Here is a 57,671-nt window from a genome sequence, read left to right as displayed (position 1 = left end):
ACAATTCCCGATTTCAATGATTGATTCCGGTAACCGACTTCATCCAGTGCATCGCAAATCGCTGCTGTGTAGAGCTCCTTGGTCATTCTGTCAAACAGTTCCTTCTCGTTCATTTGTCGAAACCCCCTGCTGGTTTTTTTTAAAGTTTAATGGCATCGTAGCACAGGTTTGATTATCTATCAAGAAAATAATTTCATATTCAGAAAACATTATGATTGTTAGAATTTTGTTTCCGCCCTTTTTTTGGGCAAAACAAAAAGACCGTCAGGCTTTAACCTGACGGTCATAAGGCATCCTGGAGCTAGCCGAATGTTGTCCCCATCGAATGATAGATAGGTCAGATCGGTCTGTCCAGATCAGCTTCCCGCGCTTCGATCTTGCTTGGCTTCTCCTGAGCTTCCGCTTTCTTCTTCCTGTATCTCTTTCTTATCAGCAGGAATAGAACGAGGACCGGCACCGCGATAACAAAAATGTACATGGAGACGTCCTTAACCATGCCTTCCGCCGCTCTGCCATAGTAATAGAATAAGAGGCCGACTACATAGAACTTGACTGCCCTGCCTACCGCGGCATAGCCAATCAGCCGCCATAGAGGGAATTTCATGCAGCCTGACATGATGGTGAACACTTTGAACGGAATCGGCGTGAACGCCCCGATCAATATCGCCGCTTCCCCATTCTTTTGAAACATTTTCGTAGCGGAGTCGACCCATGATTTTTTGAGAATCTTGTAGAGGATGGAATTTCCCACATACTTGCCAATCAAGTAACCGAACGGAGTTCCCAGCAAGCATCCGATGTAGCCAACGGTAGCAAGCCACAAGGCATTCGAAGGGTGGGCCATACTTAGAGGTACTTGGAGAAAGAATGCCGGAATCGGCATGATAATTGCATCAAAGAACGAATGGATAAATAGTCCCCATGCGCCAAAGTCCATCAGAAAATCCAAAAGGTCTTGAATCATTATGCAAACCCCTATCCCTGCAATTTCTATTTATGCATGCCTGGCTGCGCCCGCGAACCGAATTATCGCGTCCCCTGCAGAGTCCTGAGTAAAGCTAATCTCTTATAATACGACATAGGGGTACCAAATGGTTTCAAGAAATTCGCCTTTTTTATCTGGCGACAGCCTGGTGTAACGTATTTCTAGTCATTTTGTCCCCCTTTTACTGATCAATCTTTTTTATTATCTCACTTTCTATGTACGTATTGCTATACCGCTTGTATTAATTTGCAAAAAAAAGAAAAATTAAAGAAGGATTATCCTTCCCGCATATATGCGTCAAAGGATAACCCTCCATAGGTAATACGATTATGCTTAGGCTTCTTCTACCATTCGATTCGTTAATTGGCCCAGCTTCTCAATTTCAATGGTCACCGTATCGCCTGGCTGCAGATAGTTCTGCTTGTCCGGCGGATAACCCATCACAACGCCCTCAGGCGTACCCGTCAGAATAATGTCCCCCGGTTCCAGTGTCATGTGCTGAGAGATATAGCTGACGATTTCATCGCACTTAAAGATCATATCCGACGTATTGGAATTCTGCCTCACTTCGCCGTTGACCGTACTGGAGATCTTCAAATCATTCGGATTGCCGACTTCATCGGAGGTCACCAGGTACGGACCAAGCGGGCTAAACCGGTCGCATGACTTGCCGAGCAGCCACTGCTGAGTGCGTAATTGCAAATCCCTCGCGGATAAATCATTGACATTGCAATAACCGAATACATGCCCCAGCGCCTCGTCCTTGCTTACGTACTTGGCCCTCTTGCCTATAACGATTACTAATTCCGCCTCATAGTCTACTTTCTGCGATACGCGCGGAAGCGGAATGTCATCCCCATGGCCGGCAAGCGTGTTATTAAATTTGTTGAACAGGATCGGGTATTCAGGGATCGGCGCATTCGTCTCTTCCGCGTGCTTCTGATAGTTCAGGCCAACGCAGATGATCTTGTTCGGATGCGTCACACAGGGACCCAGGTTAAGACCGGACTCATCCTGAAACAGCACGGCACCGATCTCCGGCTCCTGCTCAAGTACCTGCTCGGTCAGCCGCTCCAGGGATTCAATCGCTTCGGAACCGCCTGCTATGACGTCATGGATGTTGCACGGAATCGGAGTGCCGGCCAAATTGAGCCAATTAGCTGCCGCTGTCACATGAAGAACGCCGCGGCCTTCTACACGTATGCCTAGGAGCAGCGAATCCTTCTCGTAAAAGGTTAATAATTTCATCGGCTTCCTCCTTGTCCGCCACTTGGACGATTAACTTGTGAGGCTAATGGCAGCCCTTGCGCTAACCGGACTACCTCTTCCGCCGCCTGGGTTTGCAAGGTTATCAATGCCGAATCGGAGTAATATGCCGCATGCGGCGTTAGAATGAGGTTGTCGCAGCTGCGCAGCGGATGATCATTCTGCAGCGGCTCCTGCTCGAATACATCAATGGCCGCGCCGCCAATCGTTCCTTCATTCAAAGCGGTAGCGAGCGCCTCCGTATCAATCAAGCCACCTCGGGATGTGTTGACGAGCAGCGCTCCGGATTTCATCTGGGACAATGTAGTCGCATTGATCAGATGCTTCGTATCCTCCGTCAGCGGAGAATGCAGGGAGATGGCATCCGCCTTCGACAGAAGCTCCTCCAACGTTGCCGCCTTGTGAACACCAAGCTGCTCAGCTTTATCTGCGCTCATATACGGATCATAGATCAGGATTTGGAAGCCGAACGGCCGGATACGCTCGGCAACACGCGCTCCGATTCGTCCGAATCCAATCAAGCCGACAACGGAATCCGCGAACCGGGGCATCGGTTTGGCCACCTTCTCCACGTTCCATTCACCGCTTCGGACGGAACGATCGAATGCGACGACCTTCCTAAGACCGGACAGCAGCAGGGCACATGTATGATCGGCTACCTCGTCCAGGCAATAGGAGGGCACGTTGCATACTGCAATCCCCGCTCCATCGGCAGCGGGTATATATACATTATCGTACCCGATGCCATAACGAACGATAAGCCTGCATGATGTCCATGCTTCGATTACTCGGCGGGTTACGGGCGCGAACTGTACGAGAACCGCATCTGCTCCTTTTCCCGCTTCTATCATCTCTTCTTCCGTTCTGCAATTGAATCTTTCAACGGTCAAGCCGGCTGCCGACAGAACCGCACGTTCCGGCTCGTCGCTGACGAAATTGCTATCCGTGATGACAATTCTCATCGGTACCACCCTTTACTGTAAGTTAACGAACATCCCGCCATCGACCAAGAGGCTGGAGCCCGTCACGAAATACGACTCCTCGCACGCGAAGAATAGATAAGCTTCCACCAGATCCTCCGGCTGTCCAAGACGTCTGACAGGAGTCCGGTTAATGAAATATTCGCGCTTCGCCGCGTCCGACAGATCTTCACGGTTGATGTCCGTTTCGATCGCACCGGGAAGAACGGCATTGCATGTAATCCCATGCGGCCCAAGGGCAACCGCCATGCTCTTCATCATATTCTCGATCGCTGCCTTCGTCGGGCAGTAATGAACTTGCATGGCCCCGCCCACCCATGCTCCAATCGAGCTCGTCGATACGATTCGCCCTTGAATGCCTCTCTCAACCATATGCTTGGCAACGGCCTGTGAGCAGAGGAAGGTTCCCTTCTGATTCACATCCGTCACCCGCTCCCACAGTTCAAGAGGCATCGTAAGAAACTCATGGAAAGGGCAAATGCCCGCATTATTCACTAGAATATCGACTTGCCCGAATCGGGCGACCGCCGCATCCACCATAGCGTTCACTTGTGCAGCGTCCGATACGTCGCACACGACGTAGATCGCCTCTCCGCCTGCAGCTTGAATCTCGTCAACGACCTGGCTCCCGGCTTCTGCCGGTTCGTTCGAAGCCACAACCACTTTCGCTCCTTGTTTAGCAAAGCCGAGTGCAATCGCCCGGCCGATTCCACGGGAAGCCCCGGTAATAATAGCTGTCTTATGATTTAGTCTCATCGCTATTCACCTCATCTTCGATGATGTTGGTCTTAAACCGTTCCATCTTGTCAAACAGCACCTCGAATTCGGCAGCCAAATGCTGAACGGATGCATTCACATCGTTCATGGATAACGATTGGCCATCGGCAATATGGACGAACTCGCCCATTCCTTCCGACGTTTCCTTGGAGAATTGACCGATGCGTTCCATCGCCTGATTCATCTGGGTACCACCGGCAGCCAGCTCTTCCAGCGTAGCCGAAACATGCTGCAGGCTGTCGTTCATTTTAAGAATGGAATGACTAATCGTATAGAATTGATTGCCTGCCAGCTCCACCTTGTGAATACCCGCTTCTACCTCTACATTCTCTTCCGTCATCGACTTGTGCAGGCCATCGATATCCTGCGAAATCGCGCCAATGTAAGCATTCACCTCGTCAGAAGCGGTCCTCGTCTGCTGGGCCAGCTTGCTTACCTCTTGGGCAATGACCATGAAGCCCTTGCCATGCTCTCCGCTTCTGGCCGCTTCGATCGAAGCATTGAGAGCAAGAATATGGGTTTGCTTCATTAGGCCTTCAATGCTGCGCATCACATTGCCGATTTTCGCCGAAGCGTTCTTCACCGTCCCGATCTCATCAAGCGATCGGTGTACGCGGTCTCTGATGCTGCCCATCGAACGAATCGCTTCATCCACAACGGTTCTTCCCTCATGCACGCTGCTCTCCGAATCGGAGGATTGTTCCGATATGGCGTTTACGCCTTCGGTGACTTCCATTAATCCAGTTAACATCTCATGAATGACGACCACATCCTGCTGCACCTGCGCATACATCGCCATCGTCTCTTGCGAAGCTGCCGTCAGCCCGCTGCGCATCGCATGTGCGGCATCGCCCGTCACCTCGGCAGAATGCCGAATTTCATCCGCATGATTGCTTAACACGCCGATCATACGTTTCGTCTGCGCGACAAGATCATGCAAATTGCTGCGCATCCGTTCAAAGGATGTGAGCAGCTGCCCCATCTCGTCCTTTCGGGTTGTCGTCACGGATTCCGTCATCATACCGTCCGCTACCAGACTAAAGTGCCTGAGCAGCTCGCGAACGGGACGTCTGATACTCGTTGTCATCAGCCAGCCGAGAAAGCCGGATATGAGCAGAGAGGCAATCAGACTAATAATGGATATTCGAATCGCTTCTTTGTACATGCCATTCGAATTTTCGAACGAGAGCGCCGCCTCATCCTCGTTCAGTTTAATGAACGAAGCGAAATAACGATCAATCCCTTCGGCCTTCACTACGATCTGGCTCTCGTAGTTCCAGACCGCCTTATCCTGCTGACCGGCCTTAATCTGCTCAATAACCTGATCCATAGCCGGCGTATAGCTGGTCCAGACGAAGCCGAAGACCTCCAGCTCCTTCTTCGCTTTGTCCGAGAGCTGCTTCTGCCCAAGCGAGACCAGCAGCTCATCGATCGAATTCCGGTATTCGGCAATGCTTTCGAGCATGGCAGCCTTCTCTTCGACTGCCTTGTTCTGATAGACATAGCTGCCAAGATGAGCAATCATTTTATGAAAGTTAGCCGATACGGCGCCGATTTCATTCATACTCTTCATCCGGTTATCGAACACGTCAGCGAAATTGTCGTTCATCCGTTCCATCTGCTTCATCCCGAACAGACTATTGCCAAGCAGAATAAGGAAAATAAGCAGGAAGCAGAAGCAGAATTTAGCAAAAAGATTAAGATTAGCGAACCATCTCATAAGAGCTCCTCAAAGTGGGAATAGTTACATAAACCGAACTTTTCTTACAGCTTCCTCGTCCACTTCAATGCCAAGCCCCGGCGCCTCCAGCGGATATACCCAACCGTCCTTCTGGGTAATCGGTTCTTTGACCAGCTCATTCTGCATTGGATTCGGCATCGGCTTGAGCTCCAGCAGCAAGCAATGCGGGGAAGAAATCGATAGATGAAGGCTTGCCGCACTCGTAATGGCCGTGCTCCAGGCATGTGCATTGAATTTTCTTTTCTCTGCGCCGACAAGCTGAATGATTTTGTGGAAGGCTGTAATGCCTTCTACACGTGCAGGATCAATCCCCACGACATCAACGATGCCGGTTTTCAACAACCGGTGGTACCCATCGACCGTCCACTCCCGCTCGCCTGTCGCAATCAGCATTGTCGTGGCCGCTCTCAACTCCCGGTGAGCTTCAATGTTGCTCGGATGGAACGGCTCTTCGATCCACCAGACGCCGTATTCTTCGAATGCTCTGGTCATGCGGATCGCATGTCCGACATCCCACTTGACGCTGTTGCCCACATCAACGATGAATCCTTTATCCGGACCGATCCGATCGCGAACGGCTTTCACATAGGCCAAATCATAGGCTGCTTCCTGGCCTAGACGAGCTTTCCCTTTCTTACCGAAACCAACCTTAACCGATTGGAAGCCTTCATCCATATAGGCCGCAATCTCGTCGGCATTCTCCTCATGCGTCTCGTGCTTCACGTGAATGCTGGCACATGCCGGCAGCCGGTCGCGCTGTTTGCCGCCAAGCAGGCGATAGAGGGGAACGCCCAGCAGCTTGCCTTTGATATCCCATAATGCCATGTCCAGCGCACTGATGGCGAAAGAGGCAATTCCACCCTCGCCGTACCACCAGACATGATCCTTCATCGCTTGCCAGTTCGCCTCCGTATCAAGCGCATCCTTACCGATCAGCAGCGGGGACAGCCCTTCAACAACGGCAATGACTGCCTTGACCGCTTCCGGCCACATGGCGATCCCTTCGCCCCAGCCGACGGTCCCGTCTTCGGTTTCAACTCTGACTAGCATGGTATGCCGGATGTTGTTATTATCGTTAGGCTCCGGGCAGCGAATGCCCATCGCTTCAATCTTCAGGATTTTCATTGGATCACCTCATGTACAGGCCGCCGTTGACATCCAACGTCGCCCCGGTAATGTGACTCGTGCTGCGATCCGACATGAACAGAATGGCTTGAACGACGTCACCGGTTTGCCCTACACGGCGGGTTGGCGTCGATGCGACAATCCGTTCCATCGTGGCTTTCGGGAAATCAGCGATCATTACCGTATCGAAAGGACCCGGGGCCACTGTATTCACGCAGATGCCGAATGGAGACAAGGCATTCGCGAAGGATTTCGTAACCGCAAGCATACCGGCCTTAGCCGCTGCGTATGGCGGCGTCGCGATCGCTCCGCCTGTGTGGGCGCCAACCGAGCTCACGTTCACGATGCGGCCGTAGCCATGCTCCTTCATCGAAGCGGCAATCGCCTGGGTAGCGAAGAACGCGCTCTTCATATTGACATCGACAACATCGTCCCAGATGGCTTCGGTGACTTCACTATAGGAAGCGGTTGGACATATGCCTGCAGCATTAATAAGAATATCGGCCTTGCCTTCCTTTTGAATCACTCGTTCAACCCAATCCTGCAGCTCTTTAACGCTGCGGACATCGACCACTTCCGCCTCGTAGGAGCCTCTATGCGATACTGCGCTCATCGTGTCGCGCATCTGCTTGATGTTCGTCTCGCTCCAGTCGCACACATAAACCTTAGCGCCGGCTTCGGTATAGGCATGTGACAGATCGATACCAAGCCCTCCGGCTCCGCCTGTTATCAATACTACTTGTCCTTCAAAATCCCATTTCGTCATGGTTATTCTCCTTCTCTCATCCGGTTGTGGTTTGTAGAATTCCAGTGAATATGATGGCTGCGCATGCGGTAACGTCTTTCGTTCGCTGTTGTACCCCGAATTTTTAGAATTTTGTTTACTTTATCGGATAAATTCGGGGTACAAAGGCGAACTAAAAGCTTTTCGCCAGAAAAGCTTACTTCGGAAGCATAAGCTGCGCTTCTACAGACCGTTTCCGCCTGCTCCGCCACTTCATCACCGGACTTCTAGGCTTCTTACTTCAAGTAGTCGTGGATGACTTCGCCCATTGGCAGCGAGAAGTCGCATACCCAGAAGAATCCGTCCATCATTTCCAATACAGGAAGCTTGTACACAGGTGCTTGAGCGTTCGGACGAATTTCCATTGTAGCAGGCCCGCGCCAGCATTCATGGACAACCATTTCGGAGAACGTGCGCGCCGTAATTTGGTGGATCGCCGGCGTTCCATCGATGTTAGGGATGATTTTCAAATTTATGTTTTTCGTAAACGGAATGATCTCCTGCATCTCATCCAAACTTGATTTGCGCTGCTTGTACGCCATTGTGCTCGTGAGGACGTCGATCCCGTTGCGTTCTACCTTGCCGACAATTAAGTCCTCGACGAAGGAAATCGAAGGATTGCCGCTTTTCTTCGGCTGGCCATAAACTTCTCTGCCCGCTGCAATCGCGCCGTCACTGCCCAAGTACAGATAAGGTGAATACGCGCCGCAAATGTCAGTCCCCTTCAATCGCACCTGAACCTGTACGGCTGATTCATAATAGTTGCCGAACCATTCCGCATCATTCATATGATAATAATGGACGACGACCAGATCACTGGCCGATTCCAGCGGATCAGGAACGATTCTCTCGATGCAGGCCGGATCCGTCCGGTATATAACGGTAAGAATTTCGTTGTTCCGGAAACGCACCGGGAAACGCGGAATCAACGGATTGTCAATCGGTGTGCTGTAGGCGGACTTAACGTCCTGTTGGCTAATAGTCATTTAGAATTCCCCCTGTCCTGATGTGTGCAGCTATAAAAGTTGGCTGGAATTAAACAACTTTTCCTGCGGGATGACGCTCAAATACTTCCGGGTCGTAGATCGGCAAAATGGTGCCGTTAATATTACGAATCCGCTCATAGCTGCGGAAAGTTTCTTCCAAGCTCTCATGAATGCCCAGCGGTATGTTCTGCTCGATGTTCCGGTATTTGAAGAAGCAATCGGAGACGATGACAGACCCTATCTCCGTATCGATGACGTACGCCATGCTGCTCCGGTGATGGCTGCCCGTGAAGAAGGAACGAATCCCCGGCAGCACCTCTTGTTCCTCGTCTTCCAAGAGCACGATGCGATCGAATGCCTCATTCATCACATATTGAAAGATAGGATCTGCCATATAAATATGCTTCGGCAGCCGCTGCGCATAGGGCTCCGGTGCCAGGAAATCTACCCAGCCCCTGCGGCTGACAACGATCTTGGCATTAGGGAATAGATCCAAGTTGCCCGTAGCATAGGTAGTAAGCGGTGTAACCAGCACATAATCGACATCCTCGGGCTTCACGCCGTACTTGGCCAGCGCGGTAACAGGTCGCTCGTCTTCACTTACTTGCAAAGCGTGATTCGGATGAACATGCTCAACCCAGAAATCACTCAACGCCTCATAGTCGGCGGGCGGTCCGCTGTTGATCAGAATCGTCTTGCCGTTTCCTCTGATAAGCACCATGGCAAAAATAATCGGTTCCCACTCAGCCAGACGCGACACGTCCATCCAGTTGATTTCAATCGTCGGTACCTGTGTTCGACCGAGCTGTATAATATCGATCTGATAAGACATTTGTATTTCCTCCTTGTCGGCTGAGTTTTGAAGAGGTGAATAACTTGTTGGGTCAGTCTCAGACTCCGGGCTTCCTCTCTGCTAAGCGAGGTAGAAGACCTCGTTATCAATCACTTCTACAATAACGCCGTTCTCATCCGTTTCCATCAGGTCATACATCGAAACCTGCCAGCGTTGGTTCGCAGGATCATTGCCCAGCTCCGCCATTGCTTTGTCGTAATCGTCGACAACCATGTACGCGTACAGCTCCGTACCTTTCATGAAGATGCTGTAATGCGATACGCCGACGCGTTTCAGCGAAGCCAGCAGATCCGGGAATACCGCTTCATGCCGCTTCACATATTCCTGCTCGCAGCCCGGCTTGCATGCCATCTTAAAAAAGTGTCTCGCCACCTCGATCACTCCATTCGATTATAGTTCTTACTTCTTGCGCAGCCCTTGCAGCTGATCGATCGCTACAGCAGCCAACAGAACGCCGCCACGCGCTACTTCCTGCCAGTACGAAGATACATTAAGCAGAACAAGTCCGTTATTGACCGTCCCCATGATAATGACGCCCAGCAAGGTACCGATAATCGTTCCTTTACCGCCTGTCAATGATGTGCCGCCCAAGATAACAGCAGCAATAACGCTCAGCTCAATGCCTGTTGCCGCTTGCGGCGCACCAGCAGCCAGCTGCGAAGTGAGAATGAGACCGCCCAGAGCGGATGCCGCTCCACATAGTACATAGATAATCATTTGGTTGCGGCGTACCGGGATGGCAGCAAGACGGCTGGCCACCTCGTTCCCGCCGATCGCATAGATCGTACGTCCGAACACCGTGCGAGTCATCACGATATGAGCAATGATGAAGCAGATGATCATCAGGATGAGCGGGAATGGAATGCCTAGCAGGTAGCCGCGTCCTAGAAATTTGAAGCTGTCGCTCGACATGCTGCTCGTTAGGCCGCCGCTCAATACGAATGACAATCCCCGCGCAATCGACATCGTTCCCAGCGTCGTAATCAGCGGATTGATTTTCAGATAGGTAATTAAGAAGCCGTTCAGCAGACCCATTACGATACCGAGCAGCATGCCGCAAATGACGGCCACCGTAACGGAGTTCGTCCAGCTGTACACCTGTACCGTAACGACACCTGTTAAAGCGACTACCGAGCCGACTGATAAGTCAATGCCGCCCGATACGATGACTTTCGTCATCACGACCGCAATGATGCCCATAATGGCCGTCGCCAGACCGATGTTCAGAAAGTTCTGAACGCTTAAGAAATAGGGGGACATGAAGGAGAAGAAGACGACCAGCGCCAAATAAAGAACGAGCAGCCCCATGCCCTGTTTCATATTGAATTTCATTGATTTCTCGCCCTGCTTCACTTTCGTCGTTGTACCGAGCATTGTTAGTGTCCCCCCATAGCAGCCGCCAGTAATGTTTCTTCCGTAAAGCGGCCATCTTCAAACTCGTGCGTAAGCTGACCTTCCTTCATCAGCAGAACCCGATCGCAGATGGTCTGCAGCTCATACAGATCGGAGCTGATGACGATCACGGAAAGGCCTTCGTCACGGAAGCTTTGCAGCACTTCATAGATATCCGCTCTCGCCCCAACGTCCACGCCCATCGTAGGATCACAGAGGATCAGAACATCCATTCTCTCCATGAGCCAACGCGACAGGATGACTTTCTGCTGATTGCCTCCGCTTAAGAAGCGGATTTGCCGGTCGATCCCGCCCGACAGTTTAATTTTCAAACGGTCCACCCATTGATTGACCGTATCGATTTCACGCTCTTTTTGAAAAAAGCCCCAGCGGGATACCCGGTTCATGCATGACAACGTCAAATTGTCCTTCACCGACATGTCCAGCACCAAGCCGGCTACTTTCCGGTCCGGCGGCACATAGGCAATTTTCGCTTTCTTTGCATCCATCGTCGATTTAAGCTTCAACGCTTGTCCGTTTAGCTTGATTTCACCTGAATCAATCGCTTGCTCTCCGAAGAGCGCCTTGCCGAGCTCCTCTTTACCGGAACCAAGTAATCCGTAAACTCCAACAATCTCACCTTTGTAGCTTGTAAACGATACGTTATTGAGCATGCCCGCGCGAGTGATCTGCTTCGCTTCCAGGACCGGTACGCGCATTCCGCCGGTTGTCCCTTTAACAAAATTCTGCTTGACCGCCTTACCGACCATCATCCCTACGATTTGTTCCGTCGTATAATCTTGAACCTGGCCTTCTCCTGCTTTCTCCCCGTCGCGCATGACCATGAGATCATCGCAAATTTCAGTCACCTCGTCCAAGTGGTGGGAGATATATATAATGGAGACGCCCTGAGATTTCAGCCCCCTGATCACTCGGAACAGATTATCTACTTCTTTGGCCGTTAGCGCAGCCGTCGGCTCGTCCATCACGAGCACCTTGGCTTCCTTGGACAACGCTTTGGCGATTTCGACAAGCTGCTTATCCGCAATGCTGAGGTTGCCGATCAATTCATCCGGCGCAAACCGGCAGCCCAGCAGATCCAGCAGCCGCTGCGTATCTTGGCGAAGCTTCTTCCAATCCACGAACCATCTGTTCTTGCGAGGCAAATGTCCGACATAGATGTTCTCCATCACCGATGTATGCGGGACATAATTCAGCTCCTGGTAAATGACTCGAATGCCAAGCTTAGCCGCATCGGATGGCGTTTGTAAGCTAACCTGCACGCCATCGAGGAAGATTTCCCCCGCATCCTTGCTGTAGTCGCCGTTCAGGATCTTGATCATGGTCGACTTGCCGGCACCATTCTCTCCAAGTAAAGCGAGCACACGGCCTGCATCCAAATGGAGCGTAACATCCTTCAGTACCTGCACGCCGGAGAACGCTTTTGCAATGTGGCTCATCTTCAAGCGATTTCCCTCTAACATTCCGCACCCTCCTTCTCTGTACGCTAATCATGTCGTATCCATACCGGAATGAGGTGGAGGGCCGTGACGGCCCTCCAAATAACCGATGATGAATGATTTACGGATACAGCTTCTTCAAGTTCTCTTTGCTTACGAATTCATGCTCCATCAAGATTTCCGAGCCAACATCTTTGCCCGCCAGAATGTCGAGTGCAGCAGGAATGATGTACTCGCCGTATTTCTCAGGGAAATAACCCGTCGATCCGAGGAATGGCGTTTTTTCGTTCGCTAGCTCTTCGCGGCCGCGTTGATCGGCTCCTTGGCCTACGATCATCGCATGATCCATACGGTTTGCTGCTTCCAGCGCCGCCTTGGCGCCTAGCGCCGTATCATCATTAATCGACAGGATGGCAATATGCTTCGCGTCCGGAATCGTTGTCAATACGTCAGTCATCAAACGTTTTGCTTCTTCCAGCGTGTTTTTGCTGTCCAGACGAATGATGTCGCTGTCCTTGATGTCCGTAATGACGGATTTCAAACCGTCCAATTGACCTTGCATCCGCTTAGCAGGCACATCGCCGGATTGCGGAAGCTCAAGCATGATGACTTTATCGATTTTGCCTTCCCACTGCGCTTTGGCTTGGTTGCCCAGGTATTCACCGGCCAGGAAACCGGCTTTGCTGTTGTTCGCGCCGAAGAATACGGCTCCCGGCATCGGAATATCGATTGCGATGACCTTGATGTTATTTTCATTGAATTTGTCCATGATCACTTCGCCGAACTTTTCGTCGGATTGGAATTCAATGACAAAGTCAACCTTTTGCGTGATGAAGTTCTCTGCATTGGCAAGCGCTGTTGCACCATCTGTTTTGTTATCTGCGATGACCAGCTCGATGCCCTTCTCTTTCGCGACCTTCTCGATCCCTTTGCGCACGTCTACGAAGAACGGAGCGTTCTCGGTCAGGTTAGCAAAGCCGATTTTGTATTTCTTCTCTCCGCCGGCCGAATCGCCGTTTCCGCTATCCGGTGTATCCTTTGTACCGCAAGCGGATAATACTACCGATAGAATTAACATTAGTGTGACTGCGAGCCCCGCCCATTTTTTCTTCATGTAAGCCCATCTCCTCTACTGTTGCAAAAGTGGATGCATCGGTGTTTCTCTAGAAGTTCGGTGAACAGCATTTTGCCTGCGGCCGGTCTGGGTTTCCACTCGCTGTTGCAGCCGGAATTTCTGGAATGTATAAACTCGTGAATCAGTTTAATTCCGGCTGCAAAGGCGAACTAAAAGCTTTTCGCCAGAAAAGCTTACTTCGGAAGCATAAGCTTCGCTGTTTCAACTCCAGACCGATCCTCCGGCAGCATCGTTAAACGAACTTCCAGAAACTTGTAATTGAGCATGCTTCGTAACGTCGACCAGACTACCCCTTGTCATGAACAAACAGCTGTAATGTTGCTTACACCACCTCCTATAAAGAATGGAAAGCAGCAAACTTAAATTCAACGCATTTGCATCTTTTTGACATGATGCCGCTTCCACAGGAGTGAAAGAAAATCACCGCAGCGGTTAGAGCTGTGCCAGATGACCGCCGTCGACCAGAATCGTGGCGCCCGTAACATAGCTCGCTTCATCGGAAGCGAAGAACACGGCTGCTCCTCCGCAGTCCTGCGGTTTGCCAAGGCGCTTCATCGGAATCTTCTCATGGTAGCGGTCCAAGTTGCCCGGCTCGTTAAAGAAATCGGTATTAATATCCGTCAGGATCGTGCCCGGCGCGATATTGTTTACGGTGATTCCGTATTCGGCGAGCTCGATTGCCATTCCCTTGGCGAGGAGGTCTTGTCCGCCCTTAGCGGCGCAATAATGCGTCTGTGTCGCATTCGATTGGAAGGAGCCGATTGAGGTTACGTTAATGATCCGGCCGCCATTGCCCTGGGACACCATCTGCTTCGCAACCTGCTGGCTGCAGTAGAACGTTCCCGTAAGATCGACGCCGATGGTCCGTTCCCAGGCTTCCTTGGTAAGCTCCAGAAACGGCATAAACCAACAGATCCCGGCATTGTTGACCAGAATGTCGATACCGCCCAGCGCGTCGACCGTTCCCTTCACAAGCTGGTCAATGCTGTCATAGCTTCCGACGTCGCCTTGTACGGCAACTCCCTTACCGCCGAATGCCTCAACCGCCCGCACGACCTCTAAAGCGCTTTCTTTTTCCTTGTAATAATTAATGGCGACATCGGCTCCCTCAGCCGCAAGCGCTTCCACAATGGCTCTGCCAATTCCTCTGGACCCTCCGGTAACTAGGGCGCGTTTTCCTTTCAATCGCATGTCGAATCCTCCTTGTTGTGTGAGCCGCTAGTTTGTTTTGTCTGTACGGTCGGACAGCATGACGCCTCCGCGAGCTACCCGCTCTTCATCCGTCTCGTAGAAATGAATCGTAATCCATTCGGGATCAACACCTGTTTCGCGTACGATCACCTCTGTAATGCCTTGGGCGATCTTCTTTCTGGATTCAATGCTTCTCGTCTTCATGGTGACGGCTATAGCTGGCATATTGGGCCCTCCTTGTGCAAAGTTATGAAATGGGTGAACAGGAATCGCGTATAACGAGCTCGGTCGGAATAATCGTGGATACAGCATCCAAATTCGAGCTTCCGCTTTCCTCCTGTTTGATGCGCTGCAGCATCAAATGCGCGATTTGATTCCCGATCTGGATTAACGGACGCTTCACAACCGTAATCGCAGGGTTTAGCAGCCTTGTGAAATCCGAATCCTCGAATCCGATCACCGACAGCTCGCTTGGAATGTCCAGCTTCAATTCACGTACCGTCTCGATGCAGCCGACGAGCAGCTGGTTGCTGCCGGCAATAACCGCCGTAATACCCGAATCGTGAATCAGTTCCTTTAATGCGGCGCTGCCATATTCAACAGTGAAATCGCCGCGTTTCATTAATTCCGGCTGAACCGGCAAATCATTAAGCTTGAGCGCATCTACATAACCGCGAATACTTTCCCGGGCAGGGCGGATATCGCTGTCGCTTGTCATGAATCCAATCTTCGTATGACCGAGAGAAATCAAGTATTCAGTCGCCTGTCTAATTCCGTTATAGTAATCGGAGAGGACGGCATTGGCCTGTACGCCTTGAATTTCACGGTCAAGCAGGAAGTAAGGGATTCTTTCTTCCTTCAGTTGACCTGCAAATCCGCTGTCCATTTCTTGCGGAAGCGACAGAATCATACCGTCGAATTTGCGTTCCTCGAAGGCTTCAATTAGTTTCTCTTTCACCTTATCGTTGCCCGTGTTATATAGGATCAGATGATAATCCTGCTCCTCGAGCACTTGATGAATGCCCTTGGCTATGGTCGAGAAGGCAACATTGGAAATATCCGTTACGAAAAAAGCAATCGCATTCGTTCGTTGAGTCCGCAGGCTTCTGGCAACGCTGCTTCGTTTATAACCGAGCTCAGCTATGCTTTTCTCCACCTGAAGCTTAACGGCATGGCTTGCTTCCGCTGAACCGTTCAATACTCTCGATACGGTTCCAACGCCCACACCTGCGTGCTTGGCGACATCTTTTATAGTGATCTTCTTCCGATCCTTCTCCATGGCGAACATCCTTACCTTGATATTTATGGAATATGCATTGATGAACTCTTACGAATCGGAATCGATTCCACAGTTATATATTTACCATGTGCATAAATCATGTGTCAACAAGTTTTTATGAGAAATTCCTCTGGAAAAATGTTACTTTCTATCTATATTCGTCATTATTCGACATTGTAGTGTTCCTAAGTATTAAATATATCGTCAATGTCAGTTCGGAATCGTTTCCGAAATTCTTAAATTTTGCTGTTCGTTCTTGAATTGATCTTTCATGTTAATATTTTCATTTCAGCCATGGTTTTATGGAAGAAAATATAACGTGTGCATTTCGCGCCAAGACCGGCTTGCTCCTCCCGTTCGAACATGAACCAAGTGTCCACTCCACGGTGACATAAAAAGAATTATTGATTCGGCTTTAAAGGCAGACAGGCAAGCAGACAACGGATTTTTCGTTATTTAAGCGGTTCGGGTCACATCGTTCTATAAGGGCCAATGGAACAGGACGCAGCGGGAAAATGACTCCGACAGCACATAGAGCCATATCCACTCCCCAAGCCCTCTCTTAGAGCGCTCTAAGTTACATGTTATTTTTTCTTACACAAAATCTGCTCCTAACCCACTTTCTTTACTTGTTTATTTCTATATATAAAACATCTGCAACATACATAGATTGACCCGGCAATTCGAGAGTCTTCCTCACCCTTTCGAAGGCTTAATCGGCAGCGCTCAGATCGATTCGGTTTGGTTATGACAATCGGAGGAAGGCTATGCGGAGATTAAGGCGATCCTCCGTGTATCACATGATCCGTCTCTTCCAGTGACCGAGACAAACCTGACTGAGCTGAACTAAAGGCGTTACAAGCAAGGGCGGTCTGAGAAGATTCCTCAGGCCGCCCTCTTGTTATTCAACCGTTCTAGCGAACAATTTTGAAGTTGAAATTCATGTGGCCCACATTCACGAATACTCGGGACGACAGAGCCAGCAGCATCTCGGTACCGCGCGCTGAAGTGATGTCACCCAAATCGAGCACACTCTCCCATCCAAACCATTCCTTCAAATATCCGGTTACTTTATTCTTGGCATCTGCATCATTCCCGCTTATGAATAGATCATGCTTCCCGTCCGCTAGACGATGAGGATCAACCATCAGAGCAGAAGATACGGTATTCAAGGTTTTCACCACTTTGATTGCGGGGAAGGCGCGTTGAATCTGTTCGCCCAGCGAATCGGTGTTTGCGACGGCCAAGCTTAGTTCACCGTTAGAAAAATCAAGAGGAAGCGCAGCATCGATTAATATTTTTCCTTGCAGCGCTTCATGGCCTGCAGCATGCAAAGCTTCAAGTGAGGCCGTTCCCGGAGTTGCATTGAAAACAATTTCGCCATAGGATGCAGCCTCTTGCAGCGAACCTACGCTTGCATGCTCATTCTGTCCGAATTGCCCGAGCCATTCATTCAGCTTCTCCGGGCTTCTTGCTCCCAATTTGACCTCGTGTCCAAGCTTAACGAGTGAACGGCCCAACGTTTGCGCAACATTCCCCGAACCGATAAAACCAATCTTCATCCTCTTCCGCCTCCTCAATATACATACAGGTCTGTATACTTACATTGACAGTATATATACCGATCTGTATAATGTCAACCAGAAGAGGTGAGATTTTCATGCGTATATCGGCCGAAAAGAAATCAGCTGCACGCGAGCAGCTGCTGGTTACCGCGAGCACATTATTTTTTCAAAAAGGGTTCCACGCTGTCGGTGTCGATTCGATTGTAGCCGAATCCGGTATCACGAAGATGACGATGTACAAGCATTTTCCTTCCAAGGATCATCTTATAGTTGCGATCCTGGAGCGATCCGACGAGTTATACTGGGAATGGTTCGAGAATACGGTCGATGGAATATCCGATCCCAAGCAGCAGCTCCTCGCTATATTTGAAGCCGTTGCCAAGCAGCATTCATCCTCTCCGCAGTCGACTTTCTGCCTTTATCAAGCCGTTGCTGTCGAATTCCCATTTCCTGATCATGTCGCCAATATGTCGGCCGTCCATCATAAGCAATCGATCCTGAAGCGCCTGGAATCTCTATGTGAGCAAGCCGGATTGAAGTCACCCCGGTTTCTTGCCCGCCAGCTGTTCGTGCTGCTGGAAGGGTTCTGTATGTCGTCCCGGTTTATCGGAGCTGACAGCCCCGCGGCAGAAGTTGTCAATGCGGCAGCCACATTGATCGAGGCGCATCGCCAATGAATAAACTATTTAACACGCAACAGATCCAGTGAAGGTTCCATAACCCTCACTGGATCTGCTTTGATTATTAGAGATGAACCAAACTACTTGCAGCAGCCTATTAGCTACTGATAGGATTGAATGACCTTCTCGATTCCGGCCGCGATATCTTCGATGTCGCTTTCTGAACCAAGCAATACATTCTGGTAGAGCCACAACACTTCCTTGTCCGCTGCCCGTTCCGCTGCCGGGCAGCTATAGCGACGCTCTACACCGAGCAGCTCCCGGGTTCTGTTAATAATTGCAGCGTTGGCATTTAGCGGCACGTATCCATCCGTGACGGGAATCCCCTCGGCATTGAGCTTGCGGATAAAATCTGCTTTGTCTACCTGATCCGTAATCCCGCGATCCAGCTTGAATAAATAGAGGTGATTAGCATGCCGAGTGATTCGGCTGTCATACGCAACGGTTCGGATGCCTTCCATGGCACTCAGCCGATCATTCAATTGCTTCGCTCGCTGCTCACGGATGGCCATCTGATCCTCGAGCCTGGTAAGCTGGGCAACCGCCAGCGCAGCCTGTATTTCGCTGAAGCGGAAGTTCCAGCCGACGATGTCATGCTGATACCACTTGCCGTTTCCTACGCGTCCGCAATTATGCAGCGACCAGGCATGATCGGCCAGCGCTTCATTATTGCTTAGAATGACGCCGCCTTCTCCGCAATTCAGGTTTTTGCTCGACTGCAGGCTGAACGTACCCAAGTCTCCGATCGCGCCAACGCCGCGTTCTTCCCACCGGGCTCCCACGGCCTGCGCCGCATCTTCAATTAGAACAAGACCGTGCCTATCCGAGATTTCCTTTAACTTGGTCATATTGGCCGGAGCACCTGCCAGATGAACGGCGATAATCGCCTTTGTCGAGGATGTGATCGCAGCTTCCACCCTCTCGGGGTCCAGCAGCATGGATTCATCAACATCCGCAAATACGGGAATCGCTCCGATCAATAAGGCAGCGGTGGCTGTCGCAATAAACGTATACGGAGGCATAATAACCTCATCCCCTGCATCCACTCCTCCAGCCAGAAGAGCGATGCTAAGCGCGATTGTTCCGTTGTTGACGGAGATGGCATAGCGTGCATCATGAAGCGCGGCGAATTTTTCTTCAAATTGCCTTATTTTATCAGGACTGACTCCGCCCCAATTACCCGAGCGAACGGCCTCCAGCACTAATTTCTCTTCCAATTCACCGAATATAGGCCATTCCGCGAAAGGCTGCGTTCTCACCGGACTGCCGCCATCTGTCGCCAAATGAGGCTTATTCATCTGCATGTTCACCTCCATTAGGGCTTGCGAATAACTTCTTGAGCATACGAAGCACCTTCTCTTCCACGTTTTCATCGAAGGGTGCCGGGTTTCCAAAATAAGGGACGGAATCATGCGGTTCATAGCCGCCCTCTTCCAGCTGCTTCGCAGTCGTCACATACCCGATCATTCCATTACTGTAAGCGAGGGGGATTAAGCCCACGCCAAGACTTTTCATAAACAGACCGTAGCTAACGACCATCTCCGCATTCATAGCCGCCAAAGTCAAGTTCTTCGCGACTCGGAACCGCGTAACCTCGAATGGAGCATATGCCTTCAGCAGATCGGGATTCTTCAGATAACGGGAGGCGAGCAACCTCCAGGGCGATTGTTCGACTTCCTCTGCGGCAAGCCTCATGAGCTCATCCTTGTCAGGAAGGCGGGCAAACGGGAGCTTATCCACGACCTGCGCGGCATCGAACGGGGCGTACGCCTGCTTGTGAAGACCGTCAGCCAGTAGAGCCAGAACGGCTTCGGCCAGCACTTCCCCCAGCTTCGAGATTGCCGTATCCCCATCAAAACCCGCGTTCTTACTTCCATATGGATTGATATCGCCGCAGCAGCCCTGCAGGTACGCGCATACCGTCTCGTCGTGCTGCATCCGCTGCTCCAGCACATCCATTGCATGTCCGCAGAACTCGGATGAGACGGCATTGGCATCCGTAAGCGTCGGGTGACAGGTATAATGAACGAGCAGCGCCTTATGACGCCCCTGATTCGTTGCGAATACGATCGCATTCACTTCGTTGTCCACCAGCCCCTGCGAATTGCGTCCGAGGATGATTTGCCCCTGCCTGAGCTCCCTGCGGTTGACTCCGATCTCGCAGGAACCCGTCCCCCTGTAAACCGTTACGGGCTCGATATTCCTTATTGCCAGATCAATGCTGTCCATCAATGAACGCTCCAGGCCGGCCAAATAAGCTTGGTCGGGAACGCCCAATCCGATGGTCTGCTCCGAGACCGAAGGTCCGGAATGCGTATGCGTGGCATGCAGGATGGTGCGCTCAGCCGGGATCCCGTATCGCTCTTGAATTTGCGAGCGCAGCTTGCGAACGCTTTCATTGGACCAGAACAGAAGATCCGCCGACAGAAGCAATGCCCGATCAATGGAACCGTCTGCCGCGGTCTGCTCAAAAACGAAGGTGCGCACGAACAAACGGCTTGCGATCCGTTCGAACACCCGATTGCCGCGGGAGGCGAATCCCGACAGTGGAACCGGGTGACCGGGGGTAATGTCGACTTTAGTTGTTCCCAAACGCAGCTGAACCATCAATCCGACCCCTCCTCAATAATGTTGCGATATTCGCTGCACTCCACCCTGCGATCCGGACAGCCGCCGCGGGAGCGATCATGACGAGTATCGCGGATCGTAGTTCGAGCAGCGCAGTTCAGTGATTGTGAATAACCCGCTTTGCTGCCTTTCATCCTTGATCATAATGCCCTCGGCAATTGGAGTTCGGCCATTTTTTCAAGAAACATGACAGATTTTGCGCATTGAAATAGTGCTGGAAGTTTCCCCTGCATCATAGTACTATCGTTCATGAAGGGAGGTCCGTCTCATGACCGTTTATCCGGAGTATATGGATTCACTCAGCTTTGCCAACATCAATAAAGGACAAATCCCCTTCTACTGTTTGTTTAATACTATTCAGAACATACCGCTGCATTACCATGATTTTGTTGAGCTTTCCTATGTAATCGAGGGCTATGGAACGGAAATCTTAAACGGGGTTCCTTATGCGTTGAAGCCGGGGTCTGTCAGCTTTCTGCTCCCGCATCATCTGCACGAATTTCACAGCAGCCCGGATACCCCTCTTCAGGTTTACTGCTGCATGTTCGATATTAACCTGATTTTTGAATCGCAGACGGATAGTGAGCTTGGCCAGCTTCTTCTGCAAGTTGGCGACAGACTCCCTTCCCATAAGGATCTCGATGACCATGAATCGGCCAGCATGAAGCAGGCCTGTTCGCATATATACCGGGAATACCGGAATTCCGAAATTGGCCGTAACAGTTCGATTCGCTCAAAACTGATCGAAGCGCTGTTGATCTATGTTCGCTCACACGCCGCTCCCTCATCGATTGATGCCGACCCCCGGCCTTCATCTTTGAAATCCGACGACTGGAAAATCATTCAATATGTGCATGCCCACTATCTGGACAATATCGCGCAGGAAAACTTATCTGCTATTTTTAACGTAAGTCCCGCTTCGATCAGCCGTTTGTTCAATAAGCACCTGGGCCGCAGCTTCACGGATTATATCCACACCCTGCGAATCCGAAGAGCCTCTACGCTTCTTCTAATGACTCCTATGACCATCTCCGAAATTTCGTTCGACGTCGGCTTCGAATCCTTTCGCACCTTTTCCCGTGTTTTTAAAGAAATCAAGCATATGACTCCGCGCGATTACCGTCAGGCCTTTTCGCAGGCGCCTAAGGATAAATGAGATTAAAATACACCCCCTAGATTTTCACCGGATAAACCAAAGGTTTATTCCAATGTCAGTTCTAAGGGGTGCTGTTCTTCGCACGGAAATAGGCTGGTTTAGAGGCTGGTTAATGCCCCTTTTAAATCAAATCCGATTTCTGAAGAAGCTTCTGAATAATAACTGCAACCTCGGCTCTTGTCATATTTGCCTTCGGAGCGAGGCGGGTATTATTTCTTCCTGAAACGATCCCTGACTGTATGCTGTCAGCGACACTCCTCTTGGCCCATTCGGATACATCGGACGCGTCCACGAGCGGATTCAGAAATGTTTCAATCGATGCTTCGGTCAATTTCATCTGCAAACCAGTAATCTTCATTGCTTTGGCGATGATCAACATGGCTTGCTCGCGAGTAATCTTATCCAGCGGCCGAAACGTTCCATCTCCGTATCCGGTGATCAAGCCATAAGAATAGGCTGTTTGAATCGCGTCGCTATACCAATCCGAGCTCTTCACATCGGCGAATATTGCCGGTCCGCTCCCCAACTTCAACCCTAATCCGCGAATGACGATCGCTGCGAACTCCGCTCGTGTAATATCTTGATTCGGGTTGAACAGGTTATCCCCGATGCCGCTTATGATCATTCGCGATCCCATATCATTCACTGCGGCTTTCGCCCAATGTTGGGCAACATCCGTGAACTCGAGCGGGTGCCACACAACCGCGTAGGTGCTGTTAGTCAAGCTGTTTAACTGAGCGTAATACTTGCTTTCATGAAATTCGACTTTGGTCGGTACATGACGAGCAGCCCCGTCTTGCTCCACAACTAGCCCGGTCGTGATTTTATTCGGATCTACGCCATCCGGAATGACAACTGAACGCTGGACATACGCATTGTATCCGGACACTTCCATTGAACGGTCTCCATAAGTTGCTGTAACCGTAAAGTTGAGCGGCGGAACAATAACGGTGAAATTGCCATTAGATGCGGAATACTCCACGATCTTCATGGTTTCCATTGTCGATGCTGCGATTTCAATTTGTACGCTAATATCCTGCAAATCCGTATTTGCCCCAAATTGAGCGGCTATGGCCTGAATATTAATCTGCTGAGCTGGCAGTGTGTAGCTGCCGTTCTCTGTTTGAAGGACGACAGTCGCCAGACCTTTCTCAAGGCTGTTGAGCATAAGGCCGTTCAGTTTCCCAATCACAACATCCGAGTTGGCGGTGAACGGAATCGTGATAACTGCGCCTCGGCCTTCATTCTTGAGTCTTTCTTCTAACTTGCCCTGATTCAGGGTAATGGTGGTCACTGTCTGACCGTTCACCTTGGTTGTGTTTGCCGTTCCCAGCCTCTCCACCTTACCGTTGACAAGTACATCAACACCTGTCGAGTTGGACTCCGTTACGGTTGGGTTCGTGATCGCCGGCATGAAGGGAACGATATTCCATCGCGCATACAAAGTAACATTCGTATTGCTTATCCCGAGGATATCTGATGCGGCATAGTTGGTGCCGTTCCCGTCAGATTGCGTGTTCCACCCTGCAAAACTGAAGCCAGACCTTGTTAATGAATGGGTATTGCCGATTACCGTAACCACGTCACCCGATTCATACTCCATAGAGTCAATCGGTACGCTGCCGCCCGTGCTGCCATTGCCGTTATACGTAACGTGATATACCGCTGTCCACTTCGCATACAGCGTGATGCCGTTAACCGGCACCGTATCGGCGCTGAAATTCCATTCATTCGCCAAAGCAGCTTCCTTGTACCAGCCTGCGAAGGCGTAGCCGATTTGCGTCGGCGCAGCCGGAGCCAGAATCTGCGTGCCGTAGTCCGCCGCTATGGCATCCACCACGCTGCCTCCGGTGCTATCGAAGCTCACCGTATACTCATTCGCCTCATATTGCGCCGTTACGGTCAACGCGGAAGTAATGTTCGCGAACCCTACATCCCAGCCGGTGAACGTGTAGCCCGCCCGCGCCGGATTCGCCGGAGCCGTTGCGCCGCTTCCATGATTCACTGTCTCGGACTTCAGCGTGGTGTTATCCCAATCCTTGAACGTGACTGTGTAGGTGTTGATCATCCACTTCGCATACAGCGTAATGCCGTTAACCGGCACCGTGTCGGCGCTGAAATTCCATTCATTCGTCAAAGCGGCTTCCTTGTACCAGCCTGCGAAGGCGTAGCCGATTTGCGTCGGCGCAGCCGGAGCCAGAATCTGCGTGCCGTAGTCCGCCGCTATGGCATCCACCACGCTGCCTCCGGTGCTATCGAAGCTCACCGTATACTCATTCGCCTCATATTGCGCCGTTACGGTCAACGCGGAAGTAATGTTCGCGAACCCTACATCCCAGCCGGTAAACGTGTAGCCCGCCCGCGCCGGATTCTCCGGAGCCGTTGCGCCGCTTCCATGATTCACTGTCTCGGACTTCAGCGTGGTGTTATTCCAGTCCTTGAACGTGACCGTGTAGGTGTTGACAAGCGTTGTAAAATCCCCGTTACTGACCGTACTCGTATTAGTGCTGTTATCCCTTGCAACAATATAATAATAATATTGTGTTCCAGCAGTAAGTCCGGTTATAGTGAAACTTTTGGCTGTGCCCGCTATTGCTGCTCCATTACCAGACTTGACAGCAGCCGCTCCCGTTTGATTCTGACCTGCTATAACTTGTTCCCTTGAAGGAATCGTCGAGCTCGTCGTAATGACGTAATACATCGTGGCCTCTTCGCTGCTCGTGGCACTTACGGTTGCGGCAGATTGGGTTATGCTGCTGCTTCCAACGTCAGAGAGATCCGGTGCCGTGGTGTCAGGTAAAACCGCGTCAGCAATGACAATATCATTAATTGAAACATAGGAATCGGATGTCCCTGAATTTCTATAAATCCTGACTTCGTCAATGTTATCGAATGTCGAGGTCAATATTGATGAATGATTCAGGGCAATATAATTGTCAACCAAATTCCCGGAAAATGTACCCTTTCCTTTCGATATACCATTATCAAAAACTTCGATGGCGTACTGATCGCCGTCGTAGAAGCCCCAATCCAAAAAATTGACCGAGCTTAACTTAAAGTTTGATCCATCGGCAGATTTTATAGCCAGCCCATAAGAAGGTGGTGTCGTTCCATCTTCCTCCCCCCACATAACTAAGGGCGGATATCCCGGCCAGTTCTGATCTGTGCCGTCATAGTAATACATTTTCCCATGACTAAGCATTGCTCCTGTGTTATCGATTCCAAACACTTGTATCGTAATGCCAGGAATATCCGTTGAACCGCCTTCACCATCTGTGGCAATGTTGTCAGGACCAAATACATCTCCCGTCGGCCCACTGAATGTAATCGTGCCTCCCGCTGCATATACGCGATCTCCAACCAGATTCATAGAGAGACTGCCAGAAATAATTACAATAAAACTCAGTAAAATCAAAAGTAACCTCTTCATTGATTGCCTTGAAATACGAATAGGAATCATCCCTCTCATGTGTTAAAAATCCATATCAATCAAGCTTCTCTAGCAATGCTCCCCTCATCCGAAACAAATTAGCGCTACAAATTTTATCGCAAAATTTTACCAGTAATAAAATTCGACATTCAGTACCTGAGTCCTGCCTGATGGCGGCGGTGGTCGGACTGATGAAAATATATTTGTGAGGACGATATCAAAAGGCTGATCTTAGTTCACTAAGAAACCTAAATAAGCCGCTCAAGCTCTTCCCTTGAACGGTTTATTTTGTTCGTACAGCATCGCTTCGGATAACTTCTGCCGCGCTCGTTCTCCTAGTTCAGAAAGCTTTTCAATGCCTCCATGCTGTTATTCGCCCGAAGATTTAATGACCTCTTGTCCTTCATGTTGTACAAGACAAGTTCATGACCAGGATCAATAATCAGCGGTTTCGATATAATATCATCTAGAATTTGTTTGGAAGTGTGTAAGGTCTCATATAATAATTCTTTTGAGAGAACCCCTTTTAATGAGCGGACGATATTTATTATATGTTCGACGTACATAAGTTTAACAACGCTGTCCGCACTCATGATATGCTTGGATGCAAAGCGTACGACATTGTTTAAAATCCGGGGATCTTTAAAATCTCTCGCCATAGACTCAAGGTGTGAAACAGCCTCCCAATCTCGTATGGAGCATTGTTTCGTGTAGCTATCAATCATTTCTTGAATCCATTCCGCTTCCGTCTGTTCTGAGACCTGATAGGACTTATATTCTTCATATTCACCTGCCCGATGCATACGAATGGTGTTTCCTTGGTACGAAGTAAATAATTGCTTTGCTCTTAGTTGTTCGGCATCCATTCGAGTACCACCTCAATTCTTATAAAGCCTTAGCCGGCTTTGCTGCCATGCGTCGTTTTGTCTAGAATCCGTTATGCTGAACCAGATCAAATCGATTACCGTATAGATCCTCAAAGACGACCTCGACTCCCCACGGGACATCACTGGGTTCACCGAAAAAATGAACGCCTCGTGCTTTCATTTCTTCGTAATCGCGGCGGCAATCATCTGTATGAATGACAAGAAATACATGGTTGGCCGCCTGGCTTCCCAATCTCGCGAGCTTGTCGCTTGTATCGGCCTTGACCAGGACAATAGAGGTCTCATTGTTGGCGGAAGGAGCTATAGCTACCCATCTCATTCCATTTCCAAAGGCGTTGTCCGCCAGGATCTCAAACCCTAGTATGTCCTTGTAAAAGGCGATTGCTTCATCATAATCCTTTACTAAGATCGTGACGTATCCAATTTTTCGGCTCATGACATACACCCGTCCTTTCCAATTCTCATAGGGTCATTGCAGCGGCTTCTGTTTCTTCTTCAACTTGCCTTCTGCTCGTTTAATATTATCATCAATTCTGAATTGAACGATCCTGCTCATTAATTGATATGGCATGGGCTTGTCTATAGGAAATTGTACGGACCCTTTGGCCCCTTTATATGCCGATAATTCCTGTTGAAATGCAGCAATCCCACTAGCTCCAGGATAAAATCCGATGTGAGTTTTAAAAGCGGCGAAGTGCACCAGATTGCCATGCAAAGCAAAGGTAGGCATTTGGTAACTTATTTTCTCCTCTGCATTCGGTGCCGCCTCTTGTATTACCTTTCTGATTGTTTGCAGAATTTCCCGAACCTCAGGAGGAAATGTAGAAATATACTCGTCAATGGATTCAAATGTGACTTTGTTTCTTTCCATGTTTTCTCCTTTCCAAAGCCCTCGTATTAGCCTTAATATCTCATTTTTAAAGGAGAAGTACAATCATTTGACCGATGACAAATAATCAACAGCTTCTTGATCCACAATGAGACATAAAAGAAGAAAGAGACGCTCGGGGCTATAATCCCTCGGCGTCTCTTCTTCTATATGGAGATAACCCTATTGCAGCTTAAGTTGAACGACTAACCATAAATTTGCGGGTTTTGGCGGCGGCATTCTTCCATGACCATCATCTGCTGTCGAACCTGCTGCGGCGTTATCTCCAGCTCGGCTCCCTCGTTAATATGGCGGTACAGCATCATATACACCTGCTCCGTTATATCCTCGAAGGATGACTTCCCTTCCGGGAGAGACAGCGACCAGTTGTCCGTATGCCAGGTCAAGGTTTCATGGCAATAGGCTGGCAATCCATTGCTGTTGAAGAGCGGCTCTCTCGTTAATTGCTGAACAGGAGCTTCCTCTGGCTTATAATACTTCCATTCCAATTCCTGGCTCGAGCCCTTCAACCCGCCGTTCGTCCCCTGAACGTTGAACTGCTCGCGGCCGTATGCGCATGTCGAAGAGATTTCAAGATCAATCGTCGGCCGGCCCTGCCCTCTCATGACCAGCTTCACATAATCCTCCGCATCACCGAATGTATTGGCACGATCCATAATACAAGTGATTTGAGGCATCGCATCCGTTCCGAATAGCTGAAGCGCCTGATCCAATGGATGCGGCCCCGTGTTCATGAGATTACCGCCGTTATTACTCTGAAGCGTCTGCCAATCCCACCTGCGCGCGAAGCCATTCAGCGAGAAATTCACTTGAACGATTCGACCCAGCACACCAGATTCAATGACTTTACGCATCTGCACGAATGCATGCAGATAGCGCGACTGCTGGAATACAGCCAATACCTTGCCAGACCGCTCGGAAGCTTCGATCAAGCGATCGACCTCCTCTGCTGTCTTAGCCAGCGGCTTCTCGCACAGAACATGGTAGCCGCGGTTGAGCAATTCAAGGGAGATCGGATAATGCATATGGCTTGGCGAAGCATTGACGATCAGATCGAGTTCCTCATTGGCCACCATCTCCTCCCAGCTGGAATAAGCCTTGCAGCCGTATTCCTTCTTCGCGAGCTCCTGGCGCTCAACAATAGAGTCGGCAACAGCGGTAATCGTATAGTAATCTGAGATTTGTGCGAGCAAATTGCCATGAATATCTCGTCCACTGCGACCTTGTCCAATAATTCCAACCTTCAGCACTTTCTGGCTCACTCTAGAAAACCCTCTTTCCACATTAGGTTTTTGGGGTACCAAACGTCTTCTTGTATTCTGTAGGCGTAATCCCGGTGCGCTTCTTGAAGGTTCGGATGAAATGGCTCAGGTGATGAAAGCCTACCTGAAAGCCAATGTGCGTAATCGTATGTGAATCCTGACGAATAAGCTCCATGGCCCGTTCGATCCGCACCTCGTTCATGAAATCGATAAAGGTTTGACCGGTTTCTTTCTTGAAGATATGACTGAAGTAGGCCGGTGCCATATTCGCAATCATAGCCCCATGCTCCAGCGGAATGTCCTGGCTGAAATTATCATAGATATACCGTTTGACTTCATCAATGGGATGCTGATTCGCAAGCGAGGGCTGCCGTGCCGGCTTCCGCCTCCCTTTGCGAAATTCGCGGTCAATCATGATCAGCAGCTTAATCAGGCTTATGCGCACCGCGAATTCATATCCGGCTTCCCGGTGCTCGAATTCATCCTGAATATCCTGCAGCAGGTGTTCGACTAGCAGCTGCTTGCTCTTGCTGATATGGAGCCACAGGTGCAGGGGCGAATTCTTGCTGTCTTCCGGCTGCTGAAGCAGAGGCAGCAGCGTATCGGAGAATGGCGGCTTCAATTGGTCGCGTACAAGAATCGGCATGAAGTCCAGCAGCACCATCTCGTATTCTTTATCTTCAATTGCGCTGATGCCATGCTCGGTACCGGGCGATATGACGAAGATGTCCCCTCTGCTCACCGTCAGTGACTTGCCGCGAAGCTGATGGTTGCACACGCCTTTAAGCACGTAAGCGATTTGAATATATTCATGCGTGTGCAGCGGCTGCTTGAGAAGCTGACTCGTATAGCGTAATATTTTGAACGGAAATTCCTGACTGAGTTGATCCCTGCTCCGAAAATAATGAGTATCCATGACAATACCACCAGTCGAAAGCTAGTCTTGCATCTAGCATATTTCAATCCGCCCGAAGGAACAACCATTATTTAGCGTATCTTCCTTGCGATATTAAGATCGGCCCAGCAGCTTCTTGACCTGCTTATAATCATGCTCCAAGCGTTCATAAGCCGGAAACGGGGCATGACATTCAAGCGTAATCCAACCCGGATAGTTCGTCTCTCTCAGAGCGTCGAATAAGGGCTGGTGATCGGCTCCTCCCTCACCCATTCGGCTCTGCAGAAAATGCTCCTCGCCGCGATGCGTCAAATCGACGAAAGAACCCGGCGCTCCTGCCTTCTCGATTCGCAGCTCATCCTTCACATGTACATGAAAGAGAGATTTGCCCAGCTGATAGACCGAATCACGGCCATAATCCGTATCCGTAATATACATATTGCCCGCGTCGTGGATCATGCCGACATTATCGTGCTTCAGCATGCTCAGCAGATGCAAGCTGCTCTCCACGGTCTCAACCAGGGAACCGTTATGGATCTCCATAATGATATCGATCTGCTGCGCCTTCGCTTCTGCAGCGCAGCGATCGATCCAATACGCTGCTTTGGCAAAGTGATGAGGCTGAGCTAAGAAGGCATTCGGTCCTCCTGGCGAAACGCGCAGCTTGGAGGCGCCAAGCTCGCCGGCATGGTGGAGCATACGCTGAAAATCGTCGAAGGTTTGTCCGCATTCTTTATCGCTGCTCGTGGCGAATCCTCCCGTATAGGAGGCGATGACGGGAATGGCCAAGCCCAAGCTATCGGCCACCGCTTTCATTTCTTTCACACGCGGTCCACTGGTAGAAGGAGAGAGATGCGGCTCACGACCGGCAATTTCAATCCCGTCGAGCCCTAATTTTTTCGTTAATTGCATCGCTTCTTGAATGCTGTGATCGATAAGCACGCCGCTGAATGCCGCAAATTTCATGTTATACCTCCTAAAAGTTTTGTGGATGCTTCGCTTCTGCAGGAGCGAAATGAAACAAAACTTGCTTCGTAAGCATACGCTAAGTTCTGTGGATGCTTCGCTTCTGCAGGAGCGAAATGAAACAAAACTTGCTTCGTAAGCATACGCTAAGTTTTGTGAATGCTTTGCTTCCGCAGGAGCGGAATGAAACAAAACTTGCTTCGTAAGCATACGCTAAGTTTTGTAGATGCTTCGCTTCCGCAGGAGCGAAATGAAACAAAACTTGCTTCGTATTGTGAAACTCAGCGGTCATATGAACACTTTGCCTGCGAAGCGGTGGATTCAAATGGTTACATATGCTTCGGCTTAGGGCTTCGTGTAAACCCGCTCACCCTTTTTATACGTTCGCTCGACTTGGATCCGGCTGCCTACCATGCGGAATAGTACGAGATCGGCTGGCGCCCCTGCTTGCAGTCCAACAGCTGACGGCAGATTCATAGCTGTGGCCGGTCTTATTGAAGCCATATCCCACGCCTCGTCGAATGCTGTAAGGCCGCGACCGGTCAAGTGCTCAATGCCGGCCAGCAGCATCTGTGCCGAGCCTGCCAAGATGTTCTCGTTCTCCGCCAGATGCAGCCTCCCCTGCGGGGTCAACACCACCTGACCGCCAATATGGGTCGTGTACGTACCGGCCTCCAAGCCGCTCAAGGAAACGGCATCGCTCACCAGCAGCGCTTGCTTTCCCTTCACCTTGAGCACGACCTTGAGCACCTGATCCGGAAGATGGAAGCCGTCCGCGATCACGCAGCTCGACAGCCGGTCTTGGGCTAGCTGCTCCCAAATATAATTCGGATGACGCGGCAGCATCAGATGCGCGCCATTGCCCAGATGCGTGGACATTCGCGCTCCTGCATCAACAGCCTCTTGTATTTGTTCCGAAGTCGCGGAGGTATGTCCGATCGAAACCGTGACACCGCTGTCGGTACATTGCCTGATGAAGCTGGCGCTCCCCGGCCATTCGGGAGATACGGTTACGATCTTAATGCGCCCTCCGGATGCGGCTTGCCATCCACAGAACAGCTCCCAATCCGGGGCTCTTACGTATTCAAGACCATGTGCGCCGCGGGCGCCATCCTGAGGAGAGATGAAGGGTCCCTCCAGATGAATCCCCGCGATCCCCTGTTCCACTACGGGATCCTCATCACAAGCGCGTGCGATCGATGCAAGCAAGGCCCGTATCTCCTCCGCCCCGTTGGTAATGACGGTCGGATAACAAGCCGTCACGCCCTGGCTCCACAGCTTGCGAATGGCATCGCCCAGCAAGGTATCCGGCATCGGCAGCCGGTTGAAATCCAGACCGGCAAATCCGTTAATTTGCAAATCGACAAGTCCAGAGGCAGCTAACGGCAAGCCTGCATCGCCTATCTCCGTCTCTGAAATCGGCGCCAGATTCGTGATGATTCCTTGATCCATCGATATCGTGACCGGTTCACCTGTTGCATAATGAATAGCTCTAATCATCGTCTGTTCACCCTCCATACGAATCACGGTCCACATATAGCGTACAATCCGTATGCTTCCTCAGAATCGTGGACGGACATGCCGTGGATATCGGACCGTTCAATGTACGCTCGATGGCTTGACGCTTCGTCGGTCCCGGAACGGCGCAGAACAAGTGAGCCGCTTCTAATAAAGCGGGTATGGTGAGTGTTAACGCATGCGTCGGAATATCCGCGAAATCCATGAAGCAGCCATCATTGACCTGCTGCTGGCGGCACGCGTCATCCAGCTCCACGGCTTTGATGACCTCCCGGTCATTGAAGTCGGCTACGGGCGGATCATTGAATGCGAGATGTCCGTTCTCCCCGATCCCTAAGCAGACGATATCAATAGGAGCCTCCTTCAGCAGCTTGGCATAACGGGCGCATTCATCCTCTACGGTACTTGAGCTGTCAATGAGATGTACGTTGCCGGGCTTGACCCGATCGAACAGATGCTCTTGCAAATAGCGGCTGAATCTTTGCGGTGCATCGCTGGGCAATCCTATATACTCATCCATATGAAATGCAGTTATACGGGACCAATCTATCGAATGATTGCCAGCAAGGTGATTCAGCAGCTCGTTTTGCGAGGGGGCCGCAGCGAATATCATCCGAATGCCCGGTTTCGCAGCGAGCAGCTCATGGATCCTCTTCGCTGCATCAGCAGCGGCCGCAGCGCCAAGAGCAGCTCGATCCTTATACACGTGCACCTTCAGAGAATCCACGGTTTTCGATAACACAGGCTGCTGGTCAACCATTCGCTTGCTCCTCTCCTGTATGAGCGTCTACGCGAAGCTGAACACCCTCCGCCGCACTTCTGTAAATCATTTCGACGAGCTGCACGGCCCGCAAGCCGTCTTCCCCCGTAATAAGCGGAGAAGAACCGGTCTCGATCGAGGATATGACATCAATAAGCTGACTCTGGTGGAAATCGCTTGCGATGCTCCTCGGATCGGTCACCCCGCCATATGAAGCGGAATGAATGCCGCTTGGCTCCTTCCAGCCTGGGACTGACCAATGGACGATCGAGGAGCCTTCCAGCTTGATGGTTCCCTTATCGCCATAAAGATTAATCGAGGCAGCAAAGCCGGGCTGAATACTCGTCGAAGCCATGATCGTACCGAAGGCGCCGTTCTTGAACTGCACGATGGCAAGTCCGAGATCCTCCGCCTCCATCGCATGGGTTTGGGTAGCCAGCTGTCCGAAGACGGTGCGCACCTCACCCGCGAACCAGAGCAGCAGATCCAAGCTGTGAATCCCTTGGTTCATCAGAGCCCCTCCATCCTCCGCAAGAGTGCCTCTCCACTCTGCACTGTCGTAATACTCCTGCGTCCGATAGAAGGGAAGCGAGATTTCGGCCAACAGCAGCTTTCCGATCGCGCCTTCCTCCAGCACCCGTTTGACCGCTTGATGCTGGGCTTCAAAGCGCCTTTGCGAAATAACGGAGAACTGCAGACCGCGCTCCCTTGCGCTGCGGACAAGCTGGGCTGCATCCTGCACATTCATGGCGATTGGCTTCTCAACGACAAGATGCTTGCCTGCCTTCAACACATCAAGTCCGATGCGGGCGTGGCTGCCGCTCGACGTTGTTACGCACACAATATCGATGTCCGCGCGTTCAATCAAGGCATGATAATCATTCGTCCAATCGCAATTCTCTCGTTCTGCAACCGCCTTCGCCTTGGTTTCATTGCGGTTGGAAACGCAGGCTAAATGCGCACCCTCGATATCATGTATCGCTTGGATATGAAAATCCGCGACGGAGCCGCAGCCAATGATCCCGAAATTCCACGTCTTCATCGGCTTATACCTCCTTCAGCAGGGCACGGAGCGCATCCAGCGTCATACGAGTACCGGTCATCTGCGTACCGCCTTCAGGAATAAAATGCGTTTCCAGGGTAAACAGGCCATCGTATCCATCGGCCAGCAAGGCTTTCAATTGTGCAATCACTGGCACGACTCCGGACCCAAGCGGCACGCAGCGTGCTGTCCCGTCCTCCCGAATGATGGCATCCTTCAGATGAATGTGAGCCAGAACATCCTTCATGAATGCGTAACCCGCCGGGTAAGCCTCGCGTCCGCCGTAGGCTTCATTACCCGGATCCCATAATCCCTTTAAGGCCGGGGAACCGGTGCCGCGAACAAGATCCGCAACCTCTTCGGCAAAGCCGCCGTTGCAGGCCGGCTCATTCTCCAGCAGGAGCACGACGCCGTGACGTTCCGCAATCTCCGCAGCTTTCCGCAGCTGACGAATAATCTCCCCCCAGTAGAGAGATGGATTCTCTTCACGCCAGAAGGAAAAGATGCGGATCCGGTTCGTGCCGAGCAGCTTTGCAATTTCAACCACGCGCTCGAGCTTGACAAAGTGGGTATCCAGACTTTCCTCCCGCTGGCCAAAGGTATCTCCATGTGCAGCCTGTCTGGAAGGATCCAGCTTGCACTTAAATAGAGGCGAGGCTACGGCCGAAATGTATAACCCCCGTTCCTCAACCAGCCGACGAACCTCTAGCAGCTGACTGTCGTTTAATTCCACCACATTGGTCCCGTTAATGACCCGAACTTCAACATGCCTCAAGCCTTGCTCGGCAGACCAGTCCAGCGCTTCTTCGAAATGGGCCGATACTTCATCTGTCAGTACCCCCAGCCGATTCAATACCACGGAATAACCTCCTCTATTGTCACCTTTTATGGCTTGACAGCGCTTCCCTAATTTCAGGGAAATAAAGCTTCTATAACCACTATATCAAGATGTTCCCCTCAAAAGTTGACGTTTCTTTCGAACCCTGTGCGCATTTTTTTGGAAAAATGTGAAGAACCGCTTCGCGCTGTCTTTGTCTGCTTCGCGTATGGAGAGAGGGCACCGAACGTTTGCTTTCCACTGCTGAGGTAGCGCCATAAATGGGCGTTACAGCAGGGGTTATCGCCACAGCCGAATACTGTAACGCCATTTTTTACCGTTACAGCGGTTGATTCGGCCCCAGGCCTCCGTTTTCTGCTGGCTGTAACTCCACAATATGGCGTTACAGCGGGCGGTGTCGCCCCAACCGAGTTCTGTAACGCCATTTTTTACCGTTACAGCGGTTGATTCGGCCCCTGGCCTCCGTTTTCTGCTGCTGTAACTCCATAAATGGGCGTTACAGCAGGGGTTATCGCCCCAGCCGAGTGCTGTAACGCCATATTTTACCGTTACAGCGGTTGATTCGGCCCCAGGCCTCCGTTTTCAGCTGCTGTAACTCCTCAATATGGCGTTACAGCGGGGGGTGTCGCCCCGGCCGAGTGCTTTAACGCCATATTTTACCGTTACAGCGGTTGATTCGGCCCCAGGCCTCCGTTTTCAGCTGCTGTAACTCCTCAATATGGCGTTACAGCGGGGGGTGTCGCCCCGGCCGAGTGCTTTAACGCCATATTTTACCGTTACAGCGGTTGATTCGGCCCCAGGCCTCCGTTTTCAGCTGCTGTAACTCCTCAATGGGACAGCGGGGGGTGTCGCCTCTGCCGAATATTCCATATAACTACAAAAAAAGAACCCTTCGAACAATCGAAGGGCTCCTCTATCGGCTAACCAGCAGCTATGACTTACTGCAGGAACTATTCCTTGACTACAAGCTAGCTCCCTTGCTCAACCAAACCGGAATGGGCGTCTGCCCCGAATTCCCAAGTCGCTGGTTTCCATATGGAACAAGGCACCTGACAACGGATATTCGGCACGCTTGCTGTCGCTCATACCTTGGTAAGCACTCGTAATGAACAACGTTTCGTAATTCGCCCCTCCGAAGGCACAGCTTGAAGGCTGCGGCACCGGCATCTCAATGGCCGATAATTGGCTTCCATCAGCCGGATTCCATCTTACGACGCGCGAACCGCCCCACTCCGCTACCCAAATCATGCCTTTATGATCGATACTCATTCCATCCGGCAAGCCGCTCTTCTCATTCAAAGTAACAGCCGTCCGCTCTTGGCCGAGCGTTCCGTTCTTGGAATCGAAAGCATAGGCTTGTACGCGAGGAATATGCGAGTCGATATAATACATCTCGTCATGAGTCAGGCTCCAATCCAAGCCGTTCGAGCAATAGATCCCGCTAAGCTTTTCTTCATATTGAAAATCAGCACTCACCCTATAGAGCGCTCCCTGGGCTTTCGACTCGTGTAGATCCATCGTCCCAATCCACAATCCGCCGTCCGGACCGGCCTTCCCATCATTGAAGCGAACATCGGAAGGCAAATTTTCCAGTCTGAGAACTTCATCGAAGCTCGTCTTGCCGGGTATCCAATGATAGATACTGTGATAAGCGCTCACCAGCCACCCGCCATTACTGCAAGGTACAAGCGCACTAGCCAGCTTAGGAGCCTCTATCGTCTCCACTTTGCCGGATTCCGGATTTAATCGATGAATGCGGTCCCCATTAATGTCCACCCACAACAAATACCCTTCGGTTTCATCCCAAACTGGACCTTCTCCAATGACTGACAATGGTTCCGGAATCGAAATTGGTTTCATGATTAGTTCACCTTTCCTCTCGCGGCGATTTTCCGCGTTTCTTGAACCTCTTCGTCTTGAACAATTACGAACTCATCCATCCTAGTGGCAGCGCACAGTAGAACACAGGGATGATAGCCGGCTTGCCCCAATGGACGGGCGGTAGCAGCGCACTCTCTTTCTTGCTCTAGTACGCTAATTGGCCGCCATCGACTACGATACTCTCACCGGTAATAAATGCAGCATCGTCGGAGGCAAGGAATGCAAAGACACCAGCGACATCCTCCGGCTTGCCGACCTTGCCAAGCGGTATGTACCGATCAATGTATTCGCTTACCGTTTCGGGACTGTCGATCGATTCCGACAACGGCGTCCGAATATAACCCGGACACACCGCATTGACGCGAATGCCCGATACTCCAAGCTCGATGGCCATTGTCTTCGTGAGCAGCACCACTCCGCCCTTAGACGCATTGTAATGAGCATATCTAGCTTCTCCAACTAAACCGTTGGTGGAAGCCATATTGATGATGCTGCCCACACCTTGCTCCTTCATGATCCGGGCAACGCGCTGGGCCACGTAGAACATCCCGTTCAAATTCACGTCAATCATTCGCCGCCAGTTATCATCCTTGATATCTAAGAACGCTTCCTGCCAGGCGATTCCTGCATTATTGGCCAGAATATGAATGGCGCCGTGCTCCTGATGAATGCTGTGGATGGCTTCATCCACTTGATCGGTCTTGGAGACGTCCGCCAAGCGTGACGATACCGAATACCCCTTTGCAAGAAGCCGATCCTCGGATTGCTGCAATACGTCTTGGTGAATATCAACCAACACGACATGAGCCCCTTCGGCTGCAAAACGTTCCGCAATCGAATGGCCGATTCCCTGTCCTGCGCCGGTCACCAGCGCAATACGGTTAGAAAACCGCTTCATATGCTTTCCCCCTGCCTAGTCTATTATCATGGCATATAGACGATCGCGTCAATTTCAACTTTGATAGGATCCGGAACCGTTTACACAACTGCGCTGCCAAGCCCCAGAGTCCTTACCTTTCCTCTTGCAGGCCGCACCAGCGAATCATGGCGGATGCATAAATTTCAATCAGCAGGGCTAGACTGTCCAGATCGACATACTCGTCCGGCGCATGCGCGTTTGAGCCGGATGGTCCGAGAATAAGCGCAGGTCCAGAGCCATATTCATTAAACACAAAGGCATCGCACGCGAACGGAGCTCCCTTTACCTCCGCTTTCCGTCCAGTTGCCGCTTCAATCTCCTCCGCCAGCAGCGGTATGAGGGGACACTCCGGATCGACTGAAGAACCTGGCAAGAATCGGATCATCTTCTCGAAGCTGGGACGACCCAGCCCTTCCTCGAACGTCCTGCCGCAAGATCGCTCATAGCCTTGAAGAAGCTCATTCCGTAGCTCTTCCTCCGTCACGCCGGGATAACATTCCACCCAAATATCGACATAGCATACAACAGGTCCAACGTCGCATAGGGGAGAGTTCAAGTCACCGGCTTCCAAACGCGTCACGATAATGGGGAGGTGATCCTTCCGGTCAGAGAACCATGGAGCAGGACCCGCCTGACCCGCGCGCTCCTTCTCGAGCGCTTCGAGAAACACGATGAATCTCGCCGCTGCTGTCGCCGGATTCTCTATTGTCTCCCCGCTGAAGGACAGCCCTGTCGTCCCCCTGAACGTCACTCGCCACAAAGCCCCTCCTCGAGCGGCAGGATATAGAGCCAAATTCGTCGGCTCGGGAATAATAACCGCATCCGCATGGATCCCCCTCGCCCGGCCGGCTACTGTACCATTAGCCCCGCCGAATTCCTCATCAACGACCGATTCGATCAAGACGTCTCCTTTCAGGCGAATATTCAATTCCATGAGACACCGGACTGCCATCATGGAAGCAACCAGACCGCCCTTCATATCGAAGGAACCCAGGCCATACAGCTTGTTTCCTTCAATTCTCGGTGTGAACGGATCAGCCGGCCAATCAGGCGCAGCGGCAGCCGTGTCGATATGACTGGAGAAAAGGAGAGATTTCCCTGCTGCACCTGCGCCGCCCCCTGCCCATACTGCGCTCAGATTTGGACGATCGTTATAATTCTTACCAGAATAATAAGCCGGATGCGCATGAAATCCCGGCACCTCCTCGGGATTGTACAGTTCTGCCTCCAGACCGAGCTCCTGCATCATTCCAAGTAATCTCTCCTGGCACTCCTTCTCCGTGCCAGATACGACCTTATTCACCGTATTGAACGAGACAAGCTCAGATAGCAGCTCTGTCATGCGGCCGCGGTTACGCTGTACCCACTCTCGGATCATTAACGAAAGACTCGGTTCGTTATCGTTCATGTCCATCCCTTCCTCCCCATCCTCATCCTCGAGGTCTCATACGGGGAAACGGCTCAGCTGAGGCAGTTGCTTATTCAACCAGCAGTCCGCCGGCCCTATTCACTTGAGACAGCAAGCGCTCCTTATCTAGCTGTTGAGCCGATCTACTTATGTAATACTTCGCTAATAGCGTCATTTCCCCTGCCGGCAATTTCGAATCTTTGATTGGTATGTACCCTTCAACTCAGCATTGAAGTTTTTTGCACACTCTTGTAAACTATGGTTTTATATGGAGATGATAGGAGCGATATGATGAACTTTTCCCCGGCGGACGGTGATCTGAACGGTTATGGGCAGTGCATTCATGTTTCCTTGCAGGCGGGTTGCGTAAATCAAGTTCACATTGAAGCATTCGAGAGGAAGGACGGAAGCTGGACCTCCTTCCGCTCTTGCAAAGGGTTCGTGGGGACAAATGGGCTGGCCTTGGCTTCGGAGAAACGGGAAGGAGACATGCGAACGCCGATAGGTGTATTCCCTTTTGAGCTGGCCTTTGGCAAATACGCTAATCCCGGGACACGTATGCCGTATCAACAGATGTTCGCCGAGGATGTTTGGGTTGACGATCCTTCCTCACCGTTGTACAACACCCTTCAGAAGCTCCCCAGTAATGACAGGTGGCATTCCGCGGAATTGATGCTGCGCGACAATGATGTCTACGACTACGGAGTCGTAATCGGCTATAACACCAAGGAGCGGATTCCAGGTGCGGGCAGTGCGATATTCATGCATATCTCCAGTGGACCGACAGCCGGCTGCTTAGGTATGGCAAACGAATCGTTAATGACGCTCCTGCTGTGGCTTGATCCGGCCAAGAAGCCATGCGCGTCATTCTCTCTTAAATAATTTAAGAAAATCCGGCGCGCTCGCAGCACAGCCGGATTTTCTTTGTCCATGACGTATCGGTTCTTGTTCTGATTACAACCTTCATGGAACAGATCCTAGAATGAATTCCCGTCCCGCTTCATACTGCTTGGCTAGATCCGCCATGTCCCTGTAAAAAGTCCAAATTAGGAGACAAATTATAATTCATCAATCATCGGATCATTCAGCGTAACCCGCCGTCCTTGTTTCGCGGAAGCGTAGCAGGCTAATACCATGCGCAGCGAAGTTCGGCCCTCTTCTGCGGTTGCAAGCGCTTTACGTTCGCCGTGCAGAAATTCCGACAGCGGCTTAGCGAGTCCCCGGATGCGATAGCCATGATTCTCTGGCGTCTCGATATCACTGCTGATCCATGCGCCAGCAGCGGTATCATAACGCTTCAGACCCGGTCCTTCGCTTGCTCGCGCGGCATTGCAGCTTGGCGCATCACCGAAATTCTGTACGACCGTTCCGCGCTCGCCCACGATCTCCGTCGTATTCTCCCCGGCGTTACATGTGAAGGAACAGTTTACTTCGGCAATTGGCCCCCCCGCGTAGCGGAAGATAGCGATCCCATTATCATGCGGAATATCAGGGTTATACAGCGATTCGATCTCAGCTGTAACGCTGTCTGGTACCCCCAGCCAGAAGTGCAGCAAATCAATCGGGTGGGATGCATCATCCGCCCATATATCCCGATTATATTCAGGCTTAACGTGCCAGGATTGGGCAAAATCTGCCTGCAGCCCCATTGCGAGGCCATGTCTGCGGCGAATGGAGAATACTTGACCGAGCTCTCCGCTGTCCATCCATTCCTTCATCTGGAGGTTCTGCGGATCTACCCTCATCTGCCAAGCCATCGTGAATGGAACCTTATGCTTATCGACCGCCGCAACGATTCGATTCGCTTCTTCCATCGTCAGAGCCATCGGCTTCTGCACAATGATAGCTTTGCCGGCAGCTGCAGCTTGTTCCACCAGATCGGCGTGCATCGAGGTCTCCGATGAGATAATGACCGCCCCAATATCATTCTGCGCAAGCAGCTCGGAAGCTTCTGAATAGGCCTTCAAGCCGAACGTATTACGGGCAGCATCCAGACGATTCTGATCGTGATCCCATCCCCCGACGACTTTAATCCCATATGCCGGATCTCTCCAAACGTCACAATATGCGTTGACATGACCGTGTGCAAAACCAAGAATACCTACCTGAATCACTTCGCTCATCTTTCCTACCCCTCTCGATGGTCGTTTTGATCACACTTTGGGCTTGTCGTTTGCCCTTCATCTTTCATCATACACACTCGCAGCGACAATTTCGTAGTGGATCGCGACAATTACAGCGATTGGGGCAGCATCGGTTGAAACGAAGCTCAGGACCATCCATGTACGGTAAATATGGCCGTTTTTAATGCAAGCGAAGCTTGTATTTTCCGTAATAAGGTACAGACACCTTCACATCCAGCTGTTCAATCGAGTCGGGCTTAAGGAGCAGATGCTCTCCATTCCCAGTTAGCTTCTTCCATGTTTGCGGATATTTCCTGTATAGCTTTTCTTCCAATCCGAACACGTCCACACCGATACGCAGCCCCTCCTTGTAGGTATCCATAATTTGCTTGCGGATGGCGTCTTCGGCAGCGCGGTTCATCTCGTCAGGAGTGATCTTCTCCATATATTCGTACATGCCTCCATAATAGGTTGCTTTCACATGAAAACGGACGTCTGAGCCATGGAAGACCGGTTTGATATGGGAATTGCTTAATTTAACCGATATCCCTCCGTAGAGCGTCCCCTCTTTCTCGATCGTCAGTGGCGCCCGATCCATACTCGCAAGCAGCCAATGATAGCCCGCAAGCTGGTTTCGATTCAGAAACCCCTTCATTTGCCTGCCTGTTTCAAAGAAAGCACCGTCGATCATCAGCATGTCATGGGGAGTCTCGTCATGCTTCCATTGCTTTTTCGTCAGAGACAAGCTTGGCAAGTATGCCGAGACGGCAGGCTCATTGTAATCCAATATATATTGGAAGAAGAGTACCGGATTATACGTCGAATATTGTTTGAAATTCGATTCCGGACTGTGGAGAATCGAAACAAGCGGAGACAAATTAAACAGAGGGGTGGCCCTGAGCAGCTCCTCCATGGAAGACTTCGTTCCGTAGAGCCACGCGTTATACCTGATTTCCGGATAACGGTTGATCATGTCCGCGATCTGATCGTGTTTGGCGGCTAACACGTTATCGGTCAGGACAATGGCCGTTACATGTCCCCAGGAAACTTGTAGCTGCGCGCTTTTATACATATCATTGAACGCCATATCCAAGGTACGCCCTCGTCCTTTGCCTATCCAGACTGGCGCTTGCGACGTTGGGCCGCTGACTCCGCTTGATTTTGCAATTCCGGTGAAGTCCAGCATCTGGAGGTAGACGATAAATTCATTGTCCAGGTAATCGATACCTACTGCTTTGACATAGCTCTGAATCTGGATTTCCTTGGCGCTCCAGCAGCCGCATAACGAGATCAGCAGCGCGATGGAGACAATCATAGACAATGCCCGGCGCAAATTTTTCATTCCTTCCGCCCTTTCTTGACCGGATGCTGGGTGTCGAGATAGGCAGGCCGGCGCTTTCTCCATACGAACGGCATTCGGAATAGAGAATAAAACGCCTCTTTTAAATTTAAGGGGGTTACTGGAGCCAGATAAGGAACGCCGAATGAGGTAAGTCCCGACAGATAGATCGCGAATATGATGATGGACAGAATGAATCCGTACATCCCCAGCGTCGCGGCCATAATGAACGAAGCGAATCGGAGTAAAATGGAAGTGCTCGTCAGCACCTGATTCACGAGCGTCGCCCCCGCTACGACCGTAATCGCAGTCACCACAATCATAAGCGGTGACACGATGCCAGCCCTGATCGCCGCATCTCCGATGATTAACCCGCCTACGACGGTCAACGTCTGTCCGATGGTACTGGGCAGCCGTACGCCTGCTTCGCGAAAGAGCTCCATTAACGACATAATAAAGAACATCTCCAAGCCGGATTCCATCGGCAGCCCTTGCCGCCCTAAGGAAATCGTCGCCAGCAGCGGAAACGGCACCTGATCCATATGATAGACGGTCAAAGCAATATAGAAACCCGGCAGGAATATCGTCAGCAGCAGCCCTGCTAAACGAAGCAGCCGGCCCACATTCACGCCCAGGAAGGAGAGATGGGAGTCCTCTGGCGATTTGAGCAGCAAGAATAGATTGACGGGAGCGATCAGAACGGTCGGATTACCGTCCACGAGCACGATGAACCGTCCGTTCAGCAGACATTCGACCGCGAAATCGGGTCTTCCCGTGTAGCCCGTGATCGGGAATAAACTAAGATTCGAATCGGTAAGCAGCTCGTCCATCTGATTGGTAGAGAGCAGCGATTCGATGTTCATCCGCTCCAGCTTCCGTCTGACCTGCCGGATCATGACCGGGTTGGCAACGTCCTTAATGTACAGAAAGGCCACCTTCGTCATCGTTCTCTCGCCGATAAGATGATATTCGCATGCCAGCGAGGAGGAGCGGAGACGCTTGCGGATCAGGGCGACATTGATGGTGACCAGCTCGACGAAGCCGTCCTTGGGTCCGCGTATGGAGACCTCGGTAGCCGATTCCTCCGGTGAGCGGCTCGGAAAGTTGGCAATATCAATGGTCCATATGGTTTGCAAGGAAGGAAAGCATAAGAGCAGGTGACCTTCGAATACGTGACCGATAATCATTTTCTTGTCAAATTCCGGTGTCAACGATTCGAGCTCGGTCCACTGCACCTCGGCCTCCCGGGCAACGTCCTCTTTTCGAACGAATTTCGTTTGGTTATAGACCCTCTTAAGGTCGGGCAGGATGATGTCGTTAATGAGGCGCGTCTCGGTCATCCCGCTGCAATAGACTAGAATAACTTGTACATTTGCCGGAGGCTTCCCGAAATAACTGCTTTGTACAAGCACATCGTTACAAGTCCCAAACCAGCTTTGCAGCATGTGCTCGCTAACGACGAAGGGTTCTTTCTTTGCTGCTTTATCCGGCTTTTTCATTGGAGGAGGCCTCCCTTATCTTCCGTTGTTTAAGTTGTTTGATCAAAATCGCAATGGCAAGGAGCAGCGTGGATCCCACAATGAAAAAAAACGAAATCGGGAATTGGATATGCGTAATATAATCCAGTCTCTGACTATCGCTCCACGGTTGAATGGCAATGATACTCATTGCGACCGCAACCCCAAGAATGGTCCAGTTGCGCTTCACCGGCTTACGGATATTCAATAAATCCGGAATCAGATAAAGCGACAGCGCGACACGGGCAAAAGAGCCGCACATCCATTGATAGATCGATAGAAAGTCTACATGCTGGAACAATTGACCCAGCCGCAAAATTTTCCACTGCTCGAAAGCCGTATTGCGCTGCTTGGCCGCTTCCATCGGTCCGAATTCGGTTATGGCGCCTATCGTAGGACCGAGCGTCATCATAATCAGGAACAACCCCAGCAGCAGCATCTGCCACCAGCGCAGCTTCTTGGACAGCTTATGCTGAAACAGCATCAGTACCCACATTTCCATCAAGGCCGCCATACTGTAGAAAGCCCCTTGTATAACCGGCATCCAGCCATGCTCCATTACCGGAAACAATACATGGTAGTTCTTATATTTCTGGTTGGCGGACATGACGAAATAACCAAGCAGAATAACGACCGGCAGCAGGATACTGGATGTCATCGCGATGGAATGTATGCCTCTGCACGCCGCTAATGCAGATACGAGCACCCCTACGAGCACAATGAGGAGCAAGGGCGTTTGCTGCATATACGTCACAACGGCCCATGTGGACGTATCCTCCAGCGTATAAGTCCCCATGGAGAACAACAGAATGGCCGAGCTTATACGGAACACCCACGATACAAAGGCCCCATATTCACGCCCGATCCAGTCCGTCAGACGCTTCCCCTTGATATATCTCAAGATGCCAAAAAACATTAAGATCCAGAGCAAGAAGATCGGTGCCCCTACTAACACCGCGATCCATGCGTCACGGCCGGCGGTCCCCAGCAGAATCGGAATTGCTTGTACATGGCTGACAAGACCGCTGCTAAGCAGCAGGATGGAAAAAGCGAGCCATATGCTGATTTGATCTCTTCGGCTATGCATGGACGATATTCCTCTTCCCCTGTCAGATGCGGTTAGGGTACTCAAAAATTTACCATCTTATGCAAAATAGACCCGGACTAACGGGAGCTTGTACGATTTACTGCAGCGCAATGAACCAAAAAAAAGACCTCTCTATACGGAATAAATTCCGATTGAGGGCCTTGATTTTTGGTAATTTTAGCGCCGCTTAGGATTTATATTGGCGGTCATATACCGTTTGCAGTGTATTCATATAGCCCTTCGCCCCAAGCTTGTCGAGCTCCTTCAAGTAAGCATCCCAATCGCTATCCAGGTTCTTCGCGCCAGTAACGAATTTGAATATGCTCTCTTCGACAAAACGAAGAATTTGCGTCTTCGGTTCTGCAATGGCCATCGCCTCATCGGTCTTGAAGTATAAAGGTGGCGGCACCATGCTTACCCGGTTAGGCTGATAATCATTCACCGAGGAATCGAAGAGGATCCGTTCTTGATCGAATCCTTCCGATGCGGTAGCTAACGTCCCTTTGTCATCCACGGAAGCATACAAAATATTCAACGTCCCCCAGGACTGATCGGTCGGCTGTCCGAAGATATACAGCCAGCGCCAGAGCGCCGGTTTGCCGTTTAACCCGATATCGCCTTCCTTCGCCTTCTCCCACGTTACGCCTTCCGGTCCGTAGAAGAAGTTTCTCCACTCCAAGTCGGCCGCATAATCTGTCAGCATAGCCTCACCGAGCCGGAAAGCCGTCACCGGATTGTCCGCATATTTGGTAATCACGTAGGCGGGCGAGCCGACCGGCTCCATGTAAGGCGTAATCCGTTTTCCTTCGGCATTCTTAAGCGGAGGAAGCGCGATAAATTCATCCCGTGCCCCCGGACTGCCAATGTCCATTGCAGAGCTTAAGGCTCCCGCGGAGAAAGCGCCCACCCGGTTGCCATCCGGTCCCCCCGCCAGCACGAAGGCTTGATTCGCCTTAAGCAGGAACGCCTCCTTATCGAGCAGTCCTTCATCATACAGCTTCTTCAAGTACTTCAATCCGTCTCTCCATCCGTCCTGCATATAGGAGGCCTTGATTTGGTCGCCGTCCATATAGTTCCAGTCATAAGCTTTACCGTTGCTCGGCGTGAACGGATTCATCAGATAGCCGGTTAAATCACCGAACCAGGCATCCGTGATCTGAATGAGCGGAATTTCATCCTGCTTGCCGTTTCCGTTCAAATCCTTGCCTTTGAACGCTTTCAGCACATCATAAAGCTCATCCGGCGTTTCGGGCAGCTTCATGCCGACGGCATCGAGCCACTTCTGATTCAGCCAGAATCGCTGGGCGTACATGCAGTGCTGGCATTCAATTACGGACGGCAGCGCATAGATATTACCGTCAGGGGCCGTCATATTCTTTAACAGATTCGGGTATTTCTCCGTCAATTTCTTAATATTCACGCCGTATTTTTCGATATAATCATTCAAAGCCAGGAAAGTGCCTTGCGAGCCATAAGTGGTGAGCTGGTCGTTCGTCAGATTGGTCTTCAGGAAGACATCCGGAAGCTTCGAGCCGCTTGCCAGCATCAGATTGATCTTCTGCTGCGCTTCATCCGCTCCCTCCGGACCGATTTCGAAGGTTAAATCAATATTCGTTTTCTTCTCTATCCAATCCGTTGACGCATTCTTGTCCATATCGGTAACGAAAGCGACAGCCGACTTCGTGATGTATAGACTGAGGTCCTCTTTCTTGTTCACGATGGGGTACTGTCCGGGCTCCGTAAGGTTCGACCCCGCTTCCGTTCCGGAGTTACCGGCTTTCTCTCCGGTTTCTCCGGTTTCTCCCGTTTCCTTGCCGCCGCTTGCGGTACTCCCATTCCCGTTTCCGTTGGTGCAAGCGGCCAGCATCAGACATAACGCAAATGCGATAACCACCCATCGAATGCCTCTGCCTCTAATCATCTTAACCCCTCCTGAGTTCGTGTACAGTCTTTGACCGTATCACCCTTTTATAGCGCCAATCATAACGCCCTTCACGAAGAATCGTTGAATGAACGGATAAAACAGGAGCAGCGGTACGCTTGCGATGATAATCAAGGAATATTTGAGCAGCTCGCTAAGGCCTTGCCGGGCCGCAAGCTCTTCGATATTGACGTTCTGCATCATCGACACATCAATGCTGTTGACGACGAGAATTTCCCGCAGAACAAGCTGAAGCGGTCTCAAATTATCACTGTTCAGGTAGAGAAGCGCATCGAAGAACGCATTCCAGTGCATGACGGAATAGAACAGCGCCATAACCGCGATAATGGGCTTCGACAGCGGGAGGAGCACGGAGATCAGGTAGCGCATATCACTGCATCCATCAATTTGAGAAGCTTCAAGCAGCTCGGAAGGTGTGTTCTGGAAGAACGTGCGTGTAATGATAATGTTGAAGACCGACAGCGCTTGAGGAAGGATCATCACCCATCGCGTATCGATGAGTCCGAGGTTTTTTATCAGAATGTAGGTCGGTATGATTCCCCCGCCGAAAAACATCGTGAACGCAAAAATCATCATGATGACATTTCGCGGTTTGAAATCGCGCCGTGCAAGCGGATAGGCGGCGGCAATTGTAAGGATCACGTTAAGCATTGTGCCTGCGATCGTATAGAACAGCGTATTGGCGTAGCCGGTCATGATGCTCTTATTCGAGAATACCGCCTTATACCCGGCAAGCGATGGCTCAACCGGAAATAACCATACCTTGCCGGTTACAACGGCACTCGGAGAGCTGAACGACGCACTGACTACATAAACGAGCGGGTACAGCACGACAAGCAGAATGAGAAACAAGAATATGTCGTTGGCCAAAAGAAACAGACGGTCCTGCCTGGTCATTCGTCTATTGTAGACATTCATAGACATAGGCTCCTCCTTCACCGAAACTTACCATAGGCTGGTGTTCCCGTATCGCTTGGCGAGTCCATTGACGATGCATAGAATGGTGAAGTTAATAATGGAATTGAAGAAACCGATTGCGGCTGAGTAGGAATAGTTCGGCAAACTGCTGGCGAAGCTCAGTTTGTACAAGTAGGTCGAGATGACTTCTGAAGATGAGAGATTCATTGTATTCTGCATGAGATATACCTTCTCGAAGCCAAGGCTCATAATATAGCCGGTATTCAGAATCAATAGAATGACGGCTGTAGGGATAATCGCTGGAAGATCCACGTGCAGAACGCGTCTAAATCTGCTCGCCCCATCCACGATCGCTGCCTCATGCTGGTCACCATCTACGGTCGATAGGACCGATAAATAGATAATCGAGCTCCATCCCATCTGCTGCCATATATCGGACCATACATACAAGTGGCGAAACCACTGCTCCGAACCCATGAACATGATCGGATCATGGCCAAACAAGCCGATCAATTGATTCACGATGCCGAATTTCGGAGACAAAAATTGGTACATCATCCCTACGAGAACAACGACGGAAATGAAATGCGGCGCATAGGTAATCAGCTGCACGGACTTTTTGAATTTCGTGCGAAGGGTATTATTCAGTGCAAGCGCCAGAATGATTGGAATCGGGAAGCCAATCAATAATCCATAGATGGTCAAGAAAATGGTATTCCGAATGACCAATTCAAACGATGGCGACGTAAAGAAGTTTTCAAAATGCTTGAATCCAACCCATGGGCTGCCTGTGATGCCTTGAGTGGCCACAAAATCTTTGAATGCGATCTGCAAGCCATACATAGGGAAGTAGTGGAAGACAACGATGTACGTGAAAGGTAAGAGGATGAGCAAATACAATTGATACCGGGCGACCAAATCCTGCTTCATTCGTTTCAACAAGGACGGACCGCTATGCGGCCGTGCTTTAGCCTCCATGCAATCACTCCCTTGGGAAATGAGGCGCCCGTCGCGGGGCAGCCTGGTCATGCACACCAGGATGCCCCGCGGGACGTATAGGATTAAAACGCGCTGGAACGGTTAGTTACTGGACACCATCGGGCTCTCTTGAGGAAGGCTATAAGGAGGGTAAGTGCTTCTGGGGTGTGTATACGATCAAGTGCGTCTACTGCGACAGATGGAACATAGCGATAAGAATCCGTAAGAGCCGACTCCAATGCGGGGACAGCTTGTGCCGCAAGGGGACCCATACGCGCAAGCGATAAGCCGGCTGTGAAGCGAATAAAATCCTTCGGATCTTCAAGAAGTACTTTGCAGACCTCATCAATGACAACAGAATCCGCCAATCGCATCACTCCGAAGGCTTCTACCGCATGCTGCCTCACAAATGGAGATGAATCCTGCAGGAGCGAGATCAGCGAAGGGATTGCAGCGGATGCATCATGGCCGATCTCTCCCAGCGCTAGAGCCGCATAAGCACGTGCTTCGCCTGCTTCTTCTCCTTCTTCAAGCAGCGCAATCAACGCCGGAACTGCGGCAGCTCCGCATTCGATTAAGCCATGGGCTGCATTGCAGGCAGTCGGATGGAACGTTGATCGCAATCCTTCGATTAAGGGAGCAATCGCATCCGGTCCTACAGATCCGAGCGCATAAGCCGCATTGAGTGAGATTCCCTCATCCGTTTCGTGCAGAAGACGGGCAAGATCGGGTATGGCACCGGCTCCGTCAGATCCCAGCAGTCCGATGTCGTCTATCGCTCTTAGACGGACCTGACGATCTTCGTTATTGAGCTGCTCCAGACATGCCTTCAAGCTTTCTTGCTTCTCCGCAGGGGCCGCCTCAGATGCTGCAGCTACATATGCTTCCGCATGTACAGAGCTTCCCGAAAGCCAGTTCCAGGCCGATTGCCACTGCAGCCGGTGCTCATCTATTCCATCCAGTTCAGCTGGCGGAGTCCAGACCGGATTCCGGTTATCCCATTCAGGAGCAGCCGGGGCTTCCATACGGAAGAATTGAAATTTAAACATATAACGATCAATGTTCGAGACATTCTCGGTTGCCGTATGCCATAGATTGTAGTCGATCAAGGCCAGCGTTCCCGCCTTGCCGCAAACCGGAAGCCATGGTTCCGAGTCGTCACCACGAAGATTATAGTAGTTCTGGGTGCCAGGCATGATCGATGATGGCCCCATATCGGGCGTTACATCCTGGGTATAGTAAAAAATGAGCGCGGACCAAGGACGATGATTACGGATCTTCTCATTAAACCAGTAGTTGTCCTTGTGCCAAAACACGCTTCCGGCACCGCCCTTGGTCAGATGTCCGTGCCTGTGGCTGCTCATGATGTATCCGCTTCCAAGGAGGCTGGTCAGTGCCCCTCGAACGGTTGAATGCTCGAAGATATTCCCGATCTCGGGGATGCGCGGCAGCAGGTTGTTGCCCACATTGCCTTCCCGGTCGTACACCTCATTGATTTGTTTCAGAATACGCTCATGGAATGAGGTTGGAAATTCAGCGTTCAGCTTCAGGTAGCCCTTCGTAATAAATTGCTGCATCTGCTCATCGGAAAGCAGTGTTAAACCATTGCTCATCGCCCATCGCTCCCATCGATAATGATCGTCTTGGATTATTAAAATTATATCGAAAGTAATTTATGTTATTTAATTTAATGTAATTATATATAATTTGTCAAGAAATAATTGAGCGTTTTTTTGACACCTAATCCCCGTTTACAAGAAGGCCTAGCATCTGGCATTTCACGCCTCTATTCGATATTTTTCGCAGCAAAAAAGTCCACGATAATATCGTGGACGACCTGTTCTTCGTGCTATATCGATCTCGCTTCATTCAAACACCCGCTTGTATTTCTCTTCCTTATAACCTGATATTTCCATCATGATTGCAGCTAAGCTCTTGCCTTTATGCCTCATATCATCAATTGAATATTGTCCCTTACTCCCCGTACTGCTTGCGAAACTGAACCGGGGTCATCCCCGCCAGCCTGCGGAATGTGTGAACGAAATGGCTATCGTCTTGAAAGCCAACCGCGGCGGATATTCCTTTGACCGTCCTGCCCCGCTCCGACAGCAGCAGCTCCTTCGATTTCTGAATGCGGAACTGAACCAAGTATTGATAGGGGCTTATGCCCCAGCTTTTGCGAAATAACGTGTTCAGATACTGGGGGCTAACCTCCAGCGTGTCCGCCATTCGCGCCAGTCCCAGATCCGGATCCCCGAACCGCTCCTCGATCAGCAGGTAGATTGGCGTCAATCTCTCGTGACCCTTGGACAGGGACTGCTGTCCGCTGGATTCCCCAAACTGCTTCAGCTGCGACAAAAAGTCATACACCACCTGCGAACCGCTTACACCCGTAAAATCGAAGCTGTATCGGATTTGTTCACTATAATGCTCATGAATGTCCGCCAGCGGACAGCTCGCTTCCCAGCTAAGGGGGCGCATATGCTGAAGATCCAGAGAGGCCGTAATCGGATTGGCCAGTGCGCCTTCGAACGTCATGAACCACACGGACCATCTGTCTGTTTCCGCATGATAGCTATGAGGAACATGAGGCTTGAGAAGAATGCCTTGATTCGGATAAAGCTTTACCGCTTGTTCGTTAACCGTAAACTCCCCGCAGCCTTCTACCGTATGGAGCCAGTGAAAGGAGTGAAATCCGCCCTCTCTGCTGATGACGCCCTGATGCTCCGAAAAGCCGATGCTGGTCAGATGAAGCGGCAGCCGTTGATCCCACTCCGTGGTCACGAAGTGTCTGCCATACGTTGCACCCATATGTCACCTCGAGTTTCATTTTCTCATATCTCATATGAATTATATTATATTTTATTCCTATATTACTTGAACTAAAATAGGAGCGAAAGTTGATTTATATTATATCCTATTGAATTGGAGTGGAGAAGCGCATGACAGTGAAGCTTGGGTTTATCGGATCTGGCGGTATCGCGAATCATCACCTGAAGAACTTGGTTCAAATGGAGGGTGTCTCCTTGCAAGCATTCTGCGATGTGGACATTCAGCGCGCGCAGAAAACAGCATCTGAGCATAACGGAGCGAAGGCTTTCTCCAACCTGGACGAAATGCTCGACAACAGCCAGCTGGACGGCGTCTACATATGCGTACCTCCTATGGCCCACGGCGATGCAGAACATAAATTAGTGGAACGCGGCATTCCTTTCCTTGTCGAGAAGCCACTTGGCATTAACCGGGACATTCCGGTCGCCATCAACCAAGCGCTTAAAGCGAAGAAGCTCATCACCTCCGTCGGCTATCATTGGAGATATAATGAGTCTTCCAGTATGGCTAAGCAGCTGATGGAAGACAGCAAGGCGGGAATGGCGCTCGGTTATTGGATGGGCGGTATGCCGATGGTGCCTTGGTGGAGAGTTCAGAGCGGCTCCGGCGGACAATTCGTGGAGCAAACGACGCATATCGTAGATTTGCTCCGCTACCTGTGCGGGGAAGTTCGCGAAGTGTACTCCGCTTATTCCCTGCAGGTCATGGGAGAGCAAGTGGAGGGCACGGATGTTGCTGACGTCGGCTCTGTCACGATGAAGATGGCTAACGGAATGGTCGCTACCGTGTCCAACACATGCCTGCTTCCGATCGGCCATCATGTCGGGCTCGACATCTACACGAACAAGGGCGTACTGGAGCTGCGCAGCGATGCATTGAGAGAGCTAAGTCCAGAGGGTACTCGTACGCATGCGAATGTCGCAAATCCTTATTTTGTCGAGGACGAAGCGTTCATCTATGCCCTGCGTACTGGAGATACTTCACGCATCTTGTCCGATTATGAGGATGCCCTGCGGACGCATGACGTGACCATCGCCGCCAATGAATCGGCCGTATCCGGCAAACCGGTTATTTTAGCCTAATATCTGACGAGGGAGATCACAATAATATGAAATATTCCTTATGTATCGGGGCCTACCCCAATCAAGATATCATCTACCATCTGGAGAAAATCAAGGAGCATGGGTTCCACGGGCTGGAATACTATGCGTGGTGGAACTTGGAGGATCTGAAGAAGATCGCAAGCGAGCAGGAGCGGATTGGCGTTGGCATCAGTGCGACCTGCACCAAGTTCATCAGCCTGGTCGACGAATCGCTCCGCGACGCTTATCTGGAAGGAATCCGCGAGACGATCGAAGCTTGCCGCATCCTGAATGTCCGCTCGGTCATTTCCCAAACCGGCAATGTGATAGACGGCATCCCACGCGACACGCAGAGAAGCGTGATGGTCGAGACGCTGAAGCGCTGCGCTCCTCTCTTCGAGGAAGCCGGCATCGTACTGGAGGTTGAGCCGCTTAACGGACTGGTCGATCATCATGGGCATTTCCTGCAGCGTTCCGACGAATCGGTCGATGTTATCGATCAGGTCGGCAGCCCGAACGTCAAGCTCGTCTTCGACGTGTACCATCAACAAATTACAGAGGGCAACGTCATCCGTAATGCTACCGGGTATATTGACCGGATTAACCATTACCACATTGCGGACAACCCGGGACGTAAGCAGCCTGGAACCGGCGAGCTCAATTATGTCAACATCCTGCGCGCGATCAAGAACACCGGCTTCGACGGTTTTGTCGGTCTGGAGTGCGGCTATACGATCGATACGGATGCAGCGATCGAGCAGTATAAGAACGAGATCCTCTCGCAAATTGGCGAGTAAAGCGGTCTCTTTTGAATCATAGAAGGAGCCGATTCCAGGATGGAATCGGCTCCTTCTTTATTCAATTGATTAACGTCATCATTCAGAGTCCGCTATTCCAAAAGAAGGGAATGCTTCGTTCTCAGCGAATTGGTAATGATCTCCTTATACTCGTATCGAAAGAAGGGATCTCGTTGCCCACCGATGCTGCAGCTTGGTTATTTTCGCCTCATGAGGCTTATGACATGGTTCTATTCATGAACGCCATATCGGATAACCCGTTCTATAATGAGCACTATTCCGACGTCAGACTTAACTGGGGGCCCAAACTTGGGGCGCAAGGGCTGCACCTCATACATGAGGTAAGCCGTGCCATGTCAATGTCCAGGCTATGCTCGGATTTATCCCTCTATGAAGTTCGAACGCTGGACGATATCTTAAGTCTGTTGGAGGACGTTCCGAAACGCTCTAATGGGGAGCATCATATCGTGGAGCATGCGGAGCTGCTCGCTGATTGCTTCCGCATGCTTAAGCATGCAGGACTACCGGCAGCATGGAACCAGAGGGTTCAGCCTTATCTTTAAGATATTGCTGATCAATATCAGATGACGATGACGGCTGCATACCCTGTGGGCAGGATCGATGAGGCTCTATCTCACTTTTTGGGAAGCAGACCCCACGTATGCTCGACCGTATACTTAGCCACCTATATTAAACCGATCGCATTCCAGCTTCCGAACGGAGCGATGGTCATGCACGCCGGCCCGCATGGTTATATGCGGTTACCGAAGCATATGTTACAGCTTTGTCTGCATGAATCCCTGCATGGATTCCCCGGATCGGAACAAGCGCAGCAGCTGCAGGATGAATTGAGAACGTCCCATCTCGAGTTTGCCAAGCAATATAAGGATTTACTGACAATCTACCATAGCGGACCTGAAGAGTATTTTGTCGTCGGGGCAGAAGCTTATTTAAGTGTCATGCTTCAGTTGAGGACGCATGAGGAGTGTATCCAATATCTGAACAGCCTCAATGGCGGCATGCCATTATCACTGGCCATTTATGAACGTTTACGGAAAACAAACCCGGACAGCAAGCCGGCATGGGACGGATACGGCCAATGGCTGAGGAAGGAGCTGTTGGACGCAGTCTCCAATCGCTGATTCGAAAGGCTGCCGGATTCCATTCCTACTGTTGCTATCCTACAACATCTCCTTAACCAGATAAGCGGGTGACGGGTCATCTACAAAGTGAATCTCGCCTGGTGACATCGAGGCAATTCTAGCTAAGGAATGAACGCGAACCCCCTTCTGCTCCAGGAGGCCGCGGCCTTCCTGAAAGCTCTTCTCAATCACACAGCCAACACCCGCCAGCTCCGCTCCGGATTCGTTCACGATATCGACCAGTCCAATCAGGGCAGCTCCCGTAGCTAAGAAATCGTCCACGATCAGCACTTTATCGTCAGGTCCCAAATATTGCTGGGAAATGCTCACTTGGTACGTTTCCTGCCGGGTGAATGAATGGACTGAAGCCGAATATACCTGCTCAGTGAGCGTAACGGCTTTCTTCTTCTTGGCATAGACGAATGGAACGTTCAGCGCGATCCCCGCCGCCATGGCGAACTGAATGCCGCTGGCTTCGATGGTAAGCACCTTGGTTATGCGCTGATCGGCAAATAATCGACCGAACTCGCGTCCAATTTCCAGTGCGAGCTGCGTATCCACCTGATGATTCAAGAATGAATCGACCTTCAACACCGCAGCGGACAGAATCAATCCCTCTTGGCGTATGCGTTCTTCCAGTAATTTCATGTCCTTCTACCGCTCCTTCTGTATAAAAGAAAAAAGACAACGTTCTTGAGCCTCTTCGCTCAAGTGAAGCCTTTCCTGTATTCACTCTATATAGTATACACAACTTTTGAAGTTGAAAAAATGGCATATTCAAGCGCCGGCCTACGGGCTAGCCTCCGTCAATAGCCCAGCGCACCTAGCCATGCTAGACACGCTGGAGAGATTCGACGCTTCCAATACGTATAGGCAGATTCAGCTTCTGATCGGAATTACTTTATCAAAAAATACAATAGATGTGATTTCTTTATCATTTATAACATTTTCAAAGGTTTTGATCGTAAGCATTTCGCCATTATTCAGTTCCCCCGCATAGAAGCCGGTAAACACACGGGTCGTTTCCGAGGTGCCGTCTTGATAGTTTATCGTGATCGGGTAGTTATCCAATGAAAGACTACCTTTCCGACAAGAATTCGCGGTTAAATATTGAAAGCTCCATCCTTGTGTGTCACAATAAACAAGCCACTATAATAACAGGAGGAATACGCCATGAAGACTATAAAGCTTGGAAGCAGCACGCTTGAGGTGCCCGTCATTGCAGTCGGCTGCATGCGTATTAATTCGCTGGACAAGACCAAAGCGGAGAACTTTGTTCAAACGGCGCTCGAAGAAGGCGCAAATTTCTTCGACCATGCCGATATTTATGGCGGTGGAACATGTGAGGAAATCTTCGCAGATGCCATCCATATGAACGATGATGTTCGCGAGAAGATCATCCTTCAATCCAAGTGCGGGATTCGCAAGGGCATGTTCGACTTCTCCAAAGAACATATTCTAGAGTCGGTGGACGGAATCTTGAAGCGGCTGAAAACCGATTATCTCGACATTCTCCTCCTCCACCGTCCAGACACGCTGGTTGAACCGGAGGAAGTGGCGGCGGCATTCGATCAGCTTGAGAGCTCGGGCAAGGTTCGCCACTTTGGCGTATCCAATCAGAATCCGATGCAGATCCAATTGCTGAAGAGATCGGTGAAGCAGCCGATCGTGGCCAACCAGCTTCAATTAAGCATCACCAATTCCACTATGATCTCCAGCGGATTTAATGTAAATATGGAGAATGAGGCCGCGGTGAACCGTGACGGCAGTATCCTGGATTTCTGCAGATTGAACGATATCACAATTCAGCCTTGGTCGCCATTCCAATACGGCTTCTTCGAGGGCGTCTTTCTCGGAAACGATAAGTTCCCGGAATTGAATCAGAAGATCGATGAAATCGCAGAGAAATATGGGGTTAGCAACACGACGATCGCGATCGCTTGGCTGCTGCGCCATCCTGCAAATATGCAGCCGGTTACCGGTACGATGAATGTAGAACGATTGAAGGATTGCTGCAAAGCAAGCGAGATTCAACTAACGCGTGAAGATTGGTACGGGATCTTCCGTGCCGCAGGCAATGTGCTTCCTTAAATACACAAAACAAACAACCTCCGGTCTTTATTGACCGGAGGTTGTTCTTGCTTGAACTGATATTGGATGACTGGAGTCACGCTATCCATCTTATTGTGTTACAGATTTGATTAGCTCTTCACGGCTCCGGATGTCATGCCGGCAATAATAAACCGCTGCATGAACATGTACAGGAGGATAACCGGCATTGATACGATGACAATAACCGAGAATACCAGGTTCCAGTCCGCCGATTTTTGACCGAAGAATAAATAGATGGCCAAGCTAAGCGTGTACCGGTCGGCCGTATTCAAGAAATAGAATGGCGTTAAGAAATCATTCCATACTGTCATCGCCGCCAGAATTAATACCGACGCGTTAACCGGCAGCAGAAGCGGGAAAATGATACGGAAGAACAACCGGTATTTGCCTGAACCGTCAATGATCGCAGCCTCATCCAATTCCTTCGGAATACCTTGCAGGAAGGAAATATACAGATAGGTCATCAGCGCGTAATTCCCCGCAATGAACAAGAGAATAACTCCGGCATAGGTACGGACTAAATTCAAGAAATCCATTACATAGTACGTCGTAATAATGGAGCCGGGCAGGATCAGCCCGACGACAAGAATTTGCGTGATGATGCGCGTCAGCTTGCTGTCCCGGCGTTGAATGACGAACGCGCTCATGGAACAAAAGACGATGATGAACAGCACGCTGAAGAATGTGATCACGAGCGAATTCCAGAAGGCCATCGGAATTTGCGCCGATTCGAATACATTGCGATAGTTCTCAATAATATTCCAATCGGTGGGCAGCTTCAGACTTAGGTCGGCCGCTTCCGCTTTCGTTTTGAATGAATTCACAATGATAAAATAGAGTGGAACAGCAATAACCGCACTGCATAGAAGAGCGATCAGTTCCAGAAATAGCTTGGTTCCTTTTCTCACCCTGATCACCTACTTGTATTTCGATTAATTATTTTGTTAAGGAGCAGCACCGTGATAAGAACGATGAGGAACAAGACCAGATTAGCTGCAGTTCCCTCCCCGTTTCTTCCCGTTGCGAATGATTTGTACACAAGTGTATTAATCACGCTGGAGGAATTGCCCGGTCCGCCGCCAGTGAGTGCATAGACCAGATCAAATACCTTCAAGCCACCGATA

At 50.7% G+C, this 57,671-nt stretch carries 55 protein-coding genes (2 of these 55 running past the window's edge); 8 read left to right on the top strand and 47 right to left on the bottom strand.

The genetic code is table 11. The annotated features are described in order from the left end of the window. From NNL21_RS18455 to NNL21_RS18370, 18 genes are all read right to left on the bottom strand, one after another. Positions 1-113 carry the start of an RraA family protein gene (locus NNL21_RS18455; protein WP_204818686.1) on the bottom strand. Its footprint begins 544 nt before the window's first position, so the window shows 113 of its 657 coding nt (coding positions 1-113); the start codon lies at positions 111-113; its stop codon lies off the left edge, out of view. Between the two features lie 224 nt (positions 114-337). Next, positions 338-964: a YqaA family protein gene (locus tag NNL21_RS18450; protein ID WP_204818685.1), complete on the bottom strand. Its 627-nt coding sequence runs from the start codon at positions 962-964 to the stop codon at positions 338-340. 354 nt (positions 965-1,318) lie between these two features. Beyond that, positions 1,319-2,233: a fumarylacetoacetate hydrolase family protein gene (locus NNL21_RS18445; protein ID WP_204818684.1), complete on the bottom strand. Its 915-nt coding sequence runs from the start codon at positions 2,231-2,233 to the stop codon at positions 1,319-1,321. Next, a complete protein-coding gene (locus tag NNL21_RS18440; RefSeq protein WP_204818683.1) occupies positions 2,230-3,213 on the bottom strand; it encodes a C-terminal binding protein in 984 nt (327 codons plus the stop codon). Before NNL21_RS18440 ends, NNL21_RS18445 begins: the two co-directional genes overlap by 4 nt. 12 nt (positions 3,214-3,225) lie before the next feature. Beyond that, a complete protein-coding gene (locus tag NNL21_RS18435; protein WP_204818682.1) occupies positions 3,226-3,987 on the bottom strand; it encodes an SDR family NAD(P)-dependent oxidoreductase in 762 nt (253 codons plus the stop codon). Next, the gene (locus tag NNL21_RS18430; RefSeq protein WP_204818681.1) at positions 3,971-5,728 is read right to left on the bottom strand and encodes a methyl-accepting chemotaxis protein; all 1,758 of its coding nucleotides are present in this window, start codon (positions 5,726-5,728) and stop codon (positions 3,971-3,973) included. Before NNL21_RS18430 ends, NNL21_RS18435 begins: the two co-directional genes overlap by 17 nt. A gap of 24 nt (positions 5,729-5,752) precedes the next feature. Continuing rightward, positions 5,753-6,874, bottom strand: coding sequence for a mandelate racemase/muconate lactonizing enzyme family protein (locus NNL21_RS18425; protein WP_204818680.1), 1,122 nt, complete (start codon positions 6,872-6,874; stop codon positions 5,753-5,755). Between the two features lie 4 nt (positions 6,875-6,878). Beyond that, on the bottom strand, positions 6,879-7,640 hold the full coding sequence (locus NNL21_RS18420) for an SDR family NAD(P)-dependent oxidoreductase (protein ID WP_204818679.1): 762 nt from the start codon (positions 7,638-7,640) through the stop codon (positions 6,879-6,881). Positions 7,641-7,894: 254 nt separating this feature from the next. Continuing rightward, complete coding sequence (locus tag NNL21_RS18415) at positions 7,895-8,644, bottom strand: acetoacetate decarboxylase family protein (RefSeq protein WP_204818678.1); 750 nt, start codon at positions 8,642-8,644, stop codon at positions 7,895-7,897. Between the two features lie 49 nt (positions 8,645-8,693). Next, on the bottom strand, positions 8,694-9,476 hold the full coding sequence (locus NNL21_RS18410) for an MBL fold metallo-hydrolase (protein WP_204818677.1): 783 nt from the start codon (positions 9,474-9,476) through the stop codon (positions 8,694-8,696). Between the two features lie 81 nt (positions 9,477-9,557). After that, positions 9,558-9,869: an L-rhamnose mutarotase gene (locus tag NNL21_RS18405; protein ID WP_204818676.1), complete on the bottom strand. Its 312-nt coding sequence runs from the start codon at positions 9,867-9,869 to the stop codon at positions 9,558-9,560. Between the two features lie 27 nt (positions 9,870-9,896). Continuing rightward, positions 9,897-10,871 (bottom strand): ABC transporter permease, encoded by a 975-nt coding sequence (locus tag NNL21_RS18400; protein WP_204818675.1) that lies wholly within the window; start codon positions 10,869-10,871, stop codon positions 9,897-9,899. 2 nt (positions 10,872-10,873) lie between these two features. After that, a complete protein-coding gene (locus tag NNL21_RS18395) occupies positions 10,874-12,373 on the bottom strand; it encodes a sugar ABC transporter ATP-binding protein (protein WP_204818674.1) in 1,500 nt (499 codons plus the stop codon). A gap of 97 nt (positions 12,374-12,470) precedes the next feature. Then, positions 12,471-13,463: a sugar ABC transporter substrate-binding protein gene (locus NNL21_RS18390; RefSeq protein WP_204818673.1), complete on the bottom strand. Its 993-nt coding sequence runs from the start codon at positions 13,461-13,463 to the stop codon at positions 12,471-12,473. Positions 13,464-13,916: 453 nt separating this feature from the next. Continuing rightward, positions 13,917-14,675 (bottom strand): SDR family NAD(P)-dependent oxidoreductase, encoded by a 759-nt coding sequence (locus NNL21_RS18385; protein ID WP_204818672.1) that lies wholly within the window; start codon positions 14,673-14,675, stop codon positions 13,917-13,919. A gap of 27 nt (positions 14,676-14,702) precedes the next feature. Next, complete coding sequence (locus tag NNL21_RS18380; RefSeq protein WP_204818671.1) at positions 14,703-14,900, bottom strand: tautomerase family protein; 198 nt, start codon at positions 14,898-14,900, stop codon at positions 14,703-14,705. Between the two features lie 22 nt (positions 14,901-14,922). Further along, positions 14,923-15,954, bottom strand: coding sequence for a LacI family DNA-binding transcriptional regulator (locus NNL21_RS18375; protein ID WP_204818670.1), 1,032 nt, complete (start codon positions 15,952-15,954; stop codon positions 14,923-14,925). Positions 15,955-16,868: 914 nt separating this feature from the next. Beyond that, positions 16,869-17,516: an NADPH-dependent F420 reductase gene (locus tag NNL21_RS18370; RefSeq protein WP_204818669.1), complete on the bottom strand. Its 648-nt coding sequence runs from the start codon at positions 17,514-17,516 to the stop codon at positions 16,869-16,871. A 98-nt stretch (positions 17,517-17,614) separates the two neighbouring features. On the opposite strand from NNL21_RS18370, the gene NNL21_RS18365 reads away from it, so the two are divergent. Then, positions 17,615-18,196 (top strand): TetR/AcrR family transcriptional regulator, encoded by a 582-nt coding sequence (locus NNL21_RS18365; RefSeq protein ID WP_204818668.1) that lies wholly within the window; start codon positions 17,615-17,617, stop codon positions 18,194-18,196. A 104-nt stretch (positions 18,197-18,300) separates the two neighbouring features. On the opposite strand, the gene NNL21_RS18360 is transcribed toward NNL21_RS18365, so the two are convergent. Further along, positions 18,301-19,497 (bottom strand): DegT/DnrJ/EryC1/StrS family aminotransferase, encoded by a 1,197-nt coding sequence (locus tag NNL21_RS18360; protein WP_204818667.1) that lies wholly within the window; start codon positions 19,495-19,497, stop codon positions 18,301-18,303. Continuing rightward, a complete protein-coding gene (locus tag NNL21_RS18355; RefSeq protein ID WP_256555344.1) occupies positions 19,490-20,806 on the bottom strand; it encodes a neutral/alkaline non-lysosomal ceramidase N-terminal domain-containing protein in 1,317 nt (438 codons plus the stop codon). The genes NNL21_RS18360 and NNL21_RS18355 overlap by 8 nt, the downstream gene beginning before the upstream one ends. 289 nt (positions 20,807-21,095) lie before the next feature. On the opposite strand from NNL21_RS18355, the gene NNL21_RS18350 reads away from it, so the two are divergent. Further along, positions 21,096-21,983, top strand: a complete 888-nt coding sequence (locus tag NNL21_RS18350; protein ID WP_204818665.1) for an AraC family transcriptional regulator — start codon at positions 21,096-21,098, stop codon at positions 21,981-21,983. Positions 21,984-22,104: 121 nt separating this feature from the next. Here the strand turns inward: NNL21_RS18350 and NNL21_RS18345 are convergent, their stop codons facing one another. The 14 genes from NNL21_RS18345 to NNL21_RS18280 form a co-directional block, all read right to left on the bottom strand. Further along, on the bottom strand, positions 22,105-25,353 hold the full coding sequence (locus tag NNL21_RS18345) for an InlB B-repeat-containing protein (RefSeq protein ID WP_256555323.1): 3,249 nt from the start codon (positions 25,351-25,353) through the stop codon (positions 22,105-22,107). 395 nt (positions 25,354-25,748) lie between these two features. Continuing rightward, positions 25,749-26,279, bottom strand: a complete 531-nt coding sequence (locus tag NNL21_RS18340) for a hypothetical protein (RefSeq protein ID WP_204818663.1) — start codon at positions 26,277-26,279, stop codon at positions 25,749-25,751. A 61-nt stretch (positions 26,280-26,340) separates the two neighbouring features. Beyond that, positions 26,341-26,736 (bottom strand): VOC family protein, encoded by a 396-nt coding sequence (locus NNL21_RS18335; protein WP_204818662.1) that lies wholly within the window; start codon positions 26,734-26,736, stop codon positions 26,341-26,343. Positions 26,737-26,769: 33 nt separating this feature from the next. Then, positions 26,770-27,171, bottom strand: coding sequence for an iron chaperone (locus tag NNL21_RS18330; RefSeq protein ID WP_204818661.1), 402 nt, complete (start codon positions 27,169-27,171; stop codon positions 26,770-26,772). A 203-nt stretch (positions 27,172-27,374) separates the two neighbouring features. After that, a complete protein-coding gene (locus tag NNL21_RS18325; RefSeq protein WP_204818660.1) occupies positions 27,375-28,451 on the bottom strand; it encodes a Gfo/Idh/MocA family protein in 1,077 nt (358 codons plus the stop codon). A 22-nt stretch (positions 28,452-28,473) separates the two neighbouring features. Next, positions 28,474-29,367: an AraC family transcriptional regulator gene (locus tag NNL21_RS18320; RefSeq protein WP_204818659.1), complete on the bottom strand. Its 894-nt coding sequence runs from the start codon at positions 29,365-29,367 to the stop codon at positions 28,474-28,476. Between the two features lie 93 nt (positions 29,368-29,460). Beyond that, positions 29,461-30,312 carry a sugar phosphate isomerase/epimerase family protein gene (locus NNL21_RS18315; RefSeq protein WP_204818658.1) on the bottom strand — a complete coding sequence of 284 codons (852 nt, stop codon included), beginning with the start codon at positions 30,310-30,312 and terminating at the stop codon, positions 29,461-29,463. Positions 30,313-30,657: 345 nt separating this feature from the next. Continuing rightward, complete coding sequence (locus NNL21_RS18310; RefSeq protein ID WP_204818657.1) at positions 30,658-31,812, bottom strand: N-acetylglucosamine-6-phosphate deacetylase; 1,155 nt, start codon at positions 31,810-31,812, stop codon at positions 30,658-30,660. A gap of 7 nt (positions 31,813-31,819) precedes the next feature. Then, complete coding sequence (locus NNL21_RS18305; RefSeq protein WP_204818656.1) at positions 31,820-32,590, bottom strand: glucosamine-6-phosphate deaminase; 771 nt, start codon at positions 32,588-32,590, stop codon at positions 31,820-31,822. Then, positions 32,583-33,632 (bottom strand): Gfo/Idh/MocA family protein, encoded by a 1,050-nt coding sequence (locus NNL21_RS18300; RefSeq protein ID WP_204818655.1) that lies wholly within the window; start codon positions 33,630-33,632, stop codon positions 32,583-32,585. The genes NNL21_RS18305 and NNL21_RS18300 overlap by 8 nt, the downstream gene beginning before the upstream one ends. A 4-nt stretch (positions 33,633-33,636) precedes the next feature. Further along, positions 33,637-34,491, bottom strand: coding sequence for a sugar phosphate isomerase/epimerase family protein (locus NNL21_RS18295; protein WP_204818654.1), 855 nt, complete (start codon positions 34,489-34,491; stop codon positions 33,637-33,639). 960 nt (positions 34,492-35,451) lie between these two features. After that, positions 35,452-36,330 (bottom strand): SMP-30/gluconolactonase/LRE family protein, encoded by an 879-nt coding sequence (locus NNL21_RS18290; protein WP_204818653.1) that lies wholly within the window; start codon positions 36,328-36,330, stop codon positions 35,452-35,454. Between the two features lie 166 nt (positions 36,331-36,496). Then, positions 36,497-37,249: an SDR family NAD(P)-dependent oxidoreductase gene (locus NNL21_RS18285; protein WP_204818652.1), complete on the bottom strand. Its 753-nt coding sequence runs from the start codon at positions 37,247-37,249 to the stop codon at positions 36,497-36,499. Positions 37,250-37,361: 112 nt separating this feature from the next. Beyond that, positions 37,362-38,678 carry a M20 family metallopeptidase gene (locus tag NNL21_RS18280; protein WP_204818651.1) on the bottom strand — a complete coding sequence of 439 codons (1,317 nt, stop codon included), beginning with the start codon at positions 38,676-38,678 and terminating at the stop codon, positions 37,362-37,364. Positions 38,679-38,966: 288 nt separating this feature from the next. Between NNL21_RS18280 and NNL21_RS18275 the strand changes: the two genes are divergently transcribed. Beyond that, the gene (locus tag NNL21_RS18275) at positions 38,967-39,560 is read left to right on the top strand and encodes a L,D-transpeptidase family protein (protein ID WP_204818650.1); all 594 of its coding nucleotides are present in this window, start codon (positions 38,967-38,969) and stop codon (positions 39,558-39,560) included. Positions 39,561-39,736: 176 nt separating this feature from the next. Here NNL21_RS18275 and NNL21_RS18270 read toward each other — a convergent pair whose 3' ends face one another. The 9 genes from NNL21_RS18270 to NNL21_RS18230 all read right to left on the bottom strand — a co-directional run bounded on the left by NNL21_RS18270 (position 39,737) and on the right by NNL21_RS18230 (position 51,393). Beyond that, a complete protein-coding gene (locus NNL21_RS18270; protein ID WP_204818649.1) occupies positions 39,737-40,801 on the bottom strand; it encodes a Gfo/Idh/MocA family protein in 1,065 nt (354 codons plus the stop codon). 181 nt (positions 40,802-40,982) lie between these two features. Beyond that, the gene (locus NNL21_RS18265; protein ID WP_204818648.1) at positions 40,983-42,143 is read right to left on the bottom strand and encodes a Ger(x)C family spore germination protein; all 1,161 of its coding nucleotides are present in this window, start codon (positions 42,141-42,143) and stop codon (positions 40,983-40,985) included. Continuing rightward, positions 42,140-43,639 (bottom strand): spore germination protein, encoded by a 1,500-nt coding sequence (locus NNL21_RS18260; RefSeq protein ID WP_204818647.1) that lies wholly within the window; start codon positions 43,637-43,639, stop codon positions 42,140-42,142. The genes NNL21_RS18265 and NNL21_RS18260 overlap by 4 nt, the downstream gene beginning before the upstream one ends. Beyond that, positions 43,623-44,744 carry a GerAB/ArcD/ProY family transporter gene (locus NNL21_RS18255; RefSeq protein ID WP_204818646.1) on the bottom strand — a complete coding sequence of 374 codons (1,122 nt, stop codon included), beginning with the start codon at positions 44,742-44,744 and terminating at the stop codon, positions 43,623-43,625. Before NNL21_RS18255 ends, NNL21_RS18260 begins: the two co-directional genes overlap by 17 nt. A gap of 187 nt (positions 44,745-44,931) precedes the next feature. Beyond that, positions 44,932-46,665, bottom strand: a complete 1,734-nt coding sequence (locus NNL21_RS18250) for a type 2 periplasmic-binding domain-containing protein (RefSeq protein ID WP_204818645.1) — start codon at positions 46,663-46,665, stop codon at positions 44,932-44,934. A 39-nt stretch (positions 46,666-46,704) separates the two neighbouring features. Then, the gene (locus tag NNL21_RS18245; protein WP_204818644.1) at positions 46,705-47,604 is read right to left on the bottom strand and encodes a carbohydrate ABC transporter permease; all 900 of its coding nucleotides are present in this window, start codon (positions 47,602-47,604) and stop codon (positions 46,705-46,707) included. A gap of 27 nt (positions 47,605-47,631) precedes the next feature. Next, positions 47,632-48,582, bottom strand: a complete 951-nt coding sequence (locus NNL21_RS18240; protein WP_204818643.1) for an ABC transporter permease — start codon at positions 48,580-48,582, stop codon at positions 47,632-47,634. An 83-nt stretch (positions 48,583-48,665) separates the two neighbouring features. After that, the gene (locus NNL21_RS18235) at positions 48,666-50,195 is read right to left on the bottom strand and encodes a HEAT repeat domain-containing protein (RefSeq protein ID WP_204818642.1); all 1,530 of its coding nucleotides are present in this window, start codon (positions 50,193-50,195) and stop codon (positions 48,666-48,668) included. Positions 50,196-50,556: 361 nt separating this feature from the next. Then, the gene (locus NNL21_RS18230; protein ID WP_204818641.1) at positions 50,557-51,393 is read right to left on the bottom strand and encodes an AraC family transcriptional regulator; all 837 of its coding nucleotides are present in this window, start codon (positions 51,391-51,393) and stop codon (positions 50,557-50,559) included. A 131-nt stretch (positions 51,394-51,524) separates the two neighbouring features. Between NNL21_RS18230 and NNL21_RS18225 the strand changes: the two genes are divergently transcribed. From NNL21_RS18225 to NNL21_RS18210, 4 genes are all read left to right on the top strand, one after another. Next, positions 51,525-52,496, top strand: a complete 972-nt coding sequence (locus tag NNL21_RS18225; protein ID WP_204818640.1) for a Gfo/Idh/MocA family protein — start codon at positions 51,525-51,527, stop codon at positions 52,494-52,496. Positions 52,497-52,522: 26 nt separating this feature from the next. After that, the gene (locus NNL21_RS18220) at positions 52,523-53,293 is read left to right on the top strand and encodes a TIM barrel protein (RefSeq protein ID WP_204818639.1); all 771 of its coding nucleotides are present in this window, start codon (positions 52,523-52,525) and stop codon (positions 53,291-53,293) included. 11 nt (positions 53,294-53,304) lie between these two features. Further along, a complete protein-coding gene (locus tag NNL21_RS18215) occupies positions 53,305-53,856 on the top strand; it encodes a hypothetical protein (protein WP_204818638.1) in 552 nt (183 codons plus the stop codon). 78 nt (positions 53,857-53,934) lie between these two features. Then, positions 53,935-54,435 carry a hypothetical protein gene (locus NNL21_RS18210; protein WP_256555322.1) on the top strand — a complete coding sequence of 167 codons (501 nt, stop codon included), beginning with the start codon at positions 53,935-53,937 and terminating at the stop codon, positions 54,433-54,435. A 39-nt stretch (positions 54,436-54,474) separates the two neighbouring features. Here the strand turns inward: NNL21_RS18210 and NNL21_RS18205 are convergent, their stop codons facing one another. Both NNL21_RS18205 and NNL21_RS18200 read right to left on the bottom strand, forming a co-directional pair. Beyond that, entirely contained in the window at positions 54,475-55,083 is a 609-nt protein-coding gene (locus tag NNL21_RS18205; protein ID WP_204818636.1) for a xanthine phosphoribosyltransferase, read from the bottom strand. 231 nt (positions 55,084-55,314) lie between these two features. Continuing rightward, positions 55,315-55,506 (bottom strand): hypothetical protein, encoded by a 192-nt coding sequence (locus NNL21_RS18200; RefSeq protein WP_204818635.1) that lies wholly within the window; start codon positions 55,504-55,506, stop codon positions 55,315-55,317. 102 nt (positions 55,507-55,608) lie between these two features. On the opposite strand from NNL21_RS18200, the gene NNL21_RS18195 reads away from it, so the two are divergent. Then, complete coding sequence (locus NNL21_RS18195; protein ID WP_204818634.1) at positions 55,609-56,526, top strand: aldo/keto reductase; 918 nt, start codon at positions 55,609-55,611, stop codon at positions 56,524-56,526. A 110-nt stretch (positions 56,527-56,636) separates the two neighbouring features. On the opposite strand, the gene NNL21_RS18190 is transcribed toward NNL21_RS18195, so the two are convergent. Continuing rightward, positions 56,637-57,455, bottom strand: a complete 819-nt coding sequence (locus tag NNL21_RS18190) for a carbohydrate ABC transporter permease (RefSeq protein WP_204818633.1) — start codon at positions 57,453-57,455, stop codon at positions 56,637-56,639. A gap of 5 nt (positions 57,456-57,460) precedes the next feature. Next, positions 57,461-57,671 carry the final stretch of a carbohydrate ABC transporter permease gene (locus NNL21_RS18185; RefSeq protein ID WP_204818632.1) on the bottom strand. Its footprint extends 659 nt past the window's final position, so 211 of the gene's 870 nt are visible here — the last part of the coding sequence; the start codon falls outside the window, past its right edge; its stop codon occupies positions 57,461-57,463.

Source organism: Paenibacillus mendelii (assembly GCF_024498075.1).
GTDB classification, from domain to species: Bacteria; Bacillota; Bacilli; order Paenibacillales; family Paenibacillaceae; genus Paenibacillus_Z; species Paenibacillus_Z mendelii.
This window is presented reverse-complemented; position numbering and strand designations above follow the sequence as displayed.

What these genes read in the sequence shown, in the direction of transcription:
- NNL21_RS18450 (WP_204818685.1), bottom strand. Translation starts at nt 964, where the DNA reads ATGATTCAAGACCTTTTGGATTTTCTGATGGACTTTGGCGCATGGGGA.
- NNL21_RS18445 (WP_204818684.1), bottom strand. Translation starts at nt 2,233, where the DNA reads ATGAAATTATTAACCTTTTACGAGAAGGATTCGCTGCTCCTAGGCATA.
- NNL21_RS18440 (WP_204818683.1), bottom strand. Translation starts at nt 3,213, where the DNA reads ATGAGAATTGTCATCACGGATAGCAATTTCGTCAGCGACGAGCCGGAA.
- NNL21_RS18435 (WP_204818682.1), bottom strand. Translation starts at nt 3,987, where the DNA reads ATGAGACTAAATCATAAGACAGCTATTATTACCGGGGCTTCCCGTGGA.
- NNL21_RS18430 (WP_204818681.1), bottom strand. Translation starts at nt 5,728, where the DNA reads ATGAGATGGTTCGCTAATCTTAATCTTTTTGCTAAATTCTGCTTCTGC.
- NNL21_RS18425 (WP_204818680.1), bottom strand. Translation starts at nt 6,874, where the DNA reads ATGAAAATCCTGAAGATTGAAGCGATGGGCATTCGCTGCCCGGAGCCT.
- NNL21_RS18420 (WP_204818679.1), bottom strand. Translation starts at nt 7,640, where the DNA reads ATGACGAAATGGGATTTTGAAGGACAAGTAGTATTGATAACAGGCGGA.
- NNL21_RS18415 (WP_204818678.1), bottom strand. Translation starts at nt 8,644, where the DNA reads ATGACTATTAGCCAACAGGACGTTAAGTCCGCCTACAGCACACCGATT.
- NNL21_RS18410 (WP_204818677.1), bottom strand. Translation starts at nt 9,476, where the DNA reads ATGTCTTATCAGATCGATATTATACAGCTCGGTCGAACACAGGTACCG.
- NNL21_RS18400 (WP_204818675.1), bottom strand. Translation starts at nt 10,871, where the DNA reads ATGCTCGGTACAACGACGAAAGTGAAGCAGGGCGAGAAATCAATGAAA.
- NNL21_RS18395 (WP_204818674.1), bottom strand. Translation starts at nt 12,373, where the DNA reads ATGTTAGAGGGAAATCGCTTGAAGATGAGCCACATTGCAAAAGCGTTC.
- NNL21_RS18390 (WP_204818673.1), bottom strand. Translation starts at nt 13,463, where the DNA reads ATGAAGAAAAAATGGGCGGGGCTCGCAGTCACACTAATGTTAATTCTA.
- NNL21_RS18385 (WP_204818672.1), bottom strand. Translation starts at nt 14,675, where the DNA reads ATGCGATTGAAAGGAAAACGCGCCCTAGTTACCGGAGGGTCCAGAGGA.
- NNL21_RS18380 (WP_204818671.1), bottom strand. Translation starts at nt 14,900, where the DNA reads ATGCCAGCTATAGCCGTCACCATGAAGACGAGAAGCATTGAATCCAGA.
- NNL21_RS18375 (WP_204818670.1), bottom strand. Translation starts at nt 15,954, where the DNA reads ATGGAGAAGGATCGGAAGAAGATCACTATAAAAGATGTCGCCAAGCAC.
- NNL21_RS18370 (WP_204818669.1), bottom strand. Translation starts at nt 17,516, where the DNA reads ATGAAGATTGGTTTTATCGGTTCGGGGAATGTTGCGCAAACGTTGGGC.
- NNL21_RS18365 (WP_204818668.1), top strand. Translation starts at nt 17,615, where the DNA reads ATGCGTATATCGGCCGAAAAGAAATCAGCTGCACGCGAGCAGCTGCTG.
- NNL21_RS18360 (WP_204818667.1), bottom strand. Translation starts at nt 19,497, where the DNA reads ATGAATAAGCCTCATTTGGCGACAGATGGCGGCAGTCCGGTGAGAACG.
- NNL21_RS18355 (WP_256555344.1), bottom strand. Translation starts at nt 20,806, where the DNA reads ATGGTTCAGCTGCGTTTGGGAACAACTAAAGTCGACATTACCCCCGGT.
- NNL21_RS18350 (WP_204818665.1), top strand. Translation starts at nt 21,096, where the DNA reads ATGACCGTTTATCCGGAGTATATGGATTCACTCAGCTTTGCCAACATC.
- NNL21_RS18345 (WP_256555323.1), bottom strand. Translation starts at nt 25,353, where the DNA reads ATGAATCTGGTTGGAGATCGCGTATATGCAGCGGGAGGCACGATTACA.
- NNL21_RS18340 (WP_204818663.1), bottom strand. Translation starts at nt 26,279, where the DNA reads ATGGATGCCGAACAACTAAGAGCAAAGCAATTATTTACTTCGTACCAA.
- NNL21_RS18335 (WP_204818662.1), bottom strand. Translation starts at nt 26,736, where the DNA reads ATGAGCCGAAAAATTGGATACGTCACGATCTTAGTAAAGGATTATGAT.
- NNL21_RS18330 (WP_204818661.1), bottom strand. Translation starts at nt 27,171, where the DNA reads ATGGAAAGAAACAAAGTCACATTTGAATCCATTGACGAGTATATTTCT.
- NNL21_RS18320 (WP_204818659.1), bottom strand. Translation starts at nt 29,367, where the DNA reads ATGGATACTCATTATTTTCGGAGCAGGGATCAACTCAGTCAGGAATTT.
- NNL21_RS18315 (WP_204818658.1), bottom strand. Translation starts at nt 30,312, where the DNA reads ATGAAATTTGCGGCATTCAGCGGCGTGCTTATCGATCACAGCATTCAA.
- NNL21_RS18310 (WP_204818657.1), bottom strand. Translation starts at nt 31,812, where the DNA reads ATGATTAGAGCTATTCATTATGCAACAGGTGAACCGGTCACGATATCG.
- NNL21_RS18305 (WP_204818656.1), bottom strand. Translation starts at nt 32,590, where the DNA reads ATGGTTGACCAGCAGCCTGTGTTATCGAAAACCGTGGATTCTCTGAAG.
- NNL21_RS18300 (WP_204818655.1), bottom strand. Translation starts at nt 33,632, where the DNA reads ATGAAGACGTGGAATTTCGGGATCATTGGCTGCGGCTCCGTCGCGGAT.
- NNL21_RS18290 (WP_204818653.1), bottom strand. Translation starts at nt 36,330, where the DNA reads ATGAAACCAATTTCGATTCCGGAACCATTGTCAGTCATTGGAGAAGGT.
- NNL21_RS18285 (WP_204818652.1), bottom strand. Translation starts at nt 37,249, where the DNA reads ATGAAGCGGTTTTCTAACCGTATTGCGCTGGTGACCGGCGCAGGACAG.
- NNL21_RS18280 (WP_204818651.1), bottom strand. Translation starts at nt 38,678, where the DNA reads ATGAACGATAACGAACCGAGTCTTTCGTTAATGATCCGAGAGTGGGTA.
- NNL21_RS18275 (WP_204818650.1), top strand. Translation starts at nt 38,967, where the DNA reads ATGATGAACTTTTCCCCGGCGGACGGTGATCTGAACGGTTATGGGCAG.
- NNL21_RS18270 (WP_204818649.1), bottom strand. Translation starts at nt 40,801, where the DNA reads ATGAGCGAAGTGATTCAGGTAGGTATTCTTGGTTTTGCACACGGTCAT.
- NNL21_RS18265 (WP_204818648.1), bottom strand. Translation starts at nt 42,143, where the DNA reads ATGAAAAATTTGCGCCGGGCATTGTCTATGATTGTCTCCATCGCGCTG.
- NNL21_RS18260 (WP_204818647.1), bottom strand. Translation starts at nt 43,639, where the DNA reads ATGAAAAAGCCGGATAAAGCAGCAAAGAAAGAACCCTTCGTCGTTAGC.
- NNL21_RS18255 (WP_204818646.1), bottom strand. Translation starts at nt 44,744, where the DNA reads ATGCATAGCCGAAGAGATCAAATCAGCATATGGCTCGCTTTTTCCATC.
- NNL21_RS18250 (WP_204818645.1), bottom strand. Translation starts at nt 46,665, where the DNA reads ATGATTAGAGGCAGAGGCATTCGATGGGTGGTTATCGCATTTGCGTTA.
- NNL21_RS18245 (WP_204818644.1), bottom strand. Translation starts at nt 47,604, where the DNA reads ATGAATGTCTACAATAGACGAATGACCAGGCAGGACCGTCTGTTTCTT.
- NNL21_RS18240 (WP_204818643.1), bottom strand. Translation starts at nt 48,582, where the DNA reads ATGGAGGCTAAAGCACGGCCGCATAGCGGTCCGTCCTTGTTGAAACGA.
- NNL21_RS18235 (WP_204818642.1), bottom strand. Translation starts at nt 50,195, where the DNA reads ATGAGCAATGGTTTAACACTGCTTTCCGATGAGCAGATGCAGCAATTT.
- NNL21_RS18230 (WP_204818641.1), bottom strand. Translation starts at nt 51,393, where the DNA reads ATGGGTGCAACGTATGGCAGACACTTCGTGACCACGGAGTGGGATCAA.
- NNL21_RS18225 (WP_204818640.1), top strand. Translation starts at nt 51,525, where the DNA reads ATGACAGTGAAGCTTGGGTTTATCGGATCTGGCGGTATCGCGAATCAT.
- NNL21_RS18220 (WP_204818639.1), top strand. Translation starts at nt 52,523, where the DNA reads ATGAAATATTCCTTATGTATCGGGGCCTACCCCAATCAAGATATCATC.
- NNL21_RS18205 (WP_204818636.1), bottom strand. Translation starts at nt 55,083, where the DNA reads ATGAAATTACTGGAAGAACGCATACGCCAAGAGGGATTGATTCTGTCC.
- NNL21_RS18195 (WP_204818634.1), top strand. Translation starts at nt 55,609, where the DNA reads ATGAAGACTATAAAGCTTGGAAGCAGCACGCTTGAGGTGCCCGTCATT.